We start from the raw sequence: 57,671 nt of genomic DNA on the forward strand, positions 1-57,671 counted from the left end.
TATAAATGAAGAATGCCGTGAGGAACTTGGCCAGATAAGGCTGCTCGCGCAGGCGCCCGAACACCTTCCGCAACTCCTTGAAGCCGTGGAAGATCCAGTTGCCGCTCTTCTCTTTGTCCGCATTACCGGAAGGCAGATAATAGAACGGGATTTGCGCAAACAGTATCCACCACAGCCCCACCGTGAAAAACGATATCCGCGCCGGCAGCGATTTTTGCGTAATGCCGTAAAACTGTGGCGCCAGGATCATGCTGAGGTTGAACAAAAGCAATAACACACTACCCAGGTAACCCAATGAAAAACCCCGTGCGCTATACTGGTCAAACCGGTCCTCGGTGGCGATTTCGGGCAAATAAGAGTCATAAAAAACAATGCTCCCGCTCCATCCGACGAGGCTGAGGCCGAACAGGAAGACGCCGGAAATGAGTGTCTCCTTCGTGAAAAAATAGAGCAGCATGCAGCTGATGGCACCGGTATAGCAGAAGAATTGCATAAACCGCTTTTTCTTGCCGGTAAAATCGGCGATGGCGGTGCAAATGGGCACCAGCAGGGCCGTAATGAGGAACGAAACGGAGACAGTATAGGAGAAGAGCACCGAACTTTTGATCTGCATCCCGAAAAAATTAACTTCGGGCGTACCGGAAGCGCTTAGTGCCGTGGCGCTGAAATACACGGGGAAAATGCTGGAAACGATTACCAATGCGTGCACCGAGTTGGCCCAGTCGTACATACACCACGCATTGATCACAGAGGGAATATTCTTTTTCATTCAAAAAAATTTGTACAAAATAAGAAAAGCGGCAGATTTTATCCGCCGCTTTCCGCTGTAAATTGTATATCACACCACCGGTTACTTGATCACAGGCGTGAAAACCATCAAGGCGTCTTGTTCTGTGCTGCCTACCGTTATTTTAGTTTTCAGTTTCATCGTGCTGTTCGAAAGCTCTTCCAGGCCAAACTCTCCCGAAAATCCGATGATTTTGATATCCAGCGTCTTCTCGTCGTTGATCAGGCTCCATGTACCGCCATTGACCACCTGGCTCGATCCCTGATCGAATGCACGTACGGTGGCGTTCTGCTGGAATTGAATGTCCATTTTCTTGATGCCCTGCGTCTGGGTATCGAGCTGGCTGTCAGGAATAGTCTTTCCCGACAGGTCCGTCACGGTCGACATGCGCCACGGATAATTAACCAGTATTTTATTCTTTGCTGTCGGCTGCGGCGTTTCCTCCTTATCTTTGTCCTTGCAGCTCAACACCAGAATCGATAAAAACAGGACAGGAATAAATAGCAATAGTCGTTTCATGTTGATTGTATTTTACGTTTCAAGGCAATTTCAAATATGCTGAACTGATCGACGGCATTTCCGGGAAATAATGCTTAAAACTGGTCGTCGCAAACAGCCAGTCCCGAAAAAGTGAAATTGGCGACAATGCAAAAGTAACGAATTTGTCTGGTCAAATCTTATGACTCACTATACAAACATCTACGCAAAGGCATTTTACAGCATATTGTTCATCCTCCTGCTCGGCACGAAGGTACTTCACGGCCAGAACTGCCAGCCCGGATATGTGCTAAACCCTGTAACGGCCAACAACAATATCGAATGGGGCAAGTTCCCCGAATTTTCCCTCCCATTTCAAATCATTTACAGCGGCCCGCGCTTCGGCGATACCCAATCGCAGCCGTTGAAACACGGTTTCAGTCATATTGCCGCATTCAGCGGACCGGAACCGGCCTCACTTCCCGCCAGCAAACTCGCAATGCTCTGGTACGGCGTGGCCACATCCAGCGGCAATCAGCCCTGGGCCGATAATGCCCTCCGCAGCCCGTGGGGAAACGACACGGCGGCGTATCGCAGCTACTGGGACAACTATGCTGGCACCGTTACCAATGTCGGTATCGTATGCCTCGACATCGAACGGATGCAGCGCGAGGACCGCGACATTCTTGCATTGAAAACCAACACACAGATCCCCCAGAATTACCGGAACCTTTCGGATGCCGATTTCTTGGCCACCTATAAAAGGGATATGCGCTGGTGGTATACCGAAGCCATTAACCGATTGCGCTTGAAAGGCGTCAAGGCGTCGCTCACGAGTTACAGCGACGTACCCGTTCGCAATACCTGGCTGAACATCACGACCAACAGCTGGCAGGACTGGACCACCAACCTCGCCCGCACGCATTACCTCACCCAGGACAATGCAGGTAAAATCGGCGGCAGTTTTTACAATGGAATGGATTTTCTTTCGCCTTCGCCCTACTATTATTACGGCTACGACAACCCGATCGGGAAGGACTACCTCTCCTATCTGCTGTTCGCTATCGAAGCCAACCGGGCTTGGAGCAATAAGCCGGTGATCCCGTTCGTGTGGCTGCGCGTACACGACAGCTACGACCCTAAGACGCCCATGATCACCGATTTCATGGCCGAAGCTACCGCGATCTTCCCCTTCTTTTCCGGTGCGAAAGGATTGTGGCTTTGGGAAAACCCGTTCTTTCCGGGCGACAGGCAGGAAAACTACGGCGCTTACGAGCATTTCATTTACGGACTTTACCGCCTTTCGCAGTTCCGCGACATGCTGGAAGGGAATTACGACCTCGTGATCCCGATGTCGGCGCGCGACCATATGGAACAGCAAAATCCTGTCTGGCGGGGCATTGTGAAGAACGGCCAGATCCTCATCGCGGCGCAGAATCCTTATGCGGCCGAAAATGCGACGACGTCGATCACAGTCTCCTATCAGAACTGGGCCCGCAACATTACCATGAAAGGTCGGGAAGTTTTTCTCTGCAAATTCGACCTGACCGACACCGTGAACGGCGTGGAGCCGACGCTGGATTTTGTAAATGTGTATCCCAATCCGGCGGCGCGGGAGCTACGCATTACACTCGCAGCTATGAATGGCGTGGCCGGGGTGGATTTTGCATTGACCAATGCCAATGGCCAGACTGTCCTGCAACAAAAACTGAATGCATTCGCCGGCGAAACCCATGCCACCATTCCATTGCCGAAACTTTCCGCTGGCATGTATTTTGCCCGCTTCACGGCGAATAACCGAACCGTCATTAAAAAGGTGGTGATCCTGCAATAGCCACCTCTCCATTATGAACCGACTCAGTCAACAAACCAGCCCATATTTGCTGCAACACGCCCACAACCCGGTAGACTGGTACCCGTGGGGCGAGGAAGCATTGACCAAAGCGAAACACGAAAACAAGCCCATTCTCGTCAGTATCGGCTATTCTGCCTGCCACTGGTGCCATGTGATGGAGCGCGAATGTTTCGAAAAAGAGCCGATCGCGGCGGTCATGAACGAGTATTTTGTTTGCATTAAGGTCGATCGTGAGGAGCGGCCGGATGTGGACGCCGTATATATGGACGCCGTGCAGGCGATGGGCGTACGGGGCGGCTGGCCGCTGAATGTATTCCTGCTGCCGGATACAAAGCCGTTTTACGGGGTTACTTACCTACCGCCGCAAAACTGGGTAAACCTTTTGAAAAGCATCAACCAGGCATTCACGAACCATTACGACGAGCTGGCAGACTCGGCGGAGGGTTTTGTACAAAATATGATTGCCTCCGACAGCCAGAAGTACGGCCTCGTGAACGACATGGTTCATTTCAACAAAGGCGACCTGGACCTGATGTTCGAGCAAATCCAACGGCATTTCGATACGCAGAAAGGCGGAATGGACCGTGCGCCGAAATTCATGATGCCGTCCATTTACAAGTTCCTCCTGCGGTATTTCGACGCGAGCCAGAACCCCGAGGCATTGGCGCAGGTAGAACTTTCGCTGAACCGCATTGCATTAGGCGGCATTTACGACCACGTCGGCGGCGGCTGGGCGCGGTATTCGGTGGATGAGGACTGGTTTATCCCGCATTTTGAGAAAATGTTGTATGATAATGCCCAGCTGCTGAGTGTCTACGCCGAAGCCTGCTCGCTGACGCAAAACCCGCTCTACGCCGACCGCATTGAAAAGACCATTGAATGGCTTTCCAACGAAATGCGCAGTACCGAAGGCGGTTTCTTTTCCGCGCTCGATGCCGATAGCGAGGGCATTGAAGGGAAATTCTACATTTGGACGGAAGAAGAATTGAAGGAAACGCTGGGTGAAGATTTCAGTTGGTTTTCCAAATTGTATAAAATCAGCAGGCAGGGAAACTGGGAGCATGGCCACAATCACCTTCACCTCACCGAGCCTGTGGAATACGCGGCAAAAACCGCAGGCATTCAATCCGACGATTTTCCGGCCATGTATGCTAATGCATTGGTCAAGCTGGCCGAAAAGCGGCAAGCGCGCATCCGGCCGGGCCTCGACGATAAGATCCTCGCGTCATGGAACGGCCTGCTCATCAAAGGCCTTACCGATTCTTATCGCGCTTTGGGCCACGAGGAAATCCGCGACCTGGCCGTTGCGACGGGGCATTTCATTGCAGACAAAATGACGCATGAAGGCCGTTTGAACCACAGTTTCAAAAACGGTATTGCCACTGTGACTGGCTTCCTGGAAGATTATGCAGCCGTGATAGAAGGCTATCTTGGCCTGTACCAGGTTACATTTGAAGAACACTGGCTGGAAAAAGCGCAGCAACTGGCCGATTACACGCTCAGCAACTTCTTCGATCAGTCGGAAGGCTTCTTCCATTTTACCGATACCTACGGCGAAGCGCTAATAGCCCGCAAGAAGGAGCTGTTCGACAATGTGGTCCCGGCCTCCAACTCCATCATGGCCCATAACCTGTACACGCTAGGCAAAATGCTGCACCGCGACGATTACCTCGAAACTGCCGACAAAATGCTGTCCAAAATGACAAAGCTGCTCCTCGCCGATGTGCAATGGGTAACCAACTGGGCCGCATTATACTGCCTTCGCGCCGTGCCTACCGCCGAGATCGCGATCGTGGGCGGAGACGCGGATACGATGCGGAAGGATTTCGACCGCTTTTTTATCCCGAACAAAATCGTAATGGGAACGAGCACCTCCTCCGCCCTGCCGCTGCTGCTAAACCGGACGGACATTAATGCCAAAACGGCGATTTACGTCTGTTACGACAAAGCCTGCCAGCTTCCGGTAACGAAAGTGGAAGAAGCACTCGATCAGCTTGCCGGCGTTTAAAGGAGCGGGAAATAGCGGTCCCGAAGTACGTTCATGTGATGAATAGGATGCCCCAGGATCACAAAACCCAATGCGAGCGCGTTGATTTGCGTGTTATTGGCATTGCCGTGGCGGGTTAGCATCGTCTCGTCCATGTTTTTGAACAACGTAATGGTACTCCGGCGCAGCTCGCGCCATTCTTCGAACAAATCTTCGACTGTGCGGTGGCTGGCAATGGTGTGTGCCGCGAGGATTTCCTCGTCGTACCCCGGCAGCTGCGTCTGGTCGTTGCGCGAAAAGCGCAGTGCCCGGTAGGACATAATGCGCTCGTTGTCAATCACGTGCTGCAAAATGTCTTTAACCGTCCATTTTCCTTCCTCATACACGCCGTCGCCCAGGGCGAGCAAGCTGTCCTTATCGGCATAAACGGCGTCTGGCGCGTATTTCTCGAATGCTTCGAAAATGTCGATGTCGTCTACAAGGTTGATGTATCGGTCAAAAAACGGGGGCATGGGTACGATTTCCGATCTTTTCATGGTGTTGGATATGGATTATTGGATTCGTTTGTAAGGATAATTCACCCTGCGCGACTGGCCGTTCACTTCGCCTTCAATGTGCGCGTACAGGGAATCATTGGTTTTAAAGTCATAGACAATGCGTTTCGGGAAATCGTGTTGGAGGTTTTCGAACACGAAACGGCCGCCTTCGATGGATTTCAGTCTAAATAATACTTCCTTATCGTCGTTCTGCCCGATGGCGACCGGCGCGTACACGATTTCGCTACCGGTAATGTAAAGCCGCACCTTTTCGAGAGGCGTCGTGTCGACGCCGGCCAGCGTGAAGCTCAGTCCCGCGAATTCCTTTTTGCTTGTCCGTTTCCAGGTTTCGTAAATATCGCCCCGCGAACGTTTAGTAACCCAGGTACCGGTAATGGGCGCCAGTTTCTCAAAATCCTTCTGATTGAAGGACGACTGCTGCAAAAAGCCGCAAAAGAGCAGTACAAATGCCGGTAACGTTACCTTACGGTGTTCAAACAGAGCGGAATAGGTTTTCATAGGTTGCTCGATTAAATATTAGGCGTCGTCAATTTAGCAAATTTTGCAGCGCATTGCTTTCATCCTGGTTTGCACGATCCTGAAATCCAAATAAATACTCCATTAGTGCTATTACAAATAACCGGGAGTTACTTTATTTATCACTACCCCAGCTCTTTAAGCTTTTACCCCAAGCGCTTGTTTATATGTATCTAAATCGATTATATTTGGTTATAAATCCTCTTTAAGAATTGAGAAGAATCGCGTCGATAGGGTTATTGGCATTGTTGCTCTACAATATGTTTGGGCTAAGTTTTGCCGTTCTTTTCTTTGAAAAAGGCTATCAGGTCGCGTCTTCGGAGGGACCGGGTGAATCCGTGCTCGTGAAAATGTACCTTCCTTCACTTCCCTATTCCGGCAATCTCGACATTACCGAAAACATACAGGGGCTCGTTCGCCAGGACGGCAACTTTTACAATCCCACACACGTCCAGCACGCGAACGATACGCTTTATGTGACGCTGCAATCCAACGAAGCCGCCCGCGATCATTTCTTTGAACTTGCCAATGCCGTTCAGCTCCTGAACGACCAGCAAACAGACGTTCCAAAAAGCCCTTACGGAAAGGCCGTCGAACTGCTCGGCAGCCTTTTGAAAATATATCTTCCTAACCAGCAGCACATTGCGTTTGGTTTCGGGGAGAATGTGCCTGAGCAGCAGGCATTCAGCAGCTATTTCAGGGCAGTGCACTACGTGCCGTTTGAAAATTCCCTCGCCTCACCCCCGCCCGAGCGCGCCTAAGCTCTTCCATTTGACCCACAGCACATTACATTCCGGAGCGCCACCGTTCCAGATCGTTTTGTGAAACATTATCCCACATTCGCACAGCGGGTGTAATACCTATTAACATGTAATCCTATGATGCATTCTTTACACAAAAAAGGGCTGCGCCTGCTTGGTATCGTACTGGCAGTCGCCGGCTTCATCCCCTCCGCCCATGCGCAAATGCCGAACGACGCTATTTATATGGGCAAAAATACGGCTTGTATCGCCGTGAGCTATACGCACAGCTCGTGGGACAAGTATTGGGAAAATTCGCTGAAACGTGAAAACCTCAATATCGGCACCCACACGACACAGAGCGTCATGCCGATGCTCGCCGTCGGGATCACCAAAAACCTCAACGCCATCGTGGCCGTGCCGTACATCTGGACGCAGGCCAGCGCCGGTAACCTGAAATGGCACAAAGGCATTCAGGATGGTTCTTTGTGGCTGAAATACCGTTTTCTCAACAAATCGGGGTTCTCGCTGCATGCCATCGGAGGCGCCTCTATTCCGCTGACGGACTACATCCCCGATTTCATGCCGATGTCCATTGGCATGCAATGCAAAACTGCCACCGCGCGCTTGCTTGCCAGCTACCGGCACAAAAGCGGTGTGTACCTGACCGCCTCCGGCAGCTATATTTTCCGGAGTAAAATCACCATTGACCGCGACTCATACCAGGCCGACGGCAAACTGTACAATACCAACAAAGTGTCCGTACCCAACGCCTATGACGCATCGGCAAGGCTGGGTTATCTGAAAAAAGGCATCCAGGCAGAGGGCTTTATCGAACACGGCGCTTGTGACGGCGGCGATTACATCCGGCGCAACGACATGCCGTTTCCTACCAACAACATGAAATCGACCGTGGTGGGGGTTTATGCCAAATTTCAGCCCAAAAACATCGGTGTGAATGCACGGGCGTCGCACGTGATCGAGGGGCGTAATATGGGCCAGGCTACCACCTATTCCGTGGGTGTGCTTTACCAGTTCCGTTATGCCAAAGAAGCTAAAAACTAATATTCCAGACAGAAGACAATGAAAATCAACTATATATCTATTCGGCAATCGATTACACGGCTGGTGCTTCCGGCATTGTCGGTAATGATGCTCTGGTCGTGTTCCAAAACGGTCGACGAACCGTCGGCGGGCATTAACACGCCTTCCAGCCTGGACGAAAAGGCCGGTACCTGGAAACCTTACGTACTCGCTTCATCAGGTGAATTCGCTGTGGCAGAGCCCAGGGAAATTTCTTCGGATTACTACAAAACCGAACTCACCAAACTGAAAGAAGCAGTGAACGCGGTGACCCCGCAGCAGCGCGAACAGATCAATTACTGGGGTGCAGGTGCGGTATACCGCTGGAACGAGATCGGCCGCGAGCTGGCAGCCCGCTACAACAGCCCTCCGGCTTCCACACCCGACGGCAAATATCCCGTACCCGACGCCGCAAACCCGCTGAAAGACCCGAAATTCCCGTTCGCAAACCCGCCATACACGGCCCGCGCGCTCGCATACCTGAGCGTAGCGCAATATGATGCGCTTGTGGCGGCGTGGAATTACAAGTTTAAATACAACCGGAAAGCCCCGTCGAAAAACGATACTTCCATCAAAACGCTGCTGCCCGTAAGCGACCTTCCCTCCTATCCTTCGGAAGACGCCGTGGTAGCCGAAGTGTCGGCCATTATCCTGAAAGCGATGTTCCCCGGTGAGGTGGCTTACCTCGATGCCAAGCTTGCCGAACACAAAAGCAGCCGCATGTGGGCCGGGATGAACGTCGAAAGCGACATTATCGCCGGCTCCGATCTCGGCAAGGCAGTAGGTGCCAAAGTAATGGCCCGTGCCCGCACCGACAAAATGGGCGCCGCCAACAACCAGGCGCAAACGGCCGGGATGATCGCAAATGCGAAGAAAATCGGGGTGACAGAGCCTTGGGTAAGCCAGGAGTTTCCTCCCCGCCCGCCGATGCTCCCTACTTATGGATTTGTAAAAACCTGGAATTTCGACTCGGCCACCGTGGTAGCGCTTCGCCCGGAAGCCCCGCCGGTGATCGGCAGCCCGGCATTCCAGAAAGATATGAACGAGCTTCTTGCCATTGCCAAAAACCAAACCCGCGAGCAGGCGCGCATTGCCAGCTTCTGGTCGGATGGTGTAGGCAGCTATACGCCTCCGGGCCACTGGCACCGCAAAGGCGCAGACCTTTGCCACGACAACAAGTATAGCGAGGTAAGAACGGCCCGCACGCTCGCATTGCTCGGTACTACCCTGCAAGATGCCGGCATCTGCTGCTGGGACGTGAAATACTTTTACTACTACCCACGCCCGAACCAGATGAGCAGCAAGATCAAAACGTCTGTCGGCCTGCCGAACTTTCCGTCGTACACGTCGGGCCACTCCACATTCTCCGGTGCGGCGGCTGAGTTGCTGGCGCACATTTTCCCGGACAAAAAGCAGGAAGTGGACGCAATGGCCTCAGAGGCATCGGTATCCCGTATTTACGGCATGATCCACTACCGTTTCGACTGCGAAGTCGGCCTCGCATCCGGCCACAAGATCGGCGGTTTCGCCGTTCAGCGGGCGAAAACGGATGGGGCGGAATAGTATAAGAACATTTACGGGTGAATCGAATTAATCGCTTCACCCGTAACAACTTGTCACACTATCTTTTAAATCTTATCTTTATACACAAATCAATCCTGACACACTATTATGCTCGCTACCTACCATACAACATCAGACTCGATCAACACGAAATTGATTGAAGACATCAAAAAGCGATTCAGTGAAAATGACAAACTGACCATCACGGTCGTATCAGAAGAACGCACTTCCCACAATGACAAGCTCCTTGAATTCTCTGAAATAGAACAAAGATTTCCACTCCGGACCGTATCCCTAAGTTTAGATTTCAATGATATTATCCAGGAAATCAATCTTTGAAGTCAGTGATCTATTTCGATTCGGACGTCATATTCAATTTCCTGGTAATACAGGACGCACGCAAGCATGAAGAATCGCGGACGCAGGTCCTGGGGGCAATCGCCGCAGGCGAATTCGCCATCTCTTCCCTGGTGATCCAGGAAGTAGGGTTTGGTCTGGCCAAATTTGGCATTTCAGCCCAGGAAATAGCTGCGAAATTAGCCTTTCTTCTCTCGATCAATACCGTCGAGATCGTGAATGCGGACATCAATCGTGCGATTCAACTAGCGGAGCAAATCGGATTCAAGCACATCAACGATTGTGTTCATACCGCGGTGGCTGAAAGAATGCTCCCTGATCGGCTTGTAACTTACAACAAAGCTGATTTCGGCCGGATCAAAAAAATGACCAAAATCCGTGTCAAAATTCTTTGAGTCAAATCGGCTGATCCCCAGTCAGACGCCGCCCTTGCAGCAGCATATCGATCATTTTGGCAATGCGGGATACTTTGGTTTCGTCTTTTTTGGCGGCGTAAACCCAATCGCGGTATTCTTTTTGCGAGGCTTCGTTGAGCTTCTGGAAATTGGCATACGCCTTGGGTTCGTCTTTCAGGCATTCGAGGAGCTCTTCGGGGATTTGTAACGCGGACTCGTCGGCGTAGAGTACCACCTGCACCCAGTCACCTTCCTTTTTCCCTATTTTTTTCCTGATTTCGGATTTGACAGGAAGAAACAGCGTTCCGCCGGCCATCGGCATGAGATTGTAGCCCATCAGTTCAAAATCATCGATTCTGCCTTTGACCTTCACCATTCCGAACTTCGATTTCCGGTCGGGCGGAATTTCGGAAATGATCACATACGTCCAGCCGCCTTTGCCGGGCATTTTCGCCAACTGATATCTTTTACTGACCAGCAACTCATCCATTACTTCTTCTTTTTCGATGATTTGGCCAGCTTGTTGAATTCCAGACATTTGGTCACCCAGGAATCGAATGCCTCCTGCGTACCATAACCTTCCGGATTCACATACACATACCCTGCCGCCGTACGGCCATTCATGACCATCGGCTCTACTCCATTCATTTCGACGGCTGCCTGATACTCATCGGGGCCAATCCGGCATAGCAATACGTCATTCCTGACGCAAATACACAGTTTGTCGTCCACCATAAAAGCCAACCCCTGGAAGAGGGCTTTTTCTTCCAGGGATTTGCCGGCGAGGTATTTACCAGCCAGTTGCTCATCTGCCAGGGCTTCCCGAACCCGGTTAACCACCCGCTCGTCGTACGCCATAGCTATGCAATGCTGTTAATGTCAAAAGGCAATTTGTAAAGCCGCTTGCCGGTTGCCGCGAAGATCGCATTACCCAGCGCCGGGGCCACCGGCGGCAGGCCCGGCTCGCCTACCCCGCCCGGCACCGCGCCGCTGTCCACGATATGAACCTCCATTTTCGGGGCTTCATTCAGGCGCATGATGTTGAACTGGTGGTAATTGCTCTGGTCGCAAATGCCGTTCGTGAAGGTAATGCCGTCCTTAATGGCCGCCGTGATGCCCATCACGATATTGCCCTCCGTCTGCGCTTTCACATTGTCGGGGTTCACATAATGCCCGCAGTCGATCACCGACACGACCTTGTCGATTTTCACGCCTCCGTCCTTTTTGGAAACGGTAATGCAGCAGGCCGAAATGCTTCCGAAAGATTTGAATACCGCAATACCCTTTCCGGTGCCCGCAGGCAGTTTTTCACTCCAATTGGCTTTTTCCGCCAAAGTATCAAGCACTTTTTTGAAACGCTCGTCCGGCAAGATTTCCAGACGTGCCGTGAGCGGGTCTTTTTTTGCCAGGTGCGCCAGCTCGTCGATAAAGCACTCCTGGCCCCAGCCGAAGTTGGAGGCATATACCGAGCGCCACCATACCACCGGAATGTCGGTTTTCACATTCGTCCAGCTGATTTTCGAAGCGGCGCCAAACTGATATTTGTTGTTGCCCGTACTGATTTCCTCGCTCAGCCAGGGATCGGCTTCGTCGTCTTTCAAGCCTTTAAATACCTGCCCTACGATCGACTCGCCGATGGCGTGGTGGTGAAAGCCGGTGATTTTTCCTTCTTCCACAAATCCCTGCATATGGCTCAGCATGCCGGGGCGGTAGGGACCCTGGGTAATGTCGTCCTCCCGCGTCCAGATCACCTTCACAGGCTTTTTCAGCTCTTTCGAAATGTGGCAGGCTTCCAGCAGGAAGTCGTGGTAGGCCTTCCGTCCGAATGCCCCGCCCAGCAGCGTCACATTGATTTTCACCTGTTCGGGCTTGATTTTCAAATACCCGCAAACATCCCGCATTGCCCAGTCAGGCCCCTGGATCGGCGCCCATATCTCGACATTGCCATCATCCTTCACATGCACGACCGCGTTCTCGGGCTCGATAGGCGCGTGCGCGAGGAAAGGCGTTTCGTAATGCGATTCGAGTTTCGTTTTAGCCGTCGCATATTTGGCACTGAAATCCCCTTTTTCCTCAAAATTCACCCCTTCCTTTTTCGCTGCCTCATAGGTAGCGGCAAAATAGGCGGCGGTATCGACGGACTTGGCATAATCGCCATTGTCCCATTTCACATTCAATGCTTTCTTGCCTTTCAGTGCGGCCCACCAGTTGGTAGCCACCACGGCAACGGCCTCCGAGGTCCGGTGCGGCATCGTCCGTTCGGTTTTCATCACTTTCAGGACGCCTTTCACCTTCTTGGTCTCCGCATCATCGATCGACGCCACCTTGCCGTGGATCATCGGTGAATGCACGATGGCCGCATACACCATGCCGGGCACATCCACGTCCAGGCCGTACACAGCCTTGCCCGTCACGCGCTCGGGTACGTCGAGGCGCTTGTTGTATTTTCCAATGATTTTAAAATCCTTCGCCTCTTTCAGCTTGGGATCTTTCGGTATTTCGAGTTTTGAGGCATCGTCGGCCAGCTCGCCGTAGGAAAGACTTTTACCGCTGGCCTTGTGCCAGATCTTGCCGTCCTCGGCGATACATTCGGCAGCGGGCAGGTTCCATCTTTTGGCCGCCGTGGTCGTCAGCATTTCGCGTGCGGCGGCACCGGCTTTGCGGATAGGCATCCAGAGTTCACGAACAGAGCTACTGCCGCCGGAAGTCTGGCTCCCGTATTTGCCCATTCCGTCGCTCTGCACGATAAGTACTTTTTCCAGGCTCACTTCCAGCTCTTCGGCGAGCAGTGAAGGCACGGCTTGGGTCGATCCCTGGCCCATATCCGGGCGCGGGTTCACGAGGGTGATATTACCCGTGGTATCGATGATGATAAATGGATTGATTTCCAGTTTCAGCACCGCCGGGGCGATCTTTTTCAGGCTGGCATCCCTGGTAAAGCCCGAAATGCCGACGGCCAGCCCGAGCGAAGTGAGTCCGGCGGCTTTCAGAAAGTCGCGCCGCGAGTTTTGTGTATTTTCCAATGTCTTTTGAGGCTAAGGTTAGCGAACGGCAATTTTCATTTCCTCCGAAGCACGGTGGATGGCCTTCCTGATCCGGTCGTAAGTGCCGCAGCGGCACAGGTTCCCGCTCATGGCCGCGTCGATATCGGCGTCGGTCGGTGTCGGGTTGGATTTGAGCAATGCCGCGGCGGACATGATCTGCCCCGACTGGCAGTAACCGCACTGAGGCACCTGTTCTTCGATCCAGGCTTTCTGGATAATGCTCATTTTGCCCTCCCCGATCCCCTCGATCGTCGTGATCTTGTCGTTTTTGCCTACGCTCGACACCGGCGTCTGGCAGGCGCGTGCCGGTTGACCGTTCAAATGGATCGTACAAGCGCCGCAAAGCGCCATTCCGCACCCGAACTTGGTCCCTTTCAGGTCGGCAAAGTCGCGTATCACCCAAAGCAAAGGCATATCGGGCTCCACATCGACTTTCACCTTTTTGCCATTTAATAACAGGTTGTATACAGCCATAATGGTGAGTGATGAAGATGAATGAGAGTGGTGAATAATCTTGTAAAATATTGCAAATTCTACGAGATAAACAAGCCCGGACGGCGCCCGGGGATCAGGATGGCTGTATCATCCCGACAAGCCAGCTCAATGCACCGTCGGCGTGGAGGTTTTCCGTCGATTCCAGTGTGATCGCGGTCATTTCGGCCATGCGTTCGCACATGCCTTTTTCAAATGCGGCAACAGCAGCTTCTGTGGTATCAAAACGGTCGCCGGTAAGTGCTTCGGCAAGCTCCAATGCATCGAGCATGGCCATGTTCACGCCTTCGCCCGCATAGGGCGGCATCCGGTGGGCTGCATCGCCCAGCATGGTCAGGTTCGGCAGCGTTTTCCACGTTTGGTCCAGTGGAAAATGGTATTGCGGGCGGGGCACGAAATAGCTTTTGTCCGTTTCAAAGAGCTCATACCAATCACTGCTCCAATCGGCAAAGCGCGTTTTGAACCATTCGAGGATACTTTCCTTTTGGTAAAAATTGATTTCCGAGGTAGTTACCCAATCGGGCGATTCTTTGGTACCGGTGTAAAATGAAAGGGAACCGTCGCCCTTGGCACTCAGAATCAATGACTTTTCACTTCCCAATGCGAACACCTTCCCTCCCTGCACGAGTTTCCACAGCTTCGGCGCGTTATGTTCGGCATCGTAAATGTTGCCTTCGACAATGGTAATGCCGGAATAAATGGGCTGAACATCCGTCAGGTACTGCCTGATCCTGGAATTGGCGCCGTCGGCAGCGACGACAAAATCGGCATAGGCGGATTGGCCGTCATCGAATAGAAGCCGCCACCCATTGTTCTCCGGCTCCAAACCTTTGAATTTCGCATTCCAGACAATGGTATCCGTCCGCAGCGAGGCGATCAGGATGTCGCGCAAGGGCCCGCGGTCGATCTCCGGGCGAAAATGTTCGTGCCCGAAATCGAAATCGCTTTCCCCGGCGTGATCGTCGTAATAGATATGAAGATGGCTATCGACCACCCGCAATTTGTCCGCACCGGGCCGATAATGCTTTTTAAACGCATCGAGCAGGCCCATCGCCCTCATCGCTTTCAGGCCCGACTCGTCGTGCAGGTCCAGCGTGGCACCTTGCTGGCGCACCGACTGGTCAGCATCGCGTTCATACACCGTTACATCATATCCCTTGTCCTGCAATAGTTTCGCGAGCGTAAGGCCACCGGGGCCGCCGCCGATAATGGCTGTCTTTTTATTTTGTGCTAACATAGTTTCTTTTGTTTGACTAATACAAAATTACCTGTACACAATGAACTTAAATAGCTAAATTAGGCCAAATAACAGTCGTAAAAGGTCAGATATGAGACTCGAAATTACTTCCAAAGACGGCACCGGCATGCTCGCCGCGTTCGCGCAGGAGGTTGAAACAACCGTGGAACGCGGCTGCGTGACCGTACCGGAAAAATTCGGGAGCGGCTATATGCGGGGGCTGATGTTTGCCGAAAACTTCCGGATGCTGATCCGCGATTATGCGCTGAATGAAGACTTTTCCATCACGAGAAACCTGCAAAGCCAGCCATCCAATATGCTGCTATTCACATTTTCCCATGTGATTCGCAGCAAAAGCGCCGGGCGTTCGGCGGGCATTTATCCATCGGTGCAGATTACGACGCAAGGCCTGAACGGCCAGCAGTTCGAGCCGGCGCATACGCGTCAGAATTCCATATCGATCGCCATCGATGCGGATGATTTGAGGCAGATGACCGGTGCCCATACTGACAGCGCCATTGTGCATAACATCCTCGAAAACAAGCAGCAACTGGTTTTTGAAGAATTCGTTTTCGAACCCTTGCAAATGGTCGTCGACCAGATCGTAAACGCCCGCATTCCCGACACATTCCATGATTTCTATTTCAAACTAAAAGCCCAGGAACTGCTCTGCCAGCTGCTGATCGCGCTTGTCGGCCGGGACGAAAAAACGTTTTACAAACTCAATACCGCCGACGTCAAGACGCTTTACGACGTCAAACGAATGCTCCTCGAAAACCTCGACGAGCCACCAGGCATCGAAAAGCTGGCCGCATTTTCTGGCATGAGCGAATCCAAGCTGAAACGCCTTTTCAAGCAGGTGTTCGGCAAAAGCATATTTCATTATTTCCAAAGTTTCCGCATGCAGGAAGCCGCCCGCCTCTTGAAAGAAGAACAATTATCAGTCTCTGAGGCAGGTTACCGGCTGGGTTTCACGAACCTGAGCCATTTCGCACGGGCATTTGAAGAGCATATCGGGATGAAGCCGAAGCGGTATGCGAAGGGTGAGGTATTTGTTCAAAAGCCCCCTCAATAATGCATATCCGGCACTTTTAAGCTATTTTTAGCCATTCTCATTTCCTTTACCTCCAATTCTGACGCATGATCACCAACGACGCCGTCGTGCTCGGGCTCTTAATGCTCATTCTCGCAGGCATTTTTTACACGGCTTCCCATCCGGGCTGGAAACGTTTTTACAATATCATTCCGCCCCTGCTGCTGTGCTATTTCATACCCGGCCTGCTCAATTCGTTTGGCGTTATCAACGGTACCACTTCGCAGCTTTACCCGGTCGTTTCCAAATATTTCCTGCCGGCCTGCCTCGTGCTTTTTACCGTCGGGATGGACTGGAAATCGCTTACGCGACTGGGACCGAAGGCGTTGGCGGCCATGCTGATCGGGACGGCGGGCATTATGATCGGCGGACCGGCTGCATTGTGGATCGTGGGAACGGTTAGTCCGGCTACGGTGGCGGGCGAGGGCGCCGACGCGGTATGGCGCGGGCTCGCGACGATCGCCGGGAGCTGGATCGGCGGCGGCGCTAACCAGACGGCCCTGCGCGAGGTCTTCCAACCCAGCGACACGCTATTTTCACAAATGGTGGCCGTAGACGTCCTCATTGCCGAGCTCTGGATGGCCGCATTGATCTACGGGGCCGGCATTGCCTCGCGTGTGGACGCATTCCTGGGCGCGGATAGCCGTGCGGTGCAGGAGGTGAAAGAGCATCTGGACTCCGACCAAAGGGCCAACGAGCAAAACCCGATGCTGCGCGATTACATTTTCCTGGCCGCCGCCGGTTTCGGAGCGACGGGCATTGCACACGGGTTGGCGGAAATCATCACCCCCTATTTGGCCGAAAACTACGCTGCGCTCGAAAAGTACAGCCTTACTTCCAATTTCTTCTGGGTAATCAGCATCGCCACGATGATCGGCATCGGGCTCTCGCTCACGCCCGTACGCAAGCTGGAATATTACGGCGCGTCGCGATTGGGTTCCGTGTTTCTTTATGTGTTGGTCGCCACCATTGGCATGCAAATGGACCTGCGCGCCGTGGCCGGTAACCCGGGCCTGTTCGCGATCGGGCTGATATGGATTTCGATCCACGGCATTATCCTCATTATCGCCTGCAAATGGCTCAAAATACCCTTCTTTTTTCTCGCCGTCGGAAGCCAGGCCAATGTGGGCGGATCGGCTTCGGCTTCGGTGGTGGCGGCGGCATTTCATCCGTCGCTGGCACCGGTAGGCGTGCTGCTCGCAATTTTAGGCTACGCGATCGGAACTTATGGAGGGTATTTAACTGCTTTAATGATGCAATGGATCAGCACCTAAACGTCGGTTGACATGGAAGAAAACAGCAAACTCGATAAGATCGTCGAAGCACGGATGAAGCTCAAAGCCCGCTTCGAACAGCAAATGGCGGAAACGCCTTCCGTATCGGATGCCCGGCCGATGGGCAACGGCGAGCCTAACCGCCACGGAATGCCCAAGCTGCCCGTCGGGCAGACCCGGACCGTAAAATGGCCGGTACTCGATCTTGGTTTCAAGCCGGATATACACCTCAGTAAATGGAAACTGGTTGTAGATGGTGAAGTGGAATCGCCCGTGACGCTTACCTGGGACGACTTTATGGCACTACCGCAGACCAACGACGTGAGCGATTTTCATTGCGTTACCACCTGGTCGCGCATGGATGTGCCGTGGGTGGGCGTGCGCCTCGCCGATATTGCCGCGTTGGTTATGCCCAAGCCGACGGCTACCCACGTACTTTGCCACGGTTACGATAAATACACGACGAATTTGTCACTCGAAGAAGCATTAAAGGAGGATGTTCTGCTCGTCCACACCGCCGACGGCCATCCGCTCGAACGCGACCATGGCGGCCCGGTAAGGATGATCACCCCGCAGCTATACGCATGGAAAGGGAGCAAATGGATCAGCCGCATTCAGTTTTTGCCTAAAAATCAGCTGGGATTCTGGGAAATGAGAGGCTATTCGAATACAGCTTACCCCTGGCGGAACGACCGGTACAGCTGATTCACAGGTCCAGCACCAGCCCGTCGTACGCCAGATGCACGTGCGGCGGGAGTTCACTTTCCACCACGGCATGCAGGCCGAGCTTGTGGCTGATATGGGTCAGATATGCCTGCGGGACATTCAGTTTGTCGATCAGGTCGAGGGCCTGGGAGAGCGTGAAATGCGACAAATGCGGTTCTTTTTGCAATGTGTCGAGCACGAGGACCTGCGAGCCTTTGATTTTTTCCTGCTCTTCTTCGGAAATGTAGTTCGCATCGGTAATGTAGGTAAAATCGCCGATGCGGTAGCCGTAAACCGGAAGCTTGTGGTGCATTACCTCGATAGGCGTTACCTTCAAACCTGCCGCTTCAAATGGCTCGTTTTCAATCGGATGCAGGTCGAAATGCGGTACGCCGGGATAGCGTTTTTCAGAAAATGCGTAGGCAAACTCCGTTTTGATCTGGTTCAAAACTTCCAGCCGGCCGTAAAGCGGCATATCCATTTGCTGGCGGTGGTTGAATGCCCGGATATCGTCGAGCCCGGCGGTATGGTCCTTATGCTGGTGGGTGAAAATAGCGGCGTCGAGGTGGTGCACATGGGCCCGGAGCATTTGCTGGCGAAAATCGGGGCCGGTGTCGATCACAAACGATTTGCCGTGTGCCTGAATCCACACGGAAGTCCGTAAACGCTTGTCATGCTGGTCATTAGAACGGCAAACGACACAATCGCAGGCAATAACGGGTATTCCCTGCGATGTGCCGGTTCCTAGAAATGTAATCCTCATCAGGTGTTATTCGGTCAGATGCGCCACCACTTCAACCAGGCGGTCGAAATTCAATGGCTTCATCAGCGCATCGTCAAATCCTGCTTCCTTGAAATCTTCATCTGAATAGTTTTTGGCATTGCCCGTGATGGCGACGATCGGCGTTTTGGCTTTTTTCTCGTCAGGCAATTTGCGGATGCTTCTTGCACATTCCATTCCATCCATCACAGGCATATTGATATCCAGAAGGATAATATCAAAATCCTCTTTTTCAAGCAGTTGAAGCACTTGCTCGCCGTTTTTCACGGAAGTGATTTCATAATGCTGAAATTCCAGAATCTTCCTTGCCAGGTTTTGAATAACTGAACTGTCTTCGGCAATGAGTACTCGTTTCGTGTATGACATACGATGGGGCAGGTATTGTGTTTAAGTTTTTTCCCAGGTCAATTTAGATATATTTCAATCAACATCGCAAACCCGGTGGATGCGAAGTTTCAAAATTATTCCAAAAAAGTAAATAAACCTTCCATACTTTTTCAAAGCGCCCGTTCGGGTGTAAGTTTGCATTCCGATTACCCTATTATCCTTGTTATGTTCAAAAATAAAGTGATCCGATACAGCACGATCGCGATGTTCATTGCGATCCTTGCCTACTTCATTATTGAAAATATGAGCGGCTCGGCTTCTTCGTCCGACGACGCCATTGCGGCCAATCCGCAGGCCTATAAAACCAAGCTCCTCGAAGAACGCGCCGCCAAGGACGAGCAGTTCAAGTCGGGCGACGACTCCCCCATCAAGGACAAGGAGGCATTCCACGGCCTGCATTATTTCGAACCGAACCTCGGCTTCCGCATCAAGGCCAATATATCGCCGTACATGCAAGACGATAAGGAGGTAATCGTCAAATATACTGACGGTACCACCGAGAAATACGAAAAATACGGTTATGCCAATTTCTCCGTCGAAGGACAGGCGCAAAAACTGCTTTTGCTGAAAAGCGAAGGCACCATTTCCGTCCTTTTCCGCGACGCGACGAGCGGCAAGGAAACCTACGGCGGCGGCCGCTACCTCGACTACCCCGTCGACCAGATCAAGAATAACATCATTGTACTGGACTTCAACAAGGCGTATAACCCTTATTGTGCCTACCAGGAGAGCTATGCCTGCCCGGTACCGCCTGCCGAAAATACAATAACCGTCGCCATTCACGCAGGCGAAGTGACCGAGGACGCCACGCACGAGTAGCGCCTGCCCGAGAAAAAACCGGTACGCGGCGCAAGATGGCCGAATGCCGTTCAAACTAAATCATTAATTTTGCAAACTGGCTGGATTTCGCCGATTTCCCGGGCCTCATTTTTTATTTGTTATTAAAGCATTCGCATGAAGATCTCTTATAAGTGGCTTAAAGATTTAATTGAACTGAACGAAACACCCGAGGAAATCGACCGGTTGCTGACGGGCACCGGGCTGGAAGTCGAGGGTATTGAAGAGATCGAATCCATAAAAGGTGGCTTGCAGGGCGTGGTGATCGGTGAAGTACTGACGCGCGAAAAACACCCGGAAGCCGACCGTTTGAGCCTTACCACTGTGGATGTAGGCGGCGAAACGCCCCTGTCGATCGTCTGCGGCGCGCCGAATGTGGCAGCCGGCCAGAAAGTAATCGTCGCGACGGTGGGTGCTACATTGTATCCGACCGGCAGCGACCAGCCGCTCGTTTTGAAAAAATCCAAAATCCGCGGTGCCGTTTCCGAAGGGATGATCTGCGCCGAGGACGAACTCGGCGTGGGCACGTCGCACGACGGCATTCTCGTACTCGATACCGACTTGCCGAACGGCACGCCTGCCGCCGAATACTTCGGCATTTCTTCGGATTACCTGATCGAGATCGGCCTCACGCCCAACCGCGCCGACGCGGCTTCGCATTACGGGGTCGCGCGGGACCTGAAAGCAGTTTTGAAACGCCCGGTCACCTTGCCTTCGGTAGATGCATTTAAAGTAGATAACCAAAACCTGCCGATCCCGGTGGAGGTGCGCAATGCGGAGGCTTGTCCGCGCTACACCGGCCTTACCATCTCCGGCATTACCGTGGCCGAATCGCCCGAATGGTTGAAACAGCGCCTGCAAACGATCGGTATCCGCGCGATCAACAACATCGTAGACATTACCAATTATATCTGCCACGAGCTCGGCCAGCCGATGCACGCATTCGATGCGGATAAGGTTCTGGGCAAAAAAGTGATTGTGACGACCGTTGCCGACAACACGCCATTTGTGACTTTGGACGGTGTGGAGCGCAAAATCTCGGCCAATGACCTGATGATTTGCAGCGAAGGCGTCGACGGAAACCCCGAGCCGATGTGCATTGCCGGCGTTTTCGGTGGATTGACGTCCGGGGTGACCGATACCACCACGTCGATTTTCCTCGAATCGGCCTACTTCTCGCCCGTGTGGGTGCGTAGGACGGCGCAGCGTTTCGCATTGAAAACAGATTCGTCGTTCCGTTTCGAACGCGGTACCGACCCGAATATGCCGCTTTTTGCATTGAAACGGGCTGCATTACTGATCCAGGAAATAGCTGGCGGAAGCATTTCATCCGATATCATCGACGTTTACCCTGAGCCTGTACAGGATTTCACGGTAAATATGAAAAACAGGAACATCGATCGCCTGATCGGCAAGTCGCTCAGCAAGGATCTGATCAAAGAAATTCTTGAAAGTCTGGACATCCGCGTGACGGACGAAACCGAAACCGGCTTCACGGCGATCGTACCGCCTTACCGTGTGGACGTGCAGCGCGAGGCGGATGTGATCGAAGAGATTTTGCGCATTTACGGCTTCGGTCAGGTGGAATTGTCGGACGCGTTGAGTTCCGATTACCTGTCGGATTTCCCTGTCAACGACCCCGAAAAGCTAAAACTTCGCGTGGCGGAGTTACTGGTAGGCAACGGGTTCAATGAAATGATCAATAATTCATTGACCAAACCCGAATACCAGGCTGCATTAGGCGACGCACTCGTGGGCAACCCGGTGAAAATCCTCAATTACCTGAGCGAAGACCTCTCGGTGATGCGTCAGACGCTGCTTTTCTCCGGCCTGGAAGTGATCGCCTACAACAGCAACCGCCGCCAGAAGGATTTGAAAGTATTCGAATTTGGCAAAACTTACCATGAAATCGATGGTAAATACAGCGAGAAAGAACGCCTTTCCGTGTTTGTGACGGGTAATATCACCCAGGAAAGTTGGTTTGAGAAATCCCGCGAGACGGTATTCCACGACCTGGCCGCGTTTGTCAACCAGGTTCTGACTTCGATGAAGATCAAAGACGTGCAGAAGCAGGAAGCGGATAATGCTATTTTCAAAAGCGGGTTGACATTGCTGGCAAACAAAAAGCCGGTGGTATCGTTCGGTTTGCTGCAAGCGGCCGTTGCGAAGAAACTCGACATTAAGGCACCGGTTTACTACGCGGATTTCGACTGGGATTACCTGCTTCGCCAGTACAGTGGTGCTGTTCAGTATGCGGAAGTTTCCAAATTCCCCGAAGTGCGCCGCGACCTTTCGGTGGTTGTCAACAAAAAGGTCACTTTCGAAGAGCTGCGTCAGGCCGCTTACAAAACCGAACGCAATCTGCTGCGCGCCGTGAACGTGTTCGATGTGTACGAAGGCGCCAACCTGGAAGGCAAAAAATCATATTCGATCAGCTTCATTTTGCAGGACGAGCAGCAAACGCTCACCGACAAAGTGATCGACAAATCGATGCAGCGATTGATTGCTACCTACGAAAAGGAATTTGAAGCCGTGATCAGAAAGTAACCACAGTTTTTTTCATTGTCGGATTTTTCAGTTGAGTAAAATGGAGCGGACCACTGAACGTATTATCGAACACAAACTATCCGACGTCGAGAAAAAACTCGAAATTCTGGTCAATCATAAAGAGAAATTAAACTGGTCGATCTCAGAGCTCCAGCGTGAAAACGCGGAGCTCCGGGCCGCCAATGCGAAGCTCACGGAAGAGTCGAAAGAAATAAGGAAAAAATACACCTCTTTAGAAAAAGACTTTAATAAGTCTAAAAGTTTCGCTAAACTTGTCACTAGTAAACTGACACCAACAGGCGCAATTGCCGAGCTGAAAGAATCAGTTGAAAGATATATCCAGGAGATCGATAAGTGCATCGAATTGCTTGAAGATACCTTATGAAAAAAAATAGCATACCTAATCCAGACGTTTCTGTCTTTATAAAACTGCTGGACAGAGGTTTCAAACTGAGCGTTCCGGCGGATCAGGAGAAATTCTACAGGGATGGGTATGAGGTGTTCATGCAGCGTGTGCAGCAGCATAAAGAAAAAGGAAAAGTGTACGGTGATATAGAGGCCATTGCATTGACTTCTATCGAATGCCTGGTGGCATTACAACGGAACCAGGAAGAAATGGACGACCTGGTAGCGGCTTTTAAAAGCAGAGTGGAAAAACTGGACGAGACAATAACCAGTGCTATCGAGAGCTGACGCCCACACTTAACCTTTGATTTTACAGTATCTACAAAAATATACTTTCAATTTCTTCCATTTTCGGCATTTCAACGCGGGTGTAGTCGGTAAAACCAACTATATATAACCATTATTGAAATGTCTAATTCATTGTATTTCATCGTCTTCCTGTCCGATATCATTGCTATCGGCGTGGGTATTTTTGCAGGAAAGTACATCTTCCAGAAATCATTTGACGCGAAGGAAAAGGAAGCCCAGGACCGTGCCGCTGAAATTCTCCGTAATGCCGAGGTAGCGGCCGAAAACATCAAAAAAGACCGCATTCTCGAAGCAAAGGAAAAATACCTCCGGTTGAAATCGGAATTCGAAGAAGACGCCAATAAGAAGCGCGCCATCCTGCAAGGAAACGAGCAGAAACTCAAACAGCGCGAGCAGAGCCTCAACCAGAGCATGGAGCAGACCAAGCGCAAGGAAAACGAGCTCGATAACCTCAAAAATAATCTCAATTCGCAGCTCGAAGCGGCTACCAAACGCCGTGAAGAAGCTGAAAAATCATTGCAGCAGCAGGTTGCCCAGCTGGAAAAAATTGCCAATCTTACCGCCGAGCAGGCCCGCGAACAACTCGTAGACGCCCTGAAAGCAGAGGCGGAAACCCGCGCGGGATCATATATCAAGAGTGCCATGGAAGAGGCTCGCCTTACCGCGACCAAAGAGGCGAAAAAAATCGTCATCGAAACCATCCAGCGCACCGCCGCCGAGCACGCGATCGAAAACTGCGTGTCGGTATTCAACATCGAAAACGACGATATCAAAGGTAAAATCATCGGTCGAGAGGGACGTAACATCCGCGCTTTGGAAGCGGCTACCGGTGTGGAAATTATCGTGGACGACACGCCCGAGGCAATCGTTATCTCCGGCTTCGACCCGGTAAGAAGGGAAATCGCACGCCTTTCATTGCACCGACTCGTGCAGGACGGCCGTATCCACCCTGCCCGCATTGAGGAAGTGGTGGCCAAAACACGCAAGAATATCGAAGACGAAATCGTCGAAATCGGTGAGCGCACCGTGATCGATATGGGTATCCACGGCTTGCACCCCGAACTGGTGAAAATGATCGGCCGGATGCGTTTCCGCTCGTCATACGGACAAAACCTGCTCCAACACTCCCGCGAAGTAGCGAAATTGTGTGCTACCATGGCAGCCGAACTCGGCCTGAATACAAAACTGGCCAAACGTGCCGGCTTGCTCCACGATATCGGTAAAGTATGGCCCGAAGAGTCGGATCTGCCACACGCGATCCTGGGTATGGAGCTCGCGAAAAAATACAAAGAGAACCCCGAGGTCTGCAATGCGATCGGAGCGCACCACGACGAGATCGAAATGACCTCTATCCTGTCGCCGGTAATCCAGGTTTGTGACGCTATTTCAGGTTCACGCCCGGGTGCGCGTCGCGAGATGATGGAATCGTACATCCAGCGCTTGCGCGACCTCGAAAACCTTGCGCTGTCGTTCGACGGCGTGGAGAAATGCTACGCGATCCAGGCGGGCCGCGAGCTGCGCGTGATCATCGACGCCGACAATGTGTCCGACGAAAAAGCGGGCCTGCTGTCGTTCGATATCTCGCAGAAAATTGAAAAAGAAATGCAGTACCCCGGCCAGATCAAGATCACGGTGATCCGCGAAATGCGTTCGGTGGCGTACGCGCGTTAACCCACTGTTTCATACATGACTTACTCAAAGCTGACAAGCACAGAACTACTGGGAATCCGATCGCTCGGAGAACTAAAAAAAGCAGGTTATCAGTCGCGTTCTATCAAGCAGGAGCTGAGAGATAACCTGATTGACAAGATCAGGAACAAGGAGAATGTTTTTCCCGGAATATGGGGTTACGAGGAAACGGTCATTCCCGATGTGGAACGGGCCATTCTTTCGATGCATAACATCAACTTCCTGGGCTTGCGCGGGCAGGCCAAGACGCGCATCGCGCGTATGATGGTAAACCTGCTCGACGAATACATTCCTTACATCAAAAATTCGGAACTGCACGACGATCCTTTTGCACCGCTTTCGCGCTATGCCAAAGATGTGATCGAAGAGCATGGCGACGATGCGGAAATCGCATGGCTGCACCGCGACGATCGCTATACAGAAAAGCTGGCTACGCCGGATGTTTCCGTAGCGGACCTGATCGGCGATGTAGATCCTATTAAGGCTGCTACATTGAAACTGCCCTATTCCGACGAGCGCGTAATCCATTATGGGTTAATCCCCCGTTCGCACCGCGGCATTTTCGTGATAAACGAGCTGCCCGATTTGCAGGCGCGTATCCAGGTGGCATTGTTCAATATTTTGCAGGAAGGCGATATCCAGATCCGTGGTTTCAAGCTGCGGCTGCCGCTCGATATTCAATTCGTGTTCACGGCCAACCCGGAGGATTATACCAACCGCGGAAGCATTGTAACGCCGCTCAAAGACCGGATCGAAAGCCAGATCGTGACCCATTACCCGAAAACGATCGAAACCGGCAAGCGCATCACCGAACAGGAAGCGATTGTCAAGCCGGAGCAAAAAGGCCTCGTACGTACCAACGAGCTCATTAAAACGCTGATCGAACAGATCGCATTCGAAGCGCGTGAAAGCGAATATGTGGACGCAAAAAGCGGCGTTTCGGCACGCTTGACGATTTCTGCATACGAAAGCCTGTTGAGCACTGCGGAAAGAAGGGCGCTGATCAATGGCGAAGAATCTACTTACGTGCGCATTTCCGATCTCTACGGCGTCGTTTCGGCGATTTGCGGTAAAGTGGAACTTGTTTATGAAGGCGAGGTAGAAGGCCCGGTGATCGTGGCGCAAAACCTGATTGGCAAAGCTATCCGCACGCAGTTCCTGAACTTCTTCCCCGACCCGGAAAAGAGCAAGAAAAGCAAGATCAACCCATATGCGAAAGTGGTGGAATGGTTTGGCGCCGGCAACGAAATGGAAATGCCCGCCGACATGACCGATCGCGAATACATTGCCCGCCTGAAAACCATCGATGGCCTGGACGACTTCGTGGATATGCTTTCCGCTTACGGCGATGCCGAAGAGAAACTTTTCATGATGGAGTTCGCATTGCACGGCATGGCCGAATTCTCGCTCGTAGGCAAGCAGGCGCTCGACCAGGGCATGAAGTTCCAGGACCTGGTGAGCAGCATGTTCTCCGGCCCCGGCGACGAGGATTACGATTTCGACGAAGACGATGATGATGACCGCAAGCCTTTCTAGGCGGCCCGTTACCCTACATGCATATTAACAAAAATGCCCTGCTGAAAACAGGGCATTTTTGTTAATGAGCTTTATCCAAACGACTTATTCAGGAGCGCCCTCGTCAGCCACGTTAGGCTCGCTGGTGTCGATCAGTGAATCGGGATCGTTGTTGACCAGGCCGCGGATTTTGCCTTCCAGCTCTTCCATCAGCTCGGGATTGTCTTTGATCAGCGCTTTCACGGCGTCGCGGCCCTGTCCGAGGCGGTTGCCTTCGTAGCTGAACCATGACCCGGATTTCTTCACGATATCGAGCTCCACGGCAAGGTCGATGATCTCCCCTACTTTGGAAACACCTTCGCCGTACATGATATCGAATTCCACCACTTTAAATGGAGGCGCCACTTTATTCTTGACCACTTTCACGCGGGTACGGTTACCGAGGATCGCGTCGGCGCTTTCCTTGATCTGGCCTACACGACGGATATCGAGACGCACGGATGCGTAGTATTTCAATGCATTACCCCCGGTTGTGGTTTCAGGGTTACCGAACATCACGCCGATCTTCTCGCGAAGCTGGTTGATGAAGATACAGCAGCATCCTGTTTTGTTGATCACACCCGTGAGCTTACGCAGGGCTTGTGACATCAAACGTGCCTGCAAACCCATTTTGCTTTCGCCCATTTCGCCTTCGAGCTCGGCGCGCGGTACCAATGCCGCTACGGAGTCGATGACGATAATATCCACCGCGCCGGAGCTGATCAGGTGCTCGGCAATTTCGAGCGCCTGCTCACCGCTGTCGGGCTGTGAAATGAGAAGGTTGCTGGTGTCGATACCGAGCTTCTCCGCATATGTACGGTCGAATGCGTGCTCGGCGTCGATGAATGCCGCGAGGCCGCCTTTTTTCTGCGCCTCGGCGATGCAGTGCATCGACAGGGTTGTTTTACCGGAAGACTCAGGCCCGTAAATCTCCACGATACGGCCACGGGGAACACCGCCTACGCCCAGCGCAAGGTCAAGCCCCAGTGAGCCGGTTGAAATCACCGGAATATCCAATACTTTGGTGTCGCTCAGACGCATTACAGTACCTTTCCCGTAAGTCTTATCGAGCTTTTCGAGCGTGGTCTGCAACGCTTTTAGTTTGTTGTCTTTATCTGTTGTTGCTTGTGCCATAAAAATGGTAACAGTAATTTGGTTGGTACATAAAAAAGCGGCTTTTGCAGGACAAAAACCGCTCATGAATGGGTCTTTATTGTTTTGTAAAAATAGCTAATTCCAACGGAAACAACAACCCGTATTTGGCCTGGAAACTTAATTTTTCCCCGAAATTTTCGCATTTTGGGACGTCAGGGAAATACTTGCGAAAATAGCAATGCCTGAGTGGGCAGGACTGGTTATTAAACGGCCCCGAATGTGTTTCGGCCCACGTAAAATTGTCCGCTGTTTCCCTAATTTTGCACCCATAGCAACAGCGCTCCGGTGACTTCGCCGGCGTATCCACACTCAAAAATTGAAACAGTGATCAAAAAGATATTGCTTGCCCTCCTGGCCCTGCTCCTGTTGCTCGGAATCTGGCAGCGAGAGGTGCTTACCTACGCATTCTTGCAGGCCAAAGGACAAATCGGCATACTCATGCAGGTAGAAGATGTAGCAGATGTGCTGGCCGATAAATCGTTCCCCGATTCCCTCAAAGCCCGTATCCTGCTCATTCAGGAGATCAAAAAATTCGGGGTCGATTCGCTGGGGCTGACGCCATCGGATAATTATACTACGTTCTACAATCAACATGGCCGGCCGCTTATCTGGCTCATTACGGCCTCCGAACGCTATAAGGTGGCGCCGCACCAATGGCATTTTCCCATTATAGGCACATTTCCATACAAAGGCTATTTCGACTCCACACGTGCCGTCGCGGAAGAAAAAATACTGATTGACAAAGGTTTGGATACGGACATCGGAGAAGTGTCGGCATGGTCTACATTAGGATATCTCAAAGATCCGATCCTGTCGAGTATGCTCCGCCGACGGGATGGCAGTCTCGCGAACCTGATTTTGCACGAGCTCACGCATGGTACACTTTTTGTTAAAAATAACCTGGAACTGAATGAAAACCTCGCCAGTTTTGTCGGCGACCAGGGCGCTATCCGTTTTTTGAAATACAAATACGGCGCCGGTTCCGAACAAATGCGGCAATATGAGTATTCCAAACGGTACAACGACGCCTATTCGCAGCATATGCTTAGGGGTGCCGGGCGGTTGGATAGTCTTTATAAAACATTCGGGACCGATCCAACCCCAAGCCCGGAAAGGGACTCATTGAAGATGAAACTGATTACCGACATCGTGAGCGATACGGATACACTTCTTTCTGGCAGGCGTACGTTAACAAACAAAAACCGCCGGCCCGACGGAAAGCTTCCCAATAATGCTTACTTTATCAGCTACCTGACCTATAAGTCGAAACAGGACACTTTCAGGCAGGAATTTGAACAGAAGTTTGGGGGGGATTTGAAAAAGTACCTAAACTATTTAAAGGGCCGATACCCTTCCCTTTAACGTGACTTTTAGCATGAAACGACCGTACACATTACTATTAGCCATTACGACCGTAGCATTGTTTTTCTCTTTCCGGCAATTCGATGAAAGTGCCGAGCTCGACCGTGTGGTCCATAACAAGAGCTTCGGCACCGGAGAGCGTGTCGAATACCGCGTGCATTACGGCTTTATCAACGCCGCCGAGGCAAAGGTAGAGGTAGGAAGGGCCGTGTCGATGATCAATAACCGGCCTTGCTACCGCGTAAACGTGATCGGTCGGACGGTGGGGGCATTCGACCTGATTTCCCGCGTGCGCGATACCTGGCGTTCGTACATCGACACGTCGGCCATATTGCCCCATATGTTCGAGCGGCAGATCCAGGAAAACAAATACCGGAAGGACGAAACGGTTTATTTCAACCACAATAAGGACCAGGCGATTTCGAATGTGAAGGACGAGAGTAAAACGTACAATGTCCCGAACAACATTCACGACATTATCAGCGGCTACTTCTTTTTGCGGACCATCAATTTCGATAAGGTGCGCGAGGGCGAAATCATCGAAGTGCCTACGTTTTTCGACGGCGAGGTGTACAAGCTGCGCGTGCGCTACGTGGGCCGGGATGTGATCAAAACAAAGTTCGGCAAGAGCAAAGTACTGCGCCTTTCTCCGCAAATACCTTCCAACAAGTTCTTCAAAGGAGAGGAACCGATGGCACTCTGGGTTTCTGACGATTCCAATAAAATACCTTTGAAAGCCGAGGTAGACCTTAAAATCGGGTCGCTCGAAATGGATTTAAAATCCTACAAAGGCTTGAAAAAGGATATTGCTTGGTTTTAAGTACAAGCCGTTGCCGTAGTCGCTGCATTTGCCTGAATGGGAACAGTAATGCGTTTCTTTTGATACAATAATAAGGCACCGGCGCCGCTCCGAAACCTTTGTAATAATCCGCAATGGATTGTTTGGCCGGGCTTTCAAAATCGAAAACCACTGCATTGCCCGCATTTTCCCGGAACCAGCTGTCGAGCATTCCCGCTCTTGCATGGCCCTTCCTGCCAATGCAATCCGCGGCGTTGAATAGATAAATCGCGCGTCCGCCATCCTGCACGATCAGCGCGCCCGCATGAATGTGCTCGCGTACCTGCGCGTAAAGCAGCATACCCGCGGCGTTTTTCAGACAGCATTTGCCGAGTCTTTCCAACACACAATACGCATCACGATGTATGCGGCCAATCCCAGGTGCGTGATGCGCTTTAAAAAGCTGTATTAACGGCGTAAAATCGTTAAAAGCAGCAACTTTCCATTGCGCCTTTTCGCCTCGCCGTAGATTGTGCTTCCTATCCCTGGAATATCGATTGAAAACGGCTGCGTACTCCTGCCGGAGATCCAGCCAATGGGTATAGGAGATCTCGCATTCAAATGCACTCAAAACGGCCGCATTTGCCAGCAAAAGAGCGGCATTATCGGGATTGAAAGCGTAGCAGGAAATGTAGCCGTAGCGATCGGCGATGGCGCGTGAAATGATTTGCAACTCCTCAACCGACAACCCCTGTTTTGAAAAAATACCCAGATACTGGCAGAAGAGCGGCTGGTACAACACGCGCTGACCAAATTTGCGTCTCACAGGCAGCGGAACAGCAATCGAAATATGAGAAGCCGACGGCCAGACGAGCGCCTCCCATCGCTCGCAAACGATGTCGAGATACCAGCTTTTTGCATAAATCACGCATTGCCGGCTTTGGCTGATGAATTGGTCCCAGGATGGAGCATCAATCTGCTCCCGGGAAAGGAGAATGGGCTCGGGTAACATTTGTTCAGGGGTTGTCCTGAACCTTGATACGACAAAACCTATTTAAAGTAACTGCGAAGTTTCTGCAAAGTTTCTTCCACGTCCGGCGTTTCGTCCATCAGCAGGTTGATGCTCTGGATGGAGTGGATGACCGTACTATGGTCGCGGCCGCCGAAATGGTAACCGATGGATTTAAGCGGCAGATCGGTGTATTCCTTGGCGAGGTACATCGCCAGCTGACGCGGGTACACGACCTCCTTTTTGCGGCTTTTGCTTTTCAGATCGGCCACGGATACCTGGAAATAATCGGCGATGATCTCCTGGATCGTATCGATCGTCACCTCCTTGTCCTCGTTCATCACGATGTTACGGAGGGTATTTTTCGCCAGTTCCACGTCGATATTGCGGCGGGTAAGCGACGCCTGCGCCATCAGCGACACAATCACGCCTTCGAGTTCCCTCACGTTCGAATTCACGCTGTGCGCAATGTATTCGATCACATCATAATCGATCGAAATGCCTTCCGACTGGATTTTCTTCTGGATAATCGCGATACGCGTTTCGAAATCGGGCGCCTGCAAATCGGCGGTGAGGCCCCATTTGAAGCGGGACAGCAAACGGTCCTGCAAGCCCTGGAGTTCACGCGGCGGGCGGTCGCTCGTCATGATGATCTGCTTGCCGAGCTGGTGCAGGTGGTTAAAAATATGGAAGAATGTGTCTTGCGTTTTTTCCTTACCCGACAGGAACTGCACGTCGTCGATCGCGAGCACGTCCACCTTCATGTAGAAGTCGGTAAACTCTTGCAAGGTATTGTTGCGGATGGAGTTGATAAACTGGTTGGTAAACTTCTCGGAAGAAACGTAGAGTACCAGCTTGTTTTCGTAATGGTTGGTGATATAGTTCCCGATCGCCTGCACGAGGTGCGTCTTGCCGAGCCCTACCCCGCCGTACATCATCAGCGGGTTGAACGACGTGAGCCCCGGACGCTGCGCTACCGCGAAACCGGCCGAGCGGGCGAGTCGGTTACAGTCGCCTTCGATGAAATTATCGAACGAATAATTGGGGTTCAGATAGGTATCGAGCGTCAGCGAATCCTGGTCTTTCTCCTTCACGATCGTGCCCATGCGCGGGTCGGTGGCGAAGTTATCCGGTTTGGAATAATTAGGAGATTTCTGGGTTGAGACGTTCATTGTCAGCGGCTGGTGCTTCTCGTTACCGGTGTCGACAATAATGGAATATTCCAATAATCCATCGCGTCCGATCGCGTAATCCAGGGCTTTCCTCAGCAGATTGACATAATTATCTTCCAGCCATTCATAGAAAAACTGGCTCGGAACCTGGATCGTGAGCACCTTACCATAGAGTTTTAAAGGACGAATGGGTTCAAACCACGTCTTAAAACTTTGATCCGGGATATGCTGCTGAATAATCCGCAAGCAAGCATCCCAAACCTGGTCCACCTCTCTATTTGTGCTGATTCTTTCCAATGTATAATTTACCAAACTCTGAGTATCGTAATTCAAAAGGACGGCAAAGATATAAAAATACCTGATCTCTCCAGATGAATCGGATATTCAATTTAATAGCTGCAAGGTGTATCTGCAAACCCAAAAATAAAATGGCGAGCTTTATCGTGTCCAGAAGGTTACAGAAGCGGTTTTGAATTTTTTCAATCCTTTTTTGCATTCCAAAATTTGTAGTTTTGCTAACGGCGCATGCCCCTGAACCTGTCACCAATCCCACGACCCATGTCAGCAAACCTGTTTTCGGAATTCTTTCCTTCGGACAAGTCGGCCTGGGAGGAACTGGCCGCGAAAGAGGTAAAAGGGCGGACAGACCTGCTGGATTCCTGGAAAACGTCGTCGGGGTTGCATTTCAAACCTTACCTGACAGGGGATGACGTAAACTGGAAAGCGGCCGCCGAAATAGCGAAAGCCCAAAAGCGGACACCCGGCTGGCTGAACCTCAACCTGCTGCCCGATTATCAGCTGCCGCCGATCAGTATCAGTACAGGACCTGAGAGCCTGGCGACCGGCGACCCCGTTGCCGAACTCGTCACGCTCGTCTCCGCATTTGCCGACACCATGCTGCAAGCCCCGCAGAATGGCTCCAACTGGTCGGAAACATTCGACCGGGTGTGCATTACCGTGCCCGTCGGCTGCCAGTACCTCACCGAAATCGCCAAATTACGGGCATTGCGTTACCTGTTGCGGAAAGTCGCCAAGACCTTTGATATCCGCGACAGGGCACCGCTCATTCACGGAATTTCCTCGCTCCAGTACGTAGCCGGGCATTCGGATTATACCAACCTCATACGCGCGACCACGCAGGCGATGAGCGCCGTTATCGGCGGGTGTGATGCCATGACGGTGATGCCTTTCGACACCGATAATGCATTAGCTACCCGGCTGGCAAGCCATATTTCCGCTATCCTGGAACATGAGAGCTTCTTTTCGAAAGTAGCCGATCCGGCGGCCGGCTCGTATTTGCTGGAAAGTATGACCCGGCAACTGATCGAAGAGGCCTGGGCGCTGTTTTTACAAAAACATGCCGTTTTCCTGAATGTGCCGGGTAAGATCATACCGGAACCCGCCGGATCGGCTGAGCCTTTCCAGACCGCCGAAGGCATTGCCATCAAACCCATTTACACCGAAACCGACGTCCACGACGCTGCACATCTCGCTTTCGGCGCCGGAATGCCGCCTTACCTGCGCGGGCCTTACGCGAGCATGTACCTGGAACGCCCTTGGACCATACGCCAGTACGCGGGCTTCTCGACCGCGTCGGAGTCCAATGCATTCTACCGCCGTAACCTCGCCGCAGGCCAAAAAGGCCTGTCCGTAGCATTCGACCTCGCAACCCACCGCGGCTACGATTCCGATCACCCGCGCGTTACGGGCGATGTAGGCAAAGCCGGCGTAGCGATCGACACGGTGGAAGACATGAAGGTGCTATTCGACCAGATACCGCTCGACCAGATGTCGGTATCGATGACGATGAATGGCGCCGTCATACCCGTAATGGCCTTTTTTATCGTCGCTGCCGAGGAGCAGGGCGTATTGCCGGACCAACTGACCGGGACGATCCAGAACGACATCCTGAAAGAATTTATGGTCCGGAACACCTACATTTACCCGCCCGGACCATCCATGCGCATTGTGGGTGATATTTTCGCTTATGCCTCGCAGCATATGCCGCGCTTCAATTCCATCAGTATCAGCGGGTACCACATGCACGAAGCGGGTGCACCTGCACATATGGAGCTCGCGTACACGCTTGCGGACGGGCTCGAATACATCCGCACGGGACTCGCCGCCGGCATTGCCATCGACGATTTCGCCCCGCGCCTTTCGTTTTTCTGGGGCATAGGGATGAACCATTTTATGGAAATTGCCAAAATGCGGGCCGGGCGACTGCTTTGGGCTAAAATCGTGAAGCAGTTCAGCCCGCAGAATGAAAAATCGCTGATGCTCCGCACGCATTGCCAGACGAGCGGGTACAGTCTCACCGAGCAGGAGCCATTCAATAACATCGCCCGCACGGCGATCGAAGCAATGGCGGCCGTCATGGGCCACACGCAGTCGCTGCACACCAATTCCTTCGACGAGGCCATCGCATTGCCCACGGATTTTTCGGCGCGCATTGCGCGGGATACACAGCTCTATATCCAACACGAAACCGACCTCTGCAAGGCCGTTGACCCGTGGGGAGGCTCCTATTATGTCGAGTATTTAACCATGCAGCTCGTGGAAAAGGCGTGGGTGCTGATCGAAGAAGTGGAAGCATTGGGCGGCATGACCAGGGCCATCGAAACGGGCCTGCCCAAAATGCGGATCGAGGAGGCAGCAGCCCGCAAGCAGGCCCGCATTGACGCGGGCAAGGAGGTGATTATAGGTGTAAATCAATTTAAAACCGCTGAAAAAACAGCATTCGACATTCTTGAAATCGATAATGCCGCGGTCAGACATGCGCAGGTAGCGAGCCTGGAAGCCATTCGCAGCCGGAGAAATTCCGAAGATGTGCACGCTGCACTGCGACGCATAACCAATGCCTGCAACGCCGCGGGCGGGAAAGATATGGACACAAACTTGCTGGCGCTGGCCGTGGATGCCGCGCGTAAAAGGGCTACATTAGGGGAAATATCCGACGCGATGGAAAAGGAATTCGGGCGTTACCAATCTACTATACGATCTGTTTCCGGCGTTTACCGGGCGGAGGCTTCCGAGGACGAAAACTTCCGGAAAGCTCGTGAGATGTCCGATGCATTTGCCGCAATGGAGGGCCGCAGACCGCGCATGATGGTTGCCAAGATGGGCCAGGACGGCCACGACCGGGGGGCGAAAGTAATCGCCACCAGCTTCGCCGACCTCGGTTTCGACGTCGACATCGCGCCGCTGTTCCAGACGCCGCAGGAAGTGGCTTTGCAGGCCATTGAAAACGACGTGCACATCGTTGGCGCGTCGAGCCTTGCCGCCGGGCACAAAACGCTTATTCCCGAGCTGATCGCCGCATTGAAGGAACTTGGAAGGGGCGATATAATGGTCATCGCCGGCGGCGTGATCCCGCAGCAGGACTATGATTTTTTATACAATGCTGGCGTGAAAGGTATTTTTGGCCCCGGAACAGTGATTTCAGTGGCCGCACAGGAGATTCTTACCAAGCTGATGGAAGATTAATTTACACCCGCAAAAACCAGCGAAGTACAGTTCCCACCGAAACCGAAAGAATTGGAAAGCACGTAATTCAGGGTATAGTTGCCCTGAAAAGCGGTTACAGGCGCATTTTCGCTTCCGTTAATGGGTTCGCTCACATTCAGGCTCGGGAACAACTCGCCATTTGCAATACCGAGAATGCTGAAAATAGCTTCCACAGCCCCGGCTGCACCCAGTGTATGCCCCGTGAACGATTTGGTAGAACTGTAAGGCGGCATTACCTCAAACAATTCCCCCATTCCGAAAAACTCCACCTGATCGTTGTTCTGCGTACCGGTCCCGTGCGCATTTACGTAGCCGATCTGCCCTGGCGTAATGCCTGCGGAACGGATGGCCTCGTGCATGCAACGGATGGCGCCCGTGGCTTCGTCGGACATGGCAGAAGGGTGGTGCGCATCATTGGCGTTACCAAAGCCGGCGACTTCGGCGTATATTTTTTTCCCGGCCGTGAGTTCTTCCGCTTCCAGTACGAGGTATGCCGCGCCTTCGCCGAGGTTTAGACCGTTGCGGTTCATGTCGAACGGTTTGCAGGGAGCGTCCGAGAGTATCTTCAATGCATTGAAACCATTGACCGTGTATTTGGCCAGACTGTCCACGCCGCCAACAATGGCCCGTTTCACCCGCCCGGAGCGGATCAGCCGGGCACCGAGCATTATCGCATTCGCGGACGACGAGCAAGCCGTGTTAATGGTGTCGGTAAAACCTTTGATGCGGTACCGCTTGATGAGTTTCAGGGTATGCGCCGAGCAGCCGTAGGATTCGAGGTATTCGGAGCCTTCCGACTTGTGGTTGGCATCTTCGTACAACTGGTCGGTGAGGCACATGCCGCCTACCGTGCTGGCGGAAATAAGCGCGGTATCCAGCGAAGAAAGCTGCCCCAAAGTAAGCCCGGCATCAGTGATGGCTTCCGTGAAAGCCTTGTCCGCCAGCAGGCACGTACGCGTGTAACCTTCCGCGGATTCGAGGCCCTGCGCGGCTTTCAGCGCTTCATTGCTCATCCGCACCTCGCCGAACGGCAGCTGCGACGCGTAAAGCGATTCAAACCAGGCCACTTTACCAATCCCCGAACGTCCCGCACGCAGGCTTTCGTGATTTTCGCGCACATTGTTGCCAATGGCGGAAATCATGCCCATACCGGTCACCAGCACCCTTCCCATCGAAAATTAAGCAGCTTTTGTATTGGCGAGAATGTACTCGGCCATGTGATTTACATCGACGAGGATTTTGCGCCCCTCAGCCGGATTGGTGATCTTAATACCATACTCGCGTTCAAGCAGCACCACGAGTTCCAGCGAATCGATGGAATCGAGCCCCAGATCGCCGCCGAAAAGCGGTTCGTCGTCTTTGATGTCGGCAGGGTTAATGTCGAGCAGGTTCAGGTATTGTACAATTTGCCCTTTAAGAATGGGCTTCAAGCTTTCTATGTCCATATTGATTTGTTATTCGCTCTCAAAGTAAGTCGGGCGCTTCTTCAAACTTAAATAATTCTTTCTAACCGTAACTTAAAATATGTTCCAAGTTGACAAAACACGATAAAAATGCCCAGAAATGCGAATACCGCCCGCAAATCCTGCCAGCTCCCACCTTTGAGGAACAGCACGTAAAACCCTTCGAGGCACCAGTGCAGGGGTGAAAAATTGCTGAAAAACTGCATGAAACCCGGCATCACGAACGTCGGTACCAATATGCCCCCTATTGCCCCGAAAATGATGATCGAAATGGCGCCGAATCCATTCGCCTGCTGCTCCGTTTTGGCAAATGCGCCGATCATTAAAGCATAACTCACGGCGGCCATACTGCTGATGAAAATCACGGCGATCGTGGCGACGACATTGTCGGGCACGCTCAATTTCGGCAGGCCGAGTTTGGGTAAAATCCAGATCCCCATCGAGAAGGTGAGCGCCACCTGCAATGCGGCTACGACCACGTACACCGCCATTTTACTGAACATAACCACCATGAATGTCGTAGGCATGGTTTTCAGCCGGAGGAAACTGCCGTTCACACGCTCTTTCACGATATTGCTGCCGAGCGATACCACCATGAAAAACATGGCGAAAATCGTCCAGGCAGGTACATTATGCTGGGTGGAATTGGGAATGGCCGTGGAATTATTGTTCCGCGCCACGATCTGATCGATGCCCACGCGGTTGGAAATCATCTTGTCTTTGAGCTTCGCCGAGCGTTCGGCAATGTCCATATTGGCGTACATCCGGTCGATCATCAGGGAATTTTCGATCACGCTCATGTACGACTGGATCACGCTCATGACCGAGTAGCTGTAATTTTCCTGCAAAACGGGATCGTTGTAAAATGCCAGCCTCGGCATCGACACCTTCTCGCGCGCCGTGGTATCATGTTCCAGGCCGAGATCGTCCATCAGAATGCTGCTCACATCTTCCGCATTACTTTCCAATCCGGCCGAAAACGTCGCCGGAATGTACAATGCGATCATTTTTCCCCGTGCCAGCAGCTCCGATTTCAACGATTCCTGCGGGATGCCATCCTGCGAGTCGATTTTGAAAAGCCCCGATTTTTTCAGCAAATCGACAAGCTTAACACCTTCTTTACCCTCGTCCTGGTTCACGACCAGCAGTGGTATCTGGTTCTCGTTCACCATTTTATAGGCACTATCCTGAATAATGGTAATGATAAAAACCAGCAGCAGGGGCATCAGGAACATCAAAGTCAGCCCTACCTTGTCGTTCAGGAGCAGGAGCAGTTCTTTGCGTAACGATGAATATAATTTGAACATAAGCTTAATCGCGGTACTCTTCGCCGGTGAGGTTGATGAACAATGTTTGCAGGTTATCTACACCGTGCGCGGTTTTCAATGCCTGCAAATCACCTGCTGCAATAACCTTTCCATGGTCGATCAGCGCGATATTTTTACAAAATTCCTCCGCCTCCGACATATGGTGCGAAGTATAAATGATGGTCGTTCCCCCCTCGTTGAGCTGCTGCAAATAACGGATAATGGCATTGCGGCTCTGCACGTCCACGCCTACCGTCGGCTCGTCGAGAAACAGGATATCCGGCTCGTGAATAATGCCGATGGCCAGGTTTACGCGGCGTTTCATACCGCCCGAAAACGTCCCTACCTTTTTGTCGCCCGCCTTTTCGAGTCCCAGCACTTCGAGCAAATGCTCGCGCCGCTCTTCCAGCCGTGTTTTGGAAAGATTGTACATCGCCCCGAAGTAGTCGAGGTTCTGGCGGGGCGTAAGTTCCTGGTAAAACGCATATTCCTGCGGAACAAACCCGACGCGGCTCTTGCGTTCATAATCTGAATAAGGCGTGCCGTTGCCAAAAAACCGCACATTTCCGGAACTAACAGGGATAATACCGCAGAGAATGGAGATCAGCGTCGTTTTGCCTGCGCCGTTTGGCCCCAGCAAACCGAACACGTCCGACTGCACGACGTCCAGCGAAACGTCGGAAAGGCTATCCTCCTGGGCGGATTTGTAGCGCTTATAAACTTCCCGGACCTCAATGCACACGTTATCCGTCATATCCACGCCGCTTACCTGCCCAGCTTCAAGCGGGAAAGTTTTTCAAATGCCTCTTTTTCAACCAGACGGATATCCAGCATCATATCGGCGATTTCTTCAAAATCCTTCTGCTCCGTGAGGCGCCCTTTGTACACGCCGGCCATTTTAATGGCGCTGGCTCGCCACATATCGCCCGCTTTCGTGAAGTCCTCGGAGATATTCGCCACGCGGTCGTCCTGCAAATAGGCTGCGGCCTCTTCCAGGAAAGCCCCGTACAAAAAGCGGAAGCCCCCGCCGCCCGTACCGATCTCCTCCTGCATCCGCACGATCTGGCCCAGATAAAGGCTCGCTTTGCGCAAGCCCAGTTTATCCCGCCATTTGCGGACGTGGTTGGACGTGTGCCGGATGCCGTTCACACCCGCGAAATTGCCGGGAATGCGCAGCATATCCCGCACATTGCGCCGGATACCCGACACGACCCCCTTCCGGATCATGTCGTCGGTGATCGGTTTTATTTTTTCGGGGAAATAAATATGACCCTTGGGAGCGAGCGGGCCCTGCGCAAATCGCACGCGGGAGAGCTCTTCTTTCGAGAGCGAAGTCACGTCTTCCATGACGGGGTCGCTGATGAGATAGCGGCCGTCTTCCTCTCCGAAAACGATGAGGTTATGGGCGTTGAAATGGAAGCGGTATTCTTTGGGAAAATAAGTGAGGTGAAAAACCCCCACCTGGCAGCCCACGGGTGCGCCTTCCTTCACTTTCTGGTCCAGAAATGCTTCGGCGGCGGCTGGGTTCGAGAATTTCTTGCGCGTTACCTCCACGCCGAGCGACTTGCAGGTGCGTTTGAAAATCGCACCGGGCATCGTCCGGAAGGAGATCGCCGGGCCGTTGTTGACCGTCAGAAAGGGAATTTGTATGTAAAACAGGCCGGACCCCATCCCGAACGCCAGCGGCTCGGTCATGAAATCGAGACCGTGGTAGCGCAGCAATGCGGTGGTCACCCCGTTTTCGCAATGGGCCGTTTGTACGTGGCGGAACGCATCCGTTTGACTGTCAATATTCACTGGATCAACCTTTAAAATTTTTCAACTCGCTCACAGTAATGTCGAAAGCCCTGGCGTATTTTTCCAGCTTCCTTTCGCTCAGATCTTTGAAAACGGATGGTTTGAAGTGTCTTTTGATAAAAAACGGGAAGAAACCCGTGTAGCCTGCCAGGACCGACAAATCCATCAGGCGAAGTTCCATAAAATAGTATACCGGGCTTTTCTCGCCGTTCGCTACCGCTTTCCGCGCATCTTCCACCCGCTCGTTCACCTCCTCCCAGGCACTGTCCAGCGCCTGCTTTTTGATATCCCAACCTTTGCTCAACGCGGTTTCGTACTTGCCATCGTCGTTCTTGACGTAGCACACTTCCCGGGTAAATTTGGCGAGCGCGCCGGGGTCTTGCGGAAGATCCTCCTTTTTCATGGTGATGGGCAGCTTTTTGATGGTTTACGATAACGGTGCGCAGGCTCCGATGCCGGTCAGCACACGGTCAGCAGGCAGAACATGTATGAAAAGCGCGAGCTTTCCGGCACTGCAAGCAGTATTTTTTCGCCCTTTTTCAAAGCCCCGCTGTTGAATACCTCTTCCAGCATCATGTAAATGGACGCCGCACCTACGTTTCCTTTCGTCACGAGGTTGGTGTACCATTTCTCCTTGGGGACCGGCATGCCGTTTTCCTTGAAAAATTCGTCGATTTTGGCTTCGAAGAAATAGCTGGACAAATGCGGCAGGAAATAGCTCACGTCGTCCATTGTTATTCCTTTCTTAGCCATAATATCCCTGAGCTTGGCGAAACCCAATTTAACAATTTTTTCGCCCAATAGCTTCACATCCTGCTTGATACTGAAAACGGACTGGTCCTGGATTTCTTCTGCTGTGAAATCTTTGTAGCTTTTCAAAGTGCCGTCTTCCAGCTTGTCCGCGCCCATGTACATACACGCTTCCACCTCATTCGCGTAGGAACAGCCTTCGATCCAGTCTATTTTCAATGAAATCCCTTCCTGGTTAGGGGCCGACTCCACGAGAAATGCACCCGCACCGTCGGAAAGCATCCAACGCAGAAAGTCCTTTTCGAATGCGAGATACGGGTTCTTTTCCAGCTTGACGAGCTGCTGTACCTCGTCCTCGAACTGGTCGGCACGCAGCACAGTCGACAAGCGCTCGGAGGCACAGGAAACCGCCTTTTGCTTCTCGCCCAGCTTCACGGCCATGTACGCGTATTTGAATGCATGCATCCCCGCGCAGCACACGCCCGAGGGCGAAACCACTTCTATCGACCCGGTCTCGGGCAGGTTGCCGTGCACCATCGAACCGTGCGATGGCATCAGCTGGTCGGGACTTGACGTGGCGCAGCTCAGCAAGTCCATTTCGCCGATTTCTGCCGGGTTGTTTTTGAACAGGTCCTTGATAGCCAGCGCCGCCATTTCTGCATTGGTATGCGTGGGGGTACCGTCTTTGCGAAGCGCGTAATACCTGTTTTTAATGCCATTATTGCGTAGAACAATGGCTTTTGACTTGGATGGTTTTCCGTTGATGTATCCTAAATATTCTTCCATTTCCTCATTGGAAACAGACTCATTCGGTAAAAATTTGGCAATCCTGGTAATATATGCTTCTGACATTATCATTTGGTTTCTACACCACAAAAATATTCTTTTTTCTTCTTAATCGCATTGGCGGTAAATGGCGCGATCAGCAACCGGTACGCCGTCACCAATACCGGCGCCACCATAAAAAGAGCTACCAGCAGGTAGTACTTGAAAAATCCGACGAGCCGTTTCCGCTTTTCGGGCGTGGTACCTTTCGTTTTGATCAGGTTGGCCCAGATCCTGAATAGCTTCTTCGCCCTTCCTTCGATGAAAAGGATGTCGGTAGGTATGGTAATCAGGCCCGTGGACATGATTTCTGTCTGCAAACCGGCGTATTCACGCTTATCGAATGCTCTTTTGACGATCGCCCCGAATCGCGAAGCGCTGCGGATGTCTTCGTCGCTCACGCCGGGCTTAGGGAAAATGCCCCATTTGCGGTCTTTACGGCCCGTAAGCATCCAATGCAGGATAGTTACGGCGCTGACGAGGTTTGAAACGCGGTCCATCAGCGGGATATTGCCTACCAGCCTGCCGCCGGCATCGGCAATGAGCTTTTTGATGCTCTCCTGCGAATTGAGCCACATATTCCGGCCGCCTATTACGGTCACGATCGGCGTTCCTCCACCAGCCAGACGTTTAAAAGCCTGACTTTTTAAAAACGACGTAACGGGCAGCGAAGGCGACAAAAACCAAGGCTGGTAACCGAGTACGATGAGGTCGTATTTTTCGGCTCCAAAATGCAGTGGTTGCAGCTCAATGGGGTCCTCCTGCACGCATTCGGGCATTTTATCGAAAAACTCGTCGGTAGTCCAGGGAAATACAAAAGGTTTTGCAGGGAAAATTTCCAGTCGCTCTATCGTCTCAGGCGCGAACGGTTGCAGGAACTGATCGATGATTTCATTTAACTGACCTGATTGAGAATAGTTTACGACTAAAATATTTTTCATTGGGGTGCAAATTCCTGTTAATGCATTCCTATTTGAGATCCGAACCTTTCAACACCTTCGAATCCTTCGCATAATCGGCGATGACGTTTTTCAGGTGGGCGTCGAGCTTGTCGTAGCCCGAAACGACCGCCTGTTTGTCGGCATCTATTTCCTTATTGTATTTCAAAATTCCCGGCGCGTGCTCCTGTATCGCGAGGCGCAGGAAACGGAACTCGGTATTATCGGGGTGGCTGTTGATCTCGTCTTCGAGCAATTGCACACCCTTTTTGAAGGTCTTGACTTTCCCTCCTACCCCTTTCACAAAACCGGCCTTTTTCATCGTCAGAGCGCCTTTGTAGGCATTCACCTTCGGGGTCGATTTTTCGGTTTCGAGTTTCGCAAGCACGCGGTCTATGGATTCCTCTTCCCCGCTCGAAAATGCCTTGTAATATGCTCCCTTATCGACCTGCGCACGGGCCGCAAACGTCAGCGCACATGCCAGGAAAACCATCAAAAACCGCTTCATAACAATCGATATTTACGCATTCAGTATGTAAAAGGATCGGGCACTACGCCTTTTTCCTGCATTCCAGAATCGTATGGTAACTGTCGCCGATCAACGGATACGTTTCAACCACCTCGAAACCAGCCTGGCAGACCAGCTCCTTCATCACCCCGATCCGGTACATTTTGCTATTGCCGTTGGCCATAATTGTAAAATACAAAGATGTAGCCACCAGGCTATAATGTGCAGCAGGATAATTCTGGTTATCAAAAAATGGTTCCAGAATGAACACCGTCGTGTTTTCCGAAGCCGCCTGAAAGGCATTTTCCAGGATCGCAACGATCTGTTCTTTGGAAAAACAGTCGAGAAACTGGCTCATCCAGATCACATCGGCGCCCTGCGGGATTTTTTGCGTCGTATCAAGCAGGTTTATCGCGTGAAAATCGATGCGGTCGAGCAGGCCGCGTTCCGTGGCGTTGGCTTTCGCGACATTGAGCTGCACCGGCAGATCGAGTATTTTAATCCTCACATCCGGATCGTGGTCACAGCACGCGAAAGACCATTTCCCGGTATTCCCGCCGATATCGAACAGCGTTTTCGGTTTCTTGGCAAACACGATTTTCAGCGCCTCGGGAAATGCATTGTCGGAATAATAATGGTCGAACTCGAACCAGGAGGTTTTCGCGGGTTCGGGCAGGATCGAAAGGCCTTCGTAGATAGTCGGCCAGTTGCCGAGCTCTTTCAGGCCCTCGGGTTTGCCGTTTACGATGCTTTCGGTCATGTGGCTTGCTCCGAGGTAACACACGTCTTTCATGAAATTCATGTTCACGCGGGTCATTTCGTCTTTCAAAAGGAAGAAGCCGATCTTGCTGATTTTGACGATATCGTTCTCTATTTCCACCACGCCCAGGATTTCCGCCGCTTCCAGCAAAAGGGTCACGCCGTATTCCGAGACATTCACATTTTCGATAATCCTGGCAATGCTGACGCCCTTGCGATTTTCACTGATGTACTGTAAAATGCCCAGGTCCCTCAGCGCCACCACCGATTGAAAGTACATCGGGCCAAAGGCTATCTTCTGTGCTTCATACTTGGCTTCAATAGCCGACAATTCTTTTTTCATTGTACGCTTTTATTGTTCCCTGTTTGTTCGGAAGAGGGTATCATCCGGTCCTTGTATTTTCTTCTGTATTTAGCTTTTTTCAAATCCTCTTCATGCCAGACGATGTACTTGCCCATCGTACCGCGGAAGCGCTTGAAAAACCCTTCCTTGTCCGACAACTTCACAAAACCTTCCTTCACCAACGCGTTGCTATGGTCGGCCTTCGGCTCGTATACGTTGATCGTCTTCACGGTATCGATTACCGTCGGCAGCAGGCCAATCGGAAGCTCATACTTTTTGATGAACTTCTTCATATAGCTCGTCTGAATAGGATCTGTGGAAAGCGCAATTTTTGAAAACCCGAGGTCTTTTGCAAGGCGGTAGGAATAATACACGTTTTCCGTGCTGTGCTGGGCCTTTTCTTCGGTAAACAAATGCTCCCGCGGAATGCCGAGCGCCTCGGCGTAGTTGGCCATCACACGCGCCTCGATGTAGGGTGTAGCTACGGCGCCTCCGGAAAAAATCACGTTTTTAGTATAACCCTTGGAATAAAGGTAATAGGCCCAATGGATGCGCAGCTGGTGCACCATGTCCCATTTCTGGCCGTTGTAGGGGAAACCCGGGACGATAATCGCGTCATATGGAGCCTCTTTCGCGCCTTTCGTGAAGGCTTTTGCCGCCGAACGGTAGAGCATTTTACCGCAACTGGTAAACAGCAGACAGACGATCAGCAGGAAAAACGAGTTGGCTATGCGCACGATGATGGGTTAGCGGGTTTTAAACAGTAAGCTGTGAACGTTCACCAAACTCAGGCAAACAGATCACAGCTTACAAAAGAATGATATATGGTATCGGTAACTAGTCTGAGCTCTAAAAATAAGCAATTCTCTTCACTTTACTAAGCTTTGAACGATTTGCTCCATTTCTTGTAGAGGCTCTTGTCGATTTCCTGGTTGATCTTGTAAACGCCCCCGGCCCAGTAATTGCGGAATCCGAACCCGCCCGCTTTGCCTTCCACTTTCTCCGTATGGATCACCTTTTTCGTAGCAAGGTCGATGAACGTTACCCAGGCGATCAGCTTCTCGGCACTCTTATTCAGGCTTTCCACCACGTACACGACGCCGATGCCTTCTTTCTCGCTCAATGCATATTTGGCCACCGATTTTTTCACCTGGTCTTCGGTAATGCTGTATTCGTCGTCGGTAATGTTTTTCTCGACATTCACCGCTTTATTCAGCTTCACCATGTCCTCCACTTTCGACTTGTACTGGTCGTCTTTCAGGTTGAATGCTTTTTGCAAAGAGAATTTCTTCGGTTCAAGCTCGATAAGGTTGTTCCAGCTTACGATATGCTGATTTTGAATGGCTTGCGCATCCATAAAACCTGCTTTACCAATGTATTTGGCCTGCGTAAAATCGAGTCCGAGAAATACGAGCTTCGTCTTGCCGGCCAGGAGGTCGGCCATGGTGTTGTCGGCCGACGCGATTGTCGCCGCATTGAACAACACGAATGCGATGAGTAATAACTTTTTCATAACGGGAAGTAATTTGGAACGGTTGATTTATTTCAGCTTTTTCTCGATAAATGCCGCCAGCGACTTTCCTGCTTTGGCATAAGATTCCGCAATGCGGGTGCCTGTATCGAAGTCGAAACCGGCAAACTGGCCGCCCGGCACATTCCGCATCGCGATTTCTGCGGCTTTGGATTTGCCGGCCGATTCCACCAGGTCGATTTCGAAGTCAACATACGCATTTTTGCGCATAACGCCCACGTTGAAGCCCGGCTCGACGAACTTCGTTTTCACGACCAAAGTATACTGCGCATCGGGGCGGTTCTTCACGACCATAATGCCTTTATCCTCCAAACCTTTGTTGAACAGCTCTTCAAACTTCGGCTCGTAGCGGTTCTGGCGGTCGTCTACCCAGGCTTTTTTCCAGGTATCACCTTTACCGGCTTCCTTGGCATTGTACTCGGCGGATTTCTTATCTAAATACTCCTGCTCGGTCGCAAATTTGCCAACCCCGAAGTCGGAATAATCGTAGGTGACATTCACGGTTTTCTGGCCCGCCAGCACGCTTACATCACCAGAACGGAGATCGACACGCTGCGCAACGGCTGCATCTGCGGCGAGGAACGTAATCGCCATTACAGACGCATAAATAAACTTTTTCATGACAGTAATTTTATTTTAAATGGTAACAGAGGCGTCAAATATAGATCAATTTTTCAGGTTTGCGTTTCTCCTGTTTGTAGATCCGGAAAGTTAGTTCTTCAGCGGTTACGAAAGTTAATGCAGGCGAAACGCGGAGCCGCGATTTGAACAAAGAATGCATATTTTCCTTGAATGCGGAGGTCTGCAGCTGCATCGGAAGCACGACGGTAATCTCGTCGTTTCCAAACTCGTTTTTAGATACGACTACCTGGTACAAATCGATTTCTTTCACCGCATCCAGCACATCGAACAATGCCGGTGGAAAAATGGTAGTGCCTTTGAATTTGATCATTTGCTGCTTCCGCCCCACGACCGGTCCCAGGCGCGGGCTCGTACGCCCGCATGCACAGGGCTCGTGGTAAACGTGGCACAGGTCGCCGGTTTTGTAGCGCAGCAGCGGCACGCCCTCCACACCCAGCGTAGTGATCACTACTTCGCCCAATTCACCACTTTTGACCGCCTTACCTTCGTCGTCCACCACTTCCAGGATCAGCAGATCGGGGTTCAAGTGGCCGCCTTTGCCTTCACTGCATTCCGTAAACGCAGCGCCCATTTCAGTGGACGCGTAGGTTGAGTACAGTTTGACGTCCCATTGCTCGGTAATGCGCTTGCCGAGTTCGTTGTAGGTAAAATCCGGGTTACGGATCGGCTCCCCGATGCAAATGATGGATTTAATGGTCGAGGCGCGAAAATCGATATCGTTCGCGATCGCATAATCGATCAGCCGCGGGATAAATGAAGGGATCGCGATGATCACTGTCGGCGAAAACCGCTGGATCGACTCCCATTGCAGGAACGGCGCTCCCGGGCCTACGCGGATCATGCCCGCGCCCATCTTGCGCGCGCCCATCCAGTAAGCGAGACCGGCCATAAAGCGCCGGTCGATGGTGGTCATGAGCTGGTAAATATCGCTTTCCGTGCCCCCGGCGCATTGAAACGACTGTGCTTCGTTGGTAGCAAGCCTCTCCACGTCCGCATCAGTCAGATAGAATGCGACCGGATCGCTTAATGTACCGGAAGTCGTCACAAAGTCGGTAATGCGGCTTTTGGGTACGCACAGGAAATCGTCATTGTATTGCGCGAGGTCGTCTTTGGTCGTAAATGGCAGCTGCGCGAGGTCGTCCACCGTTTTGATCGCATCGACATTGATATGATGCTCGCGGAAAATGCGCTTATAGTAATTGGAATAATTGGAAACGTGCAATAAAAGCTGTTGCAGCGCATGTTTCTGGGTTTCAGGATTCATGGCCATTAAAAGTTGGTATGGAAAAGCGGATAATGCATTAATGTTTGCCTTGTTTGCTTTCGGCTATACGCTCACGGATCGCCTTTTCCTCATTCAGCGACGAAACCTCGTGTTTCAACGCCTGTTCAAAATAGCCGACTGCCTTGCCAAAATCACCCTTTTTCTGATGGTACTGCCCCAGGAAGAAGTACGGCAGGTAACTCTGCGCGTTGTTGGCGACGAATGCCTGCTCATCCTGCTGCGTCAGCGATAGCGGGGCGTCCAGCATCACATATTTAGTAATTTTCTGCCTCACTGATTTAAATGCCTCAAACTTTTTATAGTCGGCAGTTTTCAGGAAAGGATCGGGATCGATATCCAGCGAATCGTAAGATGTAAAATTTCCTTTCTGCGCGAATACATTCGCCAGGTCGTATCCTACAAATTCGCCGAGCTGGTACGGCGGCGCCGAGATCCAGAACTCCTTTTTGGCGGGTTTGAACAAAATCCCGTGGTGGGCAATAAGCTGGTTGAGCAATTTCGCATTGCCATAACCGATAAACTCGTCGTCGACGCCCTTCTGATCGCGCAGAATGCCGGCGGCCTGGTCAACGCCCATCGGGTACGATCGCCCCATGAGCTGCGTCATGCGGTCGAAACGGGCTTTGGAGTCGGTATCACGGATATTATTGATATTCACCGAATCCTGCACGAATGCATCGCTCTGGTAATGGTTCGCGCACACGACCGCATCCTTGCCCGGATCGTAGATGCCCATTTTTTGCGGCGATTTCTCAATGATAACAGCCTTATCATCGGCCGCCGAGCCGATCAGCAGCGATTCCGAAACGAACGTCTCGCTTTTCGCCGCGATTTTCCGTGCTTCCTCGATGGTACCAGCATATTGCAGGATCTCCCGTGCCAGAATCGAGATTGGCTCTTTGGCAGAAAAAGGAATGTCCGATTTCGACGCATTGAGCGTCACGGTAATGCCTTTTTCATTCATACCCGACACCACACCCGTAAGGCCCGCCCACGCATAGGAAGCAAATTTATACCCTTTGTCGGGGTTCATGAACACAATCAGCTTGTCTTCCGCGAAAGCGTCGCCCATGTAGAAATCGAAGTTGCGGGCAATGAGCAGGGTAGAATCTTTGGTGAGCGAATGGTTCACGGCGAATGACGTACAGCCGACCATGTTCAGGTCCGTAAGCGCATGGCCGATGTCGTGTGCGGCGTGGTAGTTGAGAATGCGGTAATATTTCGGGCCGATGTAATTAAACTGGTCGGAAAACGACTGCGAAACACCCCAGATCTCCTGCTGGTTTTCTTCGGGAATGTATTTGTAAATGTCGCGGTTGAACCAGCCGACGAAGCCTTTCAGCACTTGCAGGAAAGCGGCGCTCGGGATCATTTCGCGGATCTGGCCCACGAAATGTACTTCCTGCTTTTCCATCAGCTCCTTGGCCAGAATGCCGTAAACGAGCCCGCGCTCGTAGGGCGCGCCTTCGAGGTACATTTCCCAAATGCCGTGCTTATTCTTCCGCAGCCAGTTGTTGCCCACGCGGTAGTGGTTCTCCCCTACCTTTTCGCGTTTGTAACTTTCGACAGTTTTAGTACTTTCAACATCCGGCGCCGGAACCCTGATCCGCCAGAGGAACAACCCGAAGAGTACCCCGAGGATCAGCAGGAAAATGAGGAATACTTTGAGTGCAGAACGCAGGACTTTGTTTTTCGGCCACATAAAAATCAGCTGACAGCCGCCGATAATGCGACCGATCAGTTACCAAAATTAACAATAAATGGGCATCGTTTCTATAAAAACCGTTTCACCGGCAGCACAACTCGGCCTCTGGCGCATGACTGAATCGTGGGAAGAATTGTTTGAAATGCTTGATCTGCCCGCCACCGACCTGGCCGTACTGGAAAATATCCCCAAACCCAACCGCAGGCAGGAATGGCTGGCGTGCAGGGTTTTACTCAAAGAAATGCTCGGGAAAGAGGCCGTGATTGGTTACGATACCGAACGTAAACCGCATCTGACCGGCAGCTCAATGGAAATTTCAATGTCGCATTCGGGCGAATATGTGTGTGTGTACCTGCGCGGGGGCGCGTCCGTGGGGGTAGACATTCAGCGGATGAAGCCGTCCATTTCCAAGGGTTCGTTTTACTTTTTGAATGAAAAAGAGCAATCCTGGGTCGATTTGGAGAACAATGTACAAATGCACCTGATCTGGTCGGCTAAGGAATCGGTTTTCAAATATGCCGGCGACGCGGATATCGACCTGAAAAAACATATCACGACAAGTCCGTTTTCAGGCAACCAAAACGGCCGTTTTGAAGTTAACCTGCAAAAAGGCGCCGTTCAGGAAGTTGTACGAGTTCAATTTGATACATTTGACGAATATGTACTAACCTGGACCATCTGAAAAGCCTCCATCCCAACCACCTTAACCCGATATGCACCGCTTTTTTACGCTCGCTCTCGTACTGTTTGCCGCCCGGCTTTTTGCACAGACTCCCGCGCTCTCATCGAGTGAAATCTTTCAAAACATTAAAAAACTCAATGTTTTAGGCTCCGTACTCTACATCGCCGCCCACCCCGACGATGAGAACACGCTGATGCTGTCGTATTTGTCCAAGGACCAGCTCGTGCGCACCGGCTACCTCTCGCTCACCCGCGGGGACGGCGGCCAGAACCTCATCGGCGCCGAGCAGGGCTACAATATCGGCGTGATCCGTACACAGGAACTCCTTGCCGCACGCCGCATCGACGGTGCGCAGCAATTCTTTTCCCGTGCCTATGACTTCGGCTTTTCCAAAACCCGCGACGAAACGCTCAACTTCTGGGACCGCGACAAGGTGCTCGGCGATGTGGTTTGGATGATCCGCAAATTCCAGCCGGACGTGATCATTACACGCTTCCCGCCCGACCCGCGCGCCGGCCACGGGCATCACCAGACTTCGGCCTATCTGGCCGAAGAAGGCTTCGACCTTGCCGCCGACCCGAAAGCCTATCCCGATCAATTGAAGTTTGTCAAAACCTGGCAGACGAAGCGGCTCGTCTGGAATACTTTCACGCCGGGCTTTACCAACAAGGCCCCGAGCGAGGAGAAAAACCCGTTCATATCCATTGAAATCGGCGGTTATAACCCGGTTCTGGGCAAATCGTATACCGAAATCGCCGCATTGAGCCGCAGCCAGCACCGCAGCCAGGGCTTCGGCAGCGCCCCGCAACGTGGCGAGCGGATCGATTACTTTTTGCATAAAACAGGCATACCAGCCCAAAAGAACCTGTTCGACGGCATCGATGTGAGCTGGAAACGGGTGAAAGGCGGCGAAAAGGTGCAGGTGATGATTGCGGCAGCTATCAAAAATTACTCGGTGAACAAACCTTCGGCATCGATTCCTGAATTGCTGAAAATCAATGCGGAGCTGAACAAGCTCGATTCGGGCAATATTTACATTAAAACGAAGCGAGAAGAAGTAAAAGACCTTATCCAGCAATGCGCCGGACTTTGGTTTGAAACAAATCCGAATGACTTTTCCGGAGTAGCAGGCGACGAGGCGCGGATCAATATCGGTGTTGTCAAACGCTCGGATTACCCTGTGAAACTCGTTTCGCTGCATTGGACGGGCAAATCGGCCGATAGCGTACTGAACCTCGCATTGGGTGCAAACGAAATGAATGCATTTCCCAAAAGGGGATTGCTGCCGGCAAACCTGAAAACCACCCAGCCCTACTGGCTCGAAAAACCGATTGAACGCGGCATTTTCCAGATCGACAACCAGCAGGATATCGGCTATCCCGAAAACCGCCCGGCGACGAAGACCAGCTACAAGTTCGAGATCGGCGGGCAGGAATTCGTGTTTGAAAAGCCGTGGGTGTACAAGTCCGTCGACCCGGCGGAAGGTGAGATTTACCGGCCATTCGAAATCCGGCCATTGGTAACGACGACCATTACCGAGCCTGTTTTCATATTTGCCTCCATGGAGCCGAAGACGGTGAATATTGTTGTGGAAGCGCAGCGGGGCAATGTAAAAGGCACATTGAAGCCCGAAATTCCCGCCGGCTGGAAAGCCGTTCCCGAATCGGCAGAGTTCAATTTGACGAACAAATACCAGCAGCAATACTTCTCGTTCATCATCACGCCCCCGGCGGGTAACCAGGAAGCGGTGATCAAAGCGGTGGCCGTTGTAGATGGTAAAAATTATGATAAATCGGTCAAAACGATCGCATATCAGCATATTCCGAGCCAGACTATTTTCCCTGAGTCGTCGGCGAAACTGGCCAAAATCGATGTAAGAACGACGGCTAAAAACATTGGCTACATTGCGGGTGCCGGCGACGACGTGCCCACCGCATTACGGCAAATGGACTGCCAGGTAACGATGCTCAACGAAGCGGGCCTCGCTAAAGACCTGCATGGGTACGACGCGATCGTCGTGGGCGTACGTGCGTACAACACGGAAGCGTACCTGAACAACTACCAGTCAAAACTGATGGATTACGTCAAAAACGGCGGTACGATGGTCGTTCAATACACCATCCCCGGCGGGCAAAAGGTGAAGCAGATCGGCCCGTTCAATATCGAGCTGGGGCGCGAACGCGTAACGGAAGAAGATGCAGAAATGCAGTTCCTGCAACCGGACAGCCCGATTTTAAATTATCCCAATAAAATCACACAAAAAGATTTCGGAGGCTGGATCCAGGAACGCGGGCTCTATTTTGCGCAGGACTGGGATAAAAAGAATTACGTGGCCCTGTTTTCAGCCCACGATAAAGACGAGCCCGCCCGCGAAGGCAGCACGCTCTATGCGCAATATGGCAAAGGACATTACATTTACACCGGCCTCTCGTTCTTCCGCGAACTTCCCGCGGGCGTAACCGGCGCATACCGCCTGTTCGCGAATATGATTTCGGTCGGCAAGAAGTGATGAGCGGTGTGGTCAAGTTTTGTTATTTGAGAAAACAAATTCAACTCACGACAACACTTGACCAAACCTGACTATTTATGGCAACACCTCACTATTTCACCCCCCATCGTTCACTTGACGTTCTTCCTTCTGTTTCGCTGAAAATCTTCGAGTACAAAGCCCCCTAACCCCTGCAAGTTGCTGTAATAGGCGCGGCCGTTGTTGACCTGCGTGAAATTCTGTACGAATTGTTTCAGGTAAGGATCAGTCGCGATCATGAATGTCGTGACCGGGATGTCCAGTCGGCGGCATTGTGCGGCTAGCGTAAGGGTTTTATTGATGATCTTGCGGTCGAGGCCGAAGCTGTTTTTGTAATACCGGATACCTTCTTTGAGGCACGTCGGCTTACCGTCGGTGATCATGAAAATCTGCTTGTTGCGCGTCTTTTTACGGCGCAGAATGTCCATGGCCAGTTCGAGGCCGGCTACCGTATTGGTGTGGTATGGCCCTACTTCAAGATAGGGCAGGTCTTTCAGCTGGATCTGCCACGCGTCGTTTCCGAATACGATGATGTCCAGCGAGTCTTTGGGGTATTTGGTGCGGATCAGTTCGGCCAATGCCAGCGCCACTTTTTTAGCGGGCGTAATGCGGTCCTCGCCGTAAAGTATCATCGAATGGCTGATATCGATCATCACCACGGTCGCGGTGGTTGTTTTCTGCTCGCGCTCCACCACTTCGAGATCGTTTTCCATGAGCATGAAATCCCCGATGCCGTGGTTCACCTGTGCATTCTTGATCGATTCAGTCATCGAAATCTGGTCGAGCGTGTCGCCAAACTGGAAATCCCGGATGTCGCTTGTGAGCTCGTCGCCCGCGCCCAAATGCGGCGTGTGGTGGTTACCGCCGGTTTTAGACCTTTTCAGTTTACCAAAAATCTCGTCCAAAGCGCTCTTACGGATGCTTTTTTCAGCCTTGGGCGTCATGACGAGCGTGCTCTCGCCATCCTGCTTTTCCTCTGTCACATATCCTTTCTTTTTCAGGTCTTCGAAGAAATCGCCGATGCCGTAGGAATCGTTGGTGAGGTTATACTGGCGATCGAGCTGGCTGAGCCACGACATGGCCTCGGACACGTCGCCCGACGTCATCAGCAGCAATTGCTGAAAAATATCAAACAGCTGGTCGAACTTGCTATTCGGCCCTTGCTCGGGCGGAATGTATTTCGTGAAACGGTGTCCTTGCATATCGGCAGGTGTTGAAAACAGACGGCTACTTTCAAATGTAATCGAAAGTAGCCGTCAAAATCATTAAATCAGTACTGAATTACGCTTCTTCGGCGCAAAATTCTTCGAAAGCCATTTGCAAATGCTGCGCGATCATCTGAGCCGAACGGCCTTCGATGTGGTGGCGCTCCACGAAATGGATCAGCTCTCCGTCTTTGAACAGCGCTACCGCCGGTGAAGATGGAGGATAAGGCAAAGTGTATTCACGCATTTTAGCTGTCGCTTCAAGGTCAGCTCCTGCAAAAACCGTTGCCAGGTGGTCGGGCTTCACATCGCTGTTGGCCAGCGCCGCGCGCACACCCGGACGTGCAGCACCCGCCGCACAGCCACATACCGAATTGATCACAACCAAAGCAGTTCCTTTGGTATTTTGCATGAAGTTATCGACTTCCTCAGCGGATGTCAGATCCTGAAAACCAACATTCGTCAGTTCGGCTTTCATCGGAGCCACTAATTGTGGTGGATACATATATGTTAATGTTTAAAAGTTGTTGTTACTATTTTACATGAACCCGAGTTCGAGCTTGGCTTCCTCGGACATCATTTCGGTTGAATAAGGCGGATCGAACGTCAGCTCCACGCTTACGTCGTTCACCCCTTCCACTTCCCGGATCTTCTGTTCCACTTCGCCGGGCAGCGTTCCTGCGGAAGGGCACGAAGGCGACGTCAGCGTCATGGACACAAATACATTATTGATCGGAAAAACTTTCAGATCATATATCAAACCGAGCTCATATACGTCGACCGGAATTTCCGGGTCGTACACCGTTTTAATGGCGCGGATCACTTCTTCTTTCAAATCTTCCTCTGACATCGCAAGGTCTATGATAAGTTGTTATGCATTCACTGATTTGGCTTGATATGCAAAGCCATACGCTTTCATTTGTTTCAGCATAGCGGCTAGTCCGTTAGAGCGGGTTTGGGCCAAATGCTGGTGCAAACCTACCTTCTCCATAAAATAGACATCCGCTTTTGCGATCTCCTCGGGCGTGTGCCCCGAAAGCACTTTCACCAGCATACTCACCAGCCCCCGTACGATGATCGCGTCGCTATCCGCCTCAAATTTCAAAAGCCCACCGTCCATATAGGCATTCAACCACACCCGTGACTGGCATCCTTTGATAATATTATCTTCGGTTTTGTACTGTTCTTCCAATGGCGGGAACTGCTTACCGAGGTCGATGATGAACTCGTACTTGCTCTCCCAGTCATCAAACAATTCAAAATCCGAAATTAGTTCGTCCTGTGTTTCGTTTATGGTCATTGTGTAATTCTATTTTTATGCTGCTGCGGTGCGGGTTTCGACCCAGTTGATTAAAGCTTCTGCTTGCTTCAAGCCGTCCTTGGATACGCTTACAAGCTCAATTCCATCATAAGCCATTGATAAATGCAGGATTTTATACACTGAGTTGAAAGCGGTCAACGCCTTTTTGTCCACTTTGCTCAACTTTTCCTGATACCATTCCACACTTTTTCGGGTATCTTTTTTTCCCAGTAAGCCGTCAAGAGCAACTAACACTCCGGAATAGGCTGCGTGGCCAGCAAGCTTGACATATTTAATATCGTTATAATAAATACCATCTTTTTTTGCCTTCTCGCTAAGTATTTCTCTGGCGTTGCTGAGATACCTCCTGGCTTCCTGTACCGAATTTTCCATAATGTGTACATAGTTTAAAATGAAACAATGCCAGTAATTTAAAAAATTATCCCAACATCCGCTTCACCTTATGCAGCCCTTGAATGAGCTTGTCGATCTCCTCGGTTGTGTTGTAAACAGCAAACGACGCACGCGAGGTTCCGGTGATATTGAAGCGGTTCATCAAGGGCTGGGTGCAGTGGTGACCCGTGCGAACCGCGATACCTTGCTGATCGAGCAGGACGCCGATATCCTGGTGGTGAATACCGTCGATGACGAACGATAGCACACTCACCTTTTCCTTCGCCTGGCCGATGATGCGCAGGCCTTCGATTTCCTTTACCGCCTCGGTGGCATAGGCGAGTAATTCGTTTTCGTAGGTCGCGATGTTTGGCTTGCCCAATGCGTCCACATAATCCAATGCAAATTTTGCAGCTACTACGTCCGCAATGTTCGGCGTGCCCGCTTCGAACTTGTAAGGCAACTCGTTGTAAGTCGTTTTGGCAAACGTCACCTCCTTGATCATCTCGCCGCCGCCGCGGTAGGGAGGCATCTCATTCAGCAGATCGCGCTTGCCGTAAAGGATACCCATTCCGGTAGGGCCGTATATTTTGTGGAGTGAAAGCGAATAAAAGTCGCAATCCAGGTCCTGCACGTCGATTTCAATGTGGGAGCTCGCTTGCGCGCCGTCGATGAGCACTTTCGCACCTACCGCGTGGGCTTTCGCGATGATTTCCTTGATCGGGTTAATGGTGCCCAATGCATTCGAAACGTGCACGACGGATACGAATTTAGTCCGCTCGGTGAGCAGCTTCTCGTATTCGTCCATCAGCAGCTCGCCTTCGTCGTTGATCGGGATCACTTTCAGGATGCAGCCTTTTTCCTCGCAGAGCATTTGCCAGGGCACGATGTTCGAATGGTGCTCCATCGTCGAAATAATCACTTCGTCGCCTTCCTTCAAAAACTTGCGGCCGTAGGACGACGCTACCAGGTTGATACCGTCCGTCGTTCCGTAGGTGAAAATGATTTCCTCCGAATGCGCCGCATTCAGGAATGCCTGCAAGCGCTTCCGCGACAGCTCGAATGCGGAGGTAGCTTTTTCGGCCAGATGGTGAATGCCACGGTGGATATTGGCATTGTAATGCTCATAGTAGCCCGCCAGCGCGTCCAGTACCAATCGTGGTTTCTGGGTCGTTGCGGCATTATCGAAATAGACGAGTTGTTTGCCATTCACGACCTCGTTGAGGATCGGGAAGTCGTTGCGGATGGAGGCAATATCAAGATTGTGGCTCATTGTGATTCGTCATTTAAGAAAAATACCCAACCCCAAAAATGGCGGTTGGGTACCAGGAAATGTATTAATCAGGGTCAATTGACCCGTAAATTTACTTCGATGCCAGTTTCCGGGTGATCACGTTTTCGAGGTATTCGCGAACCGAGTCGATCTTGATCTGCGAAACGACGTCGGCACAGAATGCGAACATCAGCAGCGACATTGCTTCCGGCCGCGAGATCCCGCGCGAGCGCATGTAGAACAATGCTTCCTCGTCGATCTGGCCGGTGGTGGTGCCGTGCGAACACTTCACGTCGTCGGCAAAAATTTCCAGCTGCGGCTTGGTATTCATCGTCGCGTCCGGAGACAACACGATGTTTTTGCAGGACTGAAATGCATTGGTTTTCTGCGCGTCGGGACGGACGAAGATCTTCCCGTTGAAAACACCTTTCGACTTGTCGCGCAAAATACCTTTATACAGCTCGTTACTTTCCGAATTCGGCTTTTGATGGTCTGCAACGGTATGGTTGTCAACATGCTGCGAGCCATCCGGGAAGTACAGCCCATACATGTGCGCATCGCAATGCTCACCGTCGAGGACGATATTCAGGTTGTTGCGCGTGAACTTGCCGTTCAGCGTGACGGTACCTGCGTAGAAATGCGAGCGATCGAGCATACGCACCTGCGTGGTACCGATGTGGTAAGCGTTTTCGCTCTCGTTCTGCACTTTATAATATTGTACGTTGGCTTCCTCCGCCACGTGGATTTCCGTCACCGCATTCGTGAATGAACGCTGATCGCCCAG

At 51.8% G+C, this 57,671-nt stretch carries 56 protein-coding genes (2 of these 56 cut by a window edge); 20 read left to right on the forward strand and 36 right to left on the reverse strand.

Annotation, left to right across the window (positions count from 1 at the left end; genetic code table 11):
* Positions 1-769, reverse strand: partial view of an MFS transporter gene (locus tag H144_RS0121960; protein WP_019944267.1) — the 5' portion only. Its footprint begins 545 nt before the window's first position; only the first 769 of its 1,314 coding nucleotides appear in the window; it begins with the start codon at positions 767-769; its stop codon lies beyond the left edge, outside the window.
* Between the two features lie 81 nt (positions 770-850).
* Entirely contained in the window at positions 851-1,306 is a 456-nt protein-coding gene (locus tag H144_RS0121965) for a hypothetical protein (RefSeq protein ID WP_019944268.1), read from the reverse strand.
* Positions 1,307-1,466: 160 nt separating this feature from the next.
* On the opposite strand from H144_RS0121965, the gene H144_RS0121970 reads away from it, so the two are divergent.
* A complete protein-coding gene (locus H144_RS0121970) occupies positions 1,467-3,098 on the forward strand; it encodes a T9SS type A sorting domain-containing protein (protein ID WP_019944269.1) in 1,632 nt (543 codons plus the stop codon).
* A gap of 13 nt (positions 3,099-3,111) precedes the next feature.
* Entirely contained in the window at positions 3,112-5,127 is a 2,016-nt protein-coding gene (locus H144_RS0121975; protein ID WP_084599998.1) for a thioredoxin domain-containing protein, read from the forward strand.
* Here H144_RS0121975 and H144_RS0121980 read toward each other — a convergent pair.
* On the reverse strand, positions 5,124-5,642 hold the full coding sequence (locus tag H144_RS0121980; protein ID WP_019944271.1) for a DinB family protein: 519 nt from the start codon (positions 5,640-5,642) through the stop codon (positions 5,124-5,126). The genes H144_RS0121975 and H144_RS0121980 overlap by 4 nt on opposite strands.
* Positions 5,643-5,657: 15 nt before the next feature.
* The gene (locus H144_RS0121985) at positions 5,658-6,161 is read right to left on the reverse strand and encodes a DUF6265 family protein (RefSeq protein ID WP_019944272.1); all 504 of its coding nucleotides are present in this window, start codon (positions 6,159-6,161) and stop codon (positions 5,658-5,660) included.
* A gap of 230 nt (positions 6,162-6,391) precedes the next feature.
* Between H144_RS0121985 and H144_RS0121990 the strand changes: the two genes are divergently transcribed.
* The 4 genes from H144_RS0121990 to H144_RS0122010 all read left to right on the forward strand — a co-directional run bounded on the left by H144_RS0121990 (position 6,392) and on the right by H144_RS0122010 (position 10,317).
* Positions 6,392-6,940 (forward strand): hypothetical protein, encoded by a 549-nt coding sequence (locus tag H144_RS0121990; RefSeq protein WP_229207962.1) that lies wholly within the window; start codon positions 6,392-6,394, stop codon positions 6,938-6,940.
* A gap of 117 nt (positions 6,941-7,057) precedes the next feature.
* Entirely contained in the window at positions 7,058-7,984 is a 927-nt protein-coding gene (locus tag H144_RS0121995; RefSeq protein WP_019944274.1) for a hypothetical protein, read from the forward strand.
* A gap of 18 nt (positions 7,985-8,002) precedes the next feature.
* Positions 8,003-9,565: a phosphatase PAP2 family protein gene (locus H144_RS0122000; RefSeq protein ID WP_019944275.1), complete on the forward strand. Its 1,563-nt coding sequence runs from the start codon at positions 8,003-8,005 to the stop codon at positions 9,563-9,565.
* Between the two features lie 344 nt (positions 9,566-9,909).
* On the forward strand, positions 9,910-10,317 hold the full coding sequence (locus tag H144_RS0122010; protein WP_229207971.1) for a type II toxin-antitoxin system VapC family toxin: 408 nt from the start codon (positions 9,910-9,912) through the stop codon (positions 10,315-10,317).
* 1 nt (position 10,318) lies between these two features.
* Here the strand turns inward: H144_RS0122010 and H144_RS0122015 are convergent, their stop codons facing one another.
* The 5 genes from H144_RS0122015 to H144_RS0122035 form a co-directional block, all read right to left on the reverse strand.
* A complete protein-coding gene (locus H144_RS0122015; protein ID WP_019944278.1) occupies positions 10,319-10,807 on the reverse strand; it encodes a YdeI/OmpD-associated family protein in 489 nt (162 codons plus the stop codon).
* The gene (locus tag H144_RS0122020) at positions 10,807-11,175 is read right to left on the reverse strand and encodes a TfoX/Sxy family protein (RefSeq protein ID WP_019944279.1); all 369 of its coding nucleotides are present in this window, start codon (positions 11,173-11,175) and stop codon (positions 10,807-10,809) included. The genes H144_RS0122015 and H144_RS0122020 overlap by 1 nt, the downstream gene beginning before the upstream one ends.
* Positions 11,176-11,177: 2 nt before the next feature.
* On the reverse strand, positions 11,178-13,340 hold the full coding sequence (locus H144_RS0122025) for a xanthine dehydrogenase family protein molybdopterin-binding subunit (protein ID WP_019944280.1): 2,163 nt from the start codon (positions 13,338-13,340) through the stop codon (positions 11,178-11,180).
* An 18-nt stretch (positions 13,341-13,358) separates the two neighbouring features.
* The gene (locus H144_RS0122030; RefSeq protein ID WP_019944281.1) at positions 13,359-13,835 is read right to left on the reverse strand and encodes a (2Fe-2S)-binding protein; all 477 of its coding nucleotides are present in this window, start codon (positions 13,833-13,835) and stop codon (positions 13,359-13,361) included.
* Positions 13,836-13,929: 94 nt separating this feature from the next.
* Positions 13,930-15,090 (reverse strand): FAD-dependent oxidoreductase, encoded by a 1,161-nt coding sequence (locus H144_RS0122035; protein ID WP_019944282.1) that lies wholly within the window; start codon positions 15,088-15,090, stop codon positions 13,930-13,932.
* Between the two features lie 91 nt (positions 15,091-15,181).
* Here H144_RS0122035 and H144_RS0122040 point away from each other — a divergent pair, with 91 nt between their 5' ends.
* The 3 genes from H144_RS0122040 (at position 15,182) to H144_RS0122050 (ending at position 18,162) form a co-directional block, all read left to right on the forward strand.
* Positions 15,182-16,165 carry a helix-turn-helix domain-containing protein gene (locus tag H144_RS0122040; protein WP_019944283.1) on the forward strand — a complete coding sequence of 328 codons (984 nt, stop codon included), beginning with the start codon at positions 15,182-15,184 and terminating at the stop codon, positions 16,163-16,165.
* Positions 16,166-16,230: 65 nt separating this feature from the next.
* The gene (locus H144_RS0122045) at positions 16,231-17,457 is read left to right on the forward strand and encodes a DUF819 family protein (RefSeq protein ID WP_019944284.1); all 1,227 of its coding nucleotides are present in this window, start codon (positions 16,231-16,233) and stop codon (positions 17,455-17,457) included.
* 12 nt (positions 17,458-17,469) lie between these two features.
* A complete protein-coding gene (locus H144_RS0122050; RefSeq protein WP_019944285.1) occupies positions 17,470-18,162 on the forward strand; it encodes a molybdopterin-dependent oxidoreductase in 693 nt (230 codons plus the stop codon).
* A gap of 1 nt (position 18,163) precedes the next feature.
* Here H144_RS0122050 and H144_RS0122055 read toward each other — a convergent pair whose 3' ends face one another.
* Both H144_RS0122055 and H144_RS0122060 read right to left on the reverse strand, forming a co-directional pair.
* Positions 18,164-18,925, reverse strand: coding sequence for an MBL fold metallo-hydrolase (locus tag H144_RS0122055; protein ID WP_026350906.1), 762 nt, complete (start codon positions 18,923-18,925; stop codon positions 18,164-18,166).
* A gap of 6 nt (positions 18,926-18,931) precedes the next feature.
* Complete coding sequence (locus H144_RS0122060) at positions 18,932-19,309, reverse strand: response regulator (RefSeq protein ID WP_019944287.1); 378 nt, start codon at positions 19,307-19,309, stop codon at positions 18,932-18,934.
* A gap of 186 nt (positions 19,310-19,495) precedes the next feature.
* On the opposite strand from H144_RS0122060, the gene H144_RS0122065 reads away from it, so the two are divergent.
* The 6 genes from H144_RS0122065 (at position 19,496) to H144_RS0122090 (ending at position 26,653) form a co-directional block, all read left to right on the forward strand.
* The gene (locus H144_RS0122065; RefSeq protein ID WP_033403182.1) at positions 19,496-20,149 is read left to right on the forward strand and encodes a DUF1684 domain-containing protein; all 654 of its coding nucleotides are present in this window, start codon (positions 19,496-19,498) and stop codon (positions 20,147-20,149) included.
* 135 nt (positions 20,150-20,284) lie between these two features.
* Positions 20,285-22,714, forward strand: coding sequence for a phenylalanine--tRNA ligase subunit beta (gene pheT, locus H144_RS0122070; RefSeq protein WP_019944289.1), 2,430 nt, complete (start codon positions 20,285-20,287; stop codon positions 22,712-22,714).
* A gap of 40 nt (positions 22,715-22,754) precedes the next feature.
* Entirely contained in the window at positions 22,755-23,099 is a 345-nt protein-coding gene (locus H144_RS0122075) for a hypothetical protein (protein WP_019944290.1), read from the forward strand.
* The gene (gene zapA / locus H144_RS0122080) at positions 23,096-23,407 is read left to right on the forward strand and encodes a cell division protein ZapA (protein WP_019944291.1); all 312 of its coding nucleotides are present in this window, start codon (positions 23,096-23,098) and stop codon (positions 23,405-23,407) included. Before H144_RS0122075 ends, zapA begins: the two co-directional genes overlap by 4 nt.
* Positions 23,408-23,527: 120 nt before the next feature.
* Entirely contained in the window at positions 23,528-25,099 is a 1,572-nt protein-coding gene (rny, locus tag H144_RS0122085) for a ribonuclease Y (protein ID WP_019944292.1), read from the forward strand.
* Positions 25,100-25,114: 15 nt separating this feature from the next.
* Complete coding sequence (locus tag H144_RS0122090) at positions 25,115-26,653, forward strand: sigma 54-interacting transcriptional regulator (protein ID WP_019944293.1); 1,539 nt, start codon at positions 25,115-25,117, stop codon at positions 26,651-26,653.
* An 84-nt stretch (positions 26,654-26,737) separates the two neighbouring features.
* Here H144_RS0122090 and recA read toward each other — a convergent pair whose 3' ends face one another.
* Positions 26,738-27,805, reverse strand: coding sequence for a recombinase RecA (gene recA / locus H144_RS0122095; RefSeq protein ID WP_019944294.1), 1,068 nt, complete (start codon positions 27,803-27,805; stop codon positions 26,738-26,740).
* Positions 27,806-28,150: 345 nt separating this feature from the next.
* Here recA and H144_RS0122100 point away from each other — a divergent pair, with 345 nt between their 5' ends.
* Both H144_RS0122100 and H144_RS0122105 read left to right on the forward strand, forming a co-directional pair.
* The gene (locus H144_RS0122100; protein ID WP_019944295.1) at positions 28,151-29,188 is read left to right on the forward strand and encodes an aminopeptidase; all 1,038 of its coding nucleotides are present in this window, start codon (positions 28,151-28,153) and stop codon (positions 29,186-29,188) included.
* A 13-nt stretch (positions 29,189-29,201) separates the two neighbouring features.
* Positions 29,202-30,008, forward strand: coding sequence for a DUF3108 domain-containing protein (locus H144_RS0122105; RefSeq protein ID WP_019944296.1), 807 nt, complete (start codon positions 29,202-29,204; stop codon positions 30,006-30,008).
* On the opposite strand, the gene H144_RS34405 is transcribed toward H144_RS0122105, so the two are convergent.
* Both H144_RS34405 and dnaA read right to left on the reverse strand, forming a co-directional pair.
* Entirely contained in the window at positions 29,938-30,978 is a 1,041-nt protein-coding gene (locus H144_RS34405; RefSeq protein ID WP_157505022.1) for a hypothetical protein, read from the reverse strand. The two genes, H144_RS0122105 and H144_RS34405, sit on opposite strands and share 71 nt — an antisense overlap.
* A gap of 38 nt (positions 30,979-31,016) precedes the next feature.
* Positions 31,017-32,459, reverse strand: a complete 1,443-nt coding sequence (dnaA, locus tag H144_RS0122120) for a chromosomal replication initiator protein DnaA (RefSeq protein WP_084599999.1) — start codon at positions 32,457-32,459, stop codon at positions 31,017-31,019.
* 246 nt (positions 32,460-32,705) lie between these two features.
* Here dnaA and scpA point away from each other — a divergent pair, with 246 nt between their 5' ends.
* Positions 32,706-35,633 (forward strand): methylmalonyl-CoA mutase, encoded by a 2,928-nt coding sequence (scpA, locus tag H144_RS0122130; protein ID WP_019944301.1) that lies wholly within the window; start codon positions 32,706-32,708, stop codon positions 35,631-35,633.
* Here scpA and H144_RS0122135 read toward each other — a convergent pair.
* The 15 genes from H144_RS0122135 to H144_RS0122205 all read right to left on the reverse strand — a co-directional run bounded on the left by H144_RS0122135 (position 35,630) and on the right by H144_RS0122205 (position 49,504).
* Positions 35,630-36,826 (reverse strand): beta-ketoacyl-[acyl-carrier-protein] synthase family protein, encoded by a 1,197-nt coding sequence (locus H144_RS0122135; protein ID WP_019944302.1) that lies wholly within the window; start codon positions 36,824-36,826, stop codon positions 35,630-35,632. The genes scpA and H144_RS0122135 overlap by 4 nt on opposite strands.
* 6 nt (positions 36,827-36,832) lie before the next feature.
* Positions 36,833-37,099, reverse strand: a complete 267-nt coding sequence (locus H144_RS0122140) for a phosphopantetheine-binding protein (RefSeq protein ID WP_019944303.1) — start codon at positions 37,097-37,099, stop codon at positions 36,833-36,835.
* 47 nt (positions 37,100-37,146) lie between these two features.
* The gene (locus H144_RS0122145; protein WP_019944304.1) at positions 37,147-38,424 is read right to left on the reverse strand and encodes an ABC transporter permease; all 1,278 of its coding nucleotides are present in this window, start codon (positions 38,422-38,424) and stop codon (positions 37,147-37,149) included.
* 4 nt (positions 38,425-38,428) lie between these two features.
* Complete coding sequence (locus H144_RS0122150; RefSeq protein WP_019944305.1) at positions 38,429-39,178, reverse strand: ABC transporter ATP-binding protein; 750 nt, start codon at positions 39,176-39,178, stop codon at positions 38,429-38,431.
* Positions 39,179-39,189: 11 nt separating this feature from the next.
* Positions 39,190-40,221 carry a BtrH-related acyltransferase DarH gene (darH, locus tag H144_RS0122155; protein ID WP_019944306.1) on the reverse strand — a complete coding sequence of 344 codons (1,032 nt, stop codon included), beginning with the start codon at positions 40,219-40,221 and terminating at the stop codon, positions 39,190-39,192.
* A gap of 4 nt (positions 40,222-40,225) precedes the next feature.
* Positions 40,226-40,624: a flexirubin biosynthesis protein DarG gene (gene DarG / locus H144_RS0122160; RefSeq protein ID WP_019944307.1), complete on the reverse strand. Its 399-nt coding sequence runs from the start codon at positions 40,622-40,624 to the stop codon at positions 40,226-40,228.
* 56 nt (positions 40,625-40,680) lie between these two features.
* A complete protein-coding gene (darB, locus tag H144_RS0122165; RefSeq protein WP_019944308.1) occupies positions 40,681-41,823 on the reverse strand; it encodes a dialkylresorcinol biosynthesis protein DarB in 1,143 nt (380 codons plus the stop codon).
* Positions 41,824-41,825: 2 nt separating this feature from the next.
* Complete coding sequence (locus H144_RS0122170) at positions 41,826-42,737, reverse strand: hypothetical protein (protein ID WP_019944309.1); 912 nt, start codon at positions 42,735-42,737, stop codon at positions 41,826-41,828.
* A 28-nt stretch (positions 42,738-42,765) separates the two neighbouring features.
* Positions 42,766-43,242: a hypothetical protein gene (locus H144_RS0122175; protein ID WP_019944310.1), complete on the reverse strand. Its 477-nt coding sequence runs from the start codon at positions 43,240-43,242 to the stop codon at positions 42,766-42,768.
* 43 nt (positions 43,243-43,285) lie between these two features.
* On the reverse strand, positions 43,286-44,344 hold the full coding sequence (locus H144_RS0122180) for a methyltransferase (protein ID WP_019944311.1): 1,059 nt from the start codon (positions 44,342-44,344) through the stop codon (positions 43,286-43,288).
* Positions 44,341-45,081, reverse strand: a complete 741-nt coding sequence (locus H144_RS0122185) for a YdcF family protein (protein WP_019944312.1) — start codon at positions 45,079-45,081, stop codon at positions 44,341-44,343. Before H144_RS0122185 ends, H144_RS0122180 begins: the two co-directional genes overlap by 4 nt.
* Before the next feature lie 140 nt (positions 45,082-45,221).
* Positions 45,222-45,857, reverse strand: a complete 636-nt coding sequence (locus H144_RS0122190; protein WP_019944313.1) for a hypothetical protein — start codon at positions 45,855-45,857, stop codon at positions 45,222-45,224.
* Between the two features lie 27 nt (positions 45,858-45,884).
* Positions 45,885-46,496, reverse strand: coding sequence for a hypothetical protein (locus tag H144_RS0122195; protein WP_019944314.1), 612 nt, complete (start codon positions 46,494-46,496; stop codon positions 45,885-45,887).
* Positions 46,497-46,530: 34 nt separating this feature from the next.
* Positions 46,531-47,781 (reverse strand): flexirubin biosynthesis putative acyl-CoA ligase FlxY, encoded by a 1,251-nt coding sequence (gene flxY, locus H144_RS0122200; RefSeq protein ID WP_157505028.1) that lies wholly within the window; start codon positions 47,779-47,781, stop codon positions 46,531-46,533.
* Positions 47,782-47,818: 37 nt separating this feature from the next.
* Positions 47,819-49,504: a C45 family autoproteolytic acyltransferase/hydrolase gene (locus tag H144_RS0122205; RefSeq protein WP_019944316.1), complete on the reverse strand. Its 1,686-nt coding sequence runs from the start codon at positions 49,502-49,504 to the stop codon at positions 47,819-47,821.
* A 58-nt stretch (positions 49,505-49,562) separates the two neighbouring features.
* Here H144_RS0122205 and H144_RS0122210 point away from each other — a divergent pair, with 58 nt between their 5' ends.
* Positions 49,563-50,189, forward strand: a complete 627-nt coding sequence (locus H144_RS0122210) for a 4'-phosphopantetheinyl transferase family protein (protein ID WP_019944317.1) — start codon at positions 49,563-49,565, stop codon at positions 50,187-50,189.
* Positions 50,190-50,220: 31 nt separating this feature from the next.
* Positions 50,221-52,698 (forward strand): PIG-L family deacetylase, encoded by a 2,478-nt coding sequence (locus H144_RS0122215; protein WP_019944318.1) that lies wholly within the window; start codon positions 50,221-50,223, stop codon positions 52,696-52,698.
* A gap of 110 nt (positions 52,699-52,808) precedes the next feature.
* Here H144_RS0122215 and H144_RS0122220 read toward each other — a convergent pair whose 3' ends face one another.
* The 7 genes from H144_RS0122220 to sufD all read right to left on the reverse strand — a co-directional run.
* Positions 52,809-53,918, reverse strand: coding sequence for a vWA domain-containing protein (locus H144_RS0122220; protein ID WP_019944319.1), 1,110 nt, complete (start codon positions 53,916-53,918; stop codon positions 52,809-52,811).
* 79 nt (positions 53,919-53,997) lie between these two features.
* Entirely contained in the window at positions 53,998-54,426 is a 429-nt protein-coding gene (locus H144_RS0122225) for a BrxA/BrxB family bacilliredoxin (protein WP_026350908.1), read from the reverse strand.
* Positions 54,427-54,459: 33 nt separating this feature from the next.
* Positions 54,460-54,771: an SUF system Fe-S cluster assembly protein gene (locus H144_RS0122230; protein WP_019944321.1), complete on the reverse strand. Its 312-nt coding sequence runs from the start codon at positions 54,769-54,771 to the stop codon at positions 54,460-54,462.
* Positions 54,772-54,792: 21 nt separating this feature from the next.
* On the reverse strand, positions 54,793-55,221 hold the full coding sequence (locus H144_RS0122235; RefSeq protein WP_019944322.1) for a SufE family protein: 429 nt from the start codon (positions 55,219-55,221) through the stop codon (positions 54,793-54,795).
* Between the two features lie 15 nt (positions 55,222-55,236).
* Entirely contained in the window at positions 55,237-55,614 is a 378-nt protein-coding gene (locus H144_RS0122240; protein WP_019944323.1) for a DUF5618 family protein, read from the reverse strand.
* 46 nt (positions 55,615-55,660) lie between these two features.
* Complete coding sequence (locus H144_RS0122245) at positions 55,661-56,887, reverse strand: cysteine desulfurase (protein WP_019944324.1); 1,227 nt, start codon at positions 56,885-56,887, stop codon at positions 55,661-55,663.
* 91 nt (positions 56,888-56,978) lie between these two features.
* Positions 56,979-57,671 carry the 3' portion of a Fe-S cluster assembly protein SufD gene (gene sufD / locus H144_RS0122250; protein WP_019944325.1) on the reverse strand. Its footprint extends 627 nt past the window's final position, so 693 of the gene's 1,320 nt are visible here — the last part of the coding sequence; its start codon lies beyond the right edge, outside the window — the gene reads right to left on this strand; the stop codon is at positions 56,979-56,981.

Origin of the sequence: Dyadobacter beijingensis DSM 21582 (assembly GCF_000382205.1) — a bacterium.
GTDB classification, from domain to species: domain Bacteria; phylum Bacteroidota; class Bacteroidia; order Cytophagales; family Spirosomataceae; genus Dyadobacter; species Dyadobacter beijingensis.

Coding starts and splice junctions, on each gene's coding strand:
- H144_RS0121965 (WP_019944268.1), bottom strand. CDS start 1,306: ATGAAACGACTATTGCTATTTATTCCTGTCCTGTTTTTATCGATTCTG.
- H144_RS0121970 (WP_019944269.1), top strand. CDS start 1,467: ATGACTCACTATACAAACATCTACGCAAAGGCATTTTACAGCATATTG.
- H144_RS0121975 (WP_084599998.1), top strand. CDS start 3,112: ATGAACCGACTCAGTCAACAAACCAGCCCATATTTGCTGCAACACGCC.
- H144_RS0121980 (WP_019944271.1), bottom strand. CDS start 5,642: ATGAAAAGATCGGAAATCGTACCCATGCCCCCGTTTTTTGACCGATAC.
- H144_RS0121985 (WP_019944272.1), bottom strand. CDS start 6,161: ATGAAAACCTATTCCGCTCTGTTTGAACACCGTAAGGTAACGTTACCG.
- H144_RS0121995 (WP_019944274.1), top strand. CDS start 7,058: ATGATGCATTCTTTACACAAAAAAGGGCTGCGCCTGCTTGGTATCGTA.
- H144_RS0122000 (WP_019944275.1), top strand. CDS start 8,003: ATGAAAATCAACTATATATCTATTCGGCAATCGATTACACGGCTGGTG.
- H144_RS0122015 (WP_019944278.1), bottom strand. CDS start 10,807: ATGGATGAGTTGCTGGTCAGTAAAAGATATCAGTTGGCGAAAATGCCC.
- H144_RS0122020 (WP_019944279.1), bottom strand. CDS start 11,175: ATGGCGTACGACGAGCGGGTGGTTAACCGGGTTCGGGAAGCCCTGGCA.
- H144_RS0122030 (WP_019944281.1), bottom strand. CDS start 13,835: ATGGCTGTATACAACCTGTTATTAAATGGCAAAAAGGTGAAAGTCGAT.
- H144_RS0122035 (WP_019944282.1), bottom strand. CDS start 15,090: ATGTTAGCACAAAATAAAAAGACAGCCATTATCGGCGGCGGCCCCGGT.
- H144_RS0122040 (WP_019944283.1), top strand. CDS start 15,182: ATGAGACTCGAAATTACTTCCAAAGACGGCACCGGCATGCTCGCCGCG.
- H144_RS0122045 (WP_019944284.1), top strand. CDS start 16,231: ATGATCACCAACGACGCCGTCGTGCTCGGGCTCTTAATGCTCATTCTC.
- H144_RS0122050 (WP_019944285.1), top strand. CDS start 17,470: ATGGAAGAAAACAGCAAACTCGATAAGATCGTCGAAGCACGGATGAAG.
- H144_RS0122055 (WP_026350906.1), bottom strand. CDS start 18,925: ATGAGGATTACATTTCTAGGAACCGGCACATCGCAGGGAATACCCGTT.
- H144_RS0122060 (WP_019944287.1), bottom strand. CDS start 19,309: ATGTCATACACGAAACGAGTACTCATTGCCGAAGACAGTTCAGTTATT.
- H144_RS0122065 (WP_033403182.1), top strand. CDS start 19,496: ATGTTCAAAAATAAAGTGATCCGATACAGCACGATCGCGATGTTCATT.
- pheT (WP_019944289.1), top strand. CDS start 20,285: ATGAAGATCTCTTATAAGTGGCTTAAAGATTTAATTGAACTGAACGAA.
- H144_RS0122075 (WP_019944290.1), top strand. CDS start 22,755: ATGGAGCGGACCACTGAACGTATTATCGAACACAAACTATCCGACGTC.
- zapA (WP_019944291.1), top strand. CDS start 23,096: ATGAAAAAAAATAGCATACCTAATCCAGACGTTTCTGTCTTTATAAAA.
- rny (WP_019944292.1), top strand. CDS start 23,528: ATGTCTAATTCATTGTATTTCATCGTCTTCCTGTCCGATATCATTGCT.
- H144_RS0122090 (WP_019944293.1), top strand. CDS start 25,115: ATGACTTACTCAAAGCTGACAAGCACAGAACTACTGGGAATCCGATCG.
- recA (WP_019944294.1), bottom strand. CDS start 27,805: ATGGCACAAGCAACAACAGATAAAGACAACAAACTAAAAGCGTTGCAG.
- H144_RS0122105 (WP_019944296.1), top strand. CDS start 29,202: ATGAAACGACCGTACACATTACTATTAGCCATTACGACCGTAGCATTG.
- H144_RS34405 (WP_157505022.1), bottom strand. CDS start 30,978: ATGTTACCCGAGCCCATTCTCCTTTCCCGGGAGCAGATTGATGCTCCA.
- scpA (WP_019944301.1), top strand. CDS start 32,706: ATGTCAGCAAACCTGTTTTCGGAATTCTTTCCTTCGGACAAGTCGGCC.
- H144_RS0122135 (WP_019944302.1), bottom strand. CDS start 36,826: ATGGGAAGGGTGCTGGTGACCGGTATGGGCATGATTTCCGCCATTGGC.
- H144_RS0122140 (WP_019944303.1), bottom strand. CDS start 37,099: ATGGACATAGAAAGCTTGAAGCCCATTCTTAAAGGGCAAATTGTACAA.
- H144_RS0122145 (WP_019944304.1), bottom strand. CDS start 38,424: ATGTTCAAATTATATTCATCGTTACGCAAAGAACTGCTCCTGCTCCTG.
- H144_RS0122150 (WP_019944305.1), bottom strand. CDS start 39,178: ATGACGGATAACGTGTGCATTGAGGTCCGGGAAGTTTATAAGCGCTAC.
- DarG (WP_019944307.1), bottom strand. CDS start 40,624: ATGAAAAAGGAGGATCTTCCGCAAGACCCCGGCGCGCTCGCCAAATTT.
- darB (WP_019944308.1), bottom strand. CDS start 41,823: ATGTCAGAAGCATATATTACCAGGATTGCCAAATTTTTACCGAATGAG.
- H144_RS0122170 (WP_019944309.1), bottom strand. CDS start 42,737: ATGAAAAATATTTTAGTCGTAAACTATTCTCAATCAGGTCAGTTAAAT.
- H144_RS0122175 (WP_019944310.1), bottom strand. CDS start 43,242: ATGAAGCGGTTTTTGATGGTTTTCCTGGCATGTGCGCTGACGTTTGCG.
- H144_RS0122180 (WP_019944311.1), bottom strand. CDS start 44,344: ATGAAAAAAGAATTGTCGGCTATTGAAGCCAAGTATGAAGCACAGAAG.
- H144_RS0122190 (WP_019944313.1), bottom strand. CDS start 45,857: ATGAAAAAGTTATTACTCATCGCATTCGTGTTGTTCAATGCGGCGACA.
- H144_RS0122195 (WP_019944314.1), bottom strand. CDS start 46,496: ATGAAAAAGTTTATTTATGCGTCTGTAATGGCGATTACGTTCCTCGCC.
- flxY (WP_157505028.1), bottom strand. CDS start 47,781: ATGAATCCTGAAACCCAGAAACATGCGCTGCAACAGCTTTTATTGCAC.
- H144_RS0122205 (WP_019944316.1), bottom strand. CDS start 49,504: ATGTGGCCGAAAAACAAAGTCCTGCGTTCTGCACTCAAAGTATTCCTC.
- H144_RS0122210 (WP_019944317.1), top strand. CDS start 49,563: ATGGGCATCGTTTCTATAAAAACCGTTTCACCGGCAGCACAACTCGGC.
- H144_RS0122215 (WP_019944318.1), top strand. CDS start 50,221: ATGCACCGCTTTTTTACGCTCGCTCTCGTACTGTTTGCCGCCCGGCTT.
- H144_RS0122220 (WP_019944319.1), bottom strand. CDS start 53,918: ATGCAAGGACACCGTTTCACGAAATACATTCCGCCCGAGCAAGGGCCG.
- H144_RS0122225 (WP_026350908.1), bottom strand. CDS start 54,426: ATGTATCCACCACAATTAGTGGCTCCGATGAAAGCCGAACTGACGAAT.
- H144_RS0122230 (WP_019944321.1), bottom strand. CDS start 54,771: ATGTCAGAGGAAGATTTGAAAGAAGAAGTGATCCGCGCCATTAAAACG.
- H144_RS0122235 (WP_019944322.1), bottom strand. CDS start 55,221: ATGACCATAAACGAAACACAGGACGAACTAATTTCGGATTTTGAATTG.
- H144_RS0122240 (WP_019944323.1), bottom strand. CDS start 55,614: ATGGAAAATTCGGTACAGGAAGCCAGGAGGTATCTCAGCAACGCCAGA.
- H144_RS0122245 (WP_019944324.1), bottom strand. CDS start 56,887: ATGAGCCACAATCTTGATATTGCCTCCATCCGCAACGACTTCCCGATC.